We start from the raw sequence: 50,213 nt of genomic DNA, 5'->3' as shown, positions 1-50,213 counted from the left end.
GCCCCGGGGGGGGCACTTCCCGAGCGTCCAAATCCCGCCCGCGGCCCCCCTGTCCACCAGCGCAACCTCGCGCCTTTCTCCCCGGGGGGGGGGGGGGGGGGGGGGGGGCCCCCCCCCCCAACGCAAGAGGGCCGGCCCGCGATGCGGACCGGCCCTCTTGCCGTGAACCCAGAGTGGAGTCTGCATGACCTTGATGCTGGTGATGCGCGTCAAGCTTGGTCATGACTTTGTTCGCCTCGAAGCGCGCGGAGCCCTGGCCATCTTCCAGACGAAGAGGCCGGAGCTTCGTCGTGTCCGGCTGAGGTTCCGGTCGGCGTCGACCCCGGACTGCGCCTTGAAGATGTAGAGAAAGTCCTCACCCACCGATGCCCTCCGTGCTGCACATGAGCAGCGATGGGAGCGACTGTCTCTCTCCCGCCGTCTCCGGGCGACGCGCCGGCGGCGGCGTTGCCGGAGGCGTCGTGGGACGATCACCCGAGAAAAGGGGGAGGACGGCGACGCTGTGAGCATCTGGGACGTCGAGCCGTTCGACAACGACGACGCCGCAGATTTCGCCATCGAGCTGGAAGTTGCTACGGCGGACGTATGTATTGAAATGATCGGCAGCGTTCTGGAGCGTGTCACTAACGCCGCGGCGGACGATCCGTTGTTCTCCGAGGCCCCACGAGCTGTCGCGGCCGCAGCTCTGATCGCCGCGCAACATCCCGGCGGAGCCAAGCTCCCATCAGCCTACGGGCCGGGCCCGGCCGCACCCATGCCGCGCTTCCCGGCCTACCTGCGCGACCTCGCCATCGAGGCCTTGGACCGCGTGATCACGGCACCGTCGTGGCTTCCCGAGTACTGGAGAGAGGCCGGCCGGGAACCCGCATGGCGGCGGAGCATCTTCGGCCTGCGCGCCATCCTCGATCCGCCACAACAGGAATCGCTCTTCGATCTTTGACCGGCGTCCTATGCGCCGTGGTAGAAGAAGCGGCCCAGGCCGATCGTGAAGATGGTGATGCCGTACAGGGCGTGCTCGACCGAGACGACCAGCAGGGAGCCGGTGCGCTGGTAGCGGCGGGCGAAGAGCCAGCCGCCGGCCAGGGTGGCGGCAACCGCGAGGATGTTGCCGAAGAGCAGGTGGACGAAGCCGAACGCGACGGCGCTGGCGGCGGGGCCGTAGGGGTATCGGTGCATGAGGAAGCCGCGGTAGAGCAGCTCCTGCGGATAGACCGACAGCAGCGGATAGCCGATGCAGATGGCCAGCCAGAGCCAAGGCTGCTCACGCGGCAGAATGAGCAGATTGCCCGGGTCGAACACCGCGACCGCGCCGAGGGCGAGCAGCGACACGACGGCCCAGAGTGCGACGACGCGGGGCAGGGAAGCGCGAAGCGCGGAGCGCTCCAGCAGTGGCAACGACGAGCGTCGCATGTAGACGATCACCAGGGCGGCCGCGACCAGCAACACCGGGATCGGGCCGCCGGGGACGTCGAGCACGATGTACAGGCCGGCGACGCCGTAGAACAGCAGCAGGTATTCGGCGAGGCGGCTCATCACCGGCGACGCTAGGCGGCGCAGGTGTCGGGCGGGTGGACTCAGCGTGGCAGGAGCTGGTGCAGCGCCCCGATGAGATGTTCCGTCTGGAACGGCTTGTGCAGCAGCGGCGCGTCCGCCGGCAGTTCCTGGCCGCCCGGGGCCGGGCCGCTCGTATATCCCGACATGAACAGCACCGGCAGGCCGGGCCGGGTGCGGCGCAGCTCCGCCGCCAGCTGGGTGCCCGACATGCCGGGCATGATGACGTCGCTGAGCAGGGCGTCGAACGTCAGGTTGTCCTCGCGGCACATGCGGAGCGCCTCCAGCGGATCGCCCGCCGCGTGCACCTCGTAGCCGGCCTTGCGCAGGATGCGGCAGACGATGTCGCGGACGCCGTCCTCGTCCTCGACGACCAGGATGCTGCGGCCCTGGCCCGAGGCCGCGGACGGGCGTGAGATCAGCGAGACGGCCGGCGCCGTGAGCTCGGCCGGCGGCAGGCAGACCCGCACGGTCGTACCCTCGTCCAGAACCGAATCGAGGCTGATCGTGCCTCCGGCGTCGGCCACCACTCCGTACGCCGTGGCCAGGCCCAGGCCCGTCCCTTTGCCCCGGCCCTTGGTCGTGAAGAACGGCTCGAACGCCCGGGCCGCCACCTCGGGCGGCATGCCGCTCCCGGTGTCGGTGATGGTCAGGCAGACGTGGCCGGTGTCGCGGTCGACGCCGGTGGCGATGGTCAGCCGGCCGCCCGACGGCATGGCCGCGCGCGAGTTCATGACCGCGTTCATCATGACCTGTTCCAGCTTGCTGCGGTCCATGGTGATCGGCGGCAGGTCGAGCGACAGCGTCGTCCGCAGCTCGATGTCCTCGCCCAGCGTGCGGCCGAGGAGGCGCTGCATGTCGGTGGCGACCGCGTTCAGGTCGAGGGTCTCGGGGCGGGACGGCTCGAGGCGGCTGAAGATCAGCAGTTGCCGGGTCAGGCCGCTGCCGCGTGCCGCCGCCTGCTCGATCGCCTGCGAGTCGGCGTGCAGCGGATGGTCGGGGCCGAGCTCCTCGGAGAGCATCGCGGCGTAGCCGGAGATCACGGCCAGGATGTTGTTGAAGTCGTGCGCGATGCCGCCCGCGAGCTGCCCGAGCGAGTCGAGGCGTTCGGCCTGGCGCAGCTGCTGTTCCATCTCGGCGCGTTCGCGCTCGGCCCGCACCCGCTTGCTGATGTCGCGCATGATGCCCTCGACCGCGATCGGCTGACCGTCGGCGTCGGCGACCGCGCTGGCCCGCTGCTCGATCCAGGCGACCTGGCCGTCGTGACAATGCCAGCGCATGGTCAGCGTGCCCGGCTGGGCCGAGCGCCACGACTGCTCCAGCGCGTGCCGGTCCTCGGGGTCGACCAGCCGGAAGATCAGCGCCGGGTCGGCGTAGAAGTCCTCGGGCGGGTGGCCGGTGATCTGCTCGACCGCCGGGCTGAGATATTCCATGGCCGGCGCCGGATGCAGGCGGAACCGGAAGATGATGTCGTGGGCGTGCTCGGCCAGCAGCCGGAACCGTTCCTCGCTCTCGCGCAGGGCGGCCTCGGCGTGGCGGTGCTGGCGGCGCTCGGCGGCCTCGGTCAGCTCGCGCTGCACGGCCGGCGCGAGCCGGGCCAGCCGGTCCTTGAGCACGAAGTCGCGGGCCCCGGCGCGCATCAGCGAGGCCGCCGTCTCCTCGCCGATCTGACCCGACACCAGCAGGAACGGGATCTCCAGGTCGTGCTCGCGGACCTGGTCGAGCACGTCCTCGGCGCGGACGCCGGGCATGTTGTAGTCGCAGATGACGACGTCGGGGGTCTGCTCGGCCAGCGCCGCCGCCACGCCCTCCGCGGTCTCGGCGCGGGTCGTGGTGACGGTCAGGCCGGCCTTGCGCAGGCCGCGGGCCACCAGGAGGGCGTCGTCCTCGCTGTCGTCGACGACCAGCACGTGGATCATCGGATCGTCCATCCGTCCGGCGCCGGGGCGAGGCTGAACGAGAAGGCCGCGCCCTCGCCCGGCTCGCCCGAGGCGCAGATCTGGCCGCCGTGCCGGGTGACGATGCGGTGCACGATGGCCAGGCCGATGCCGGTGCCCTCGAACTCGCTCTGCGCGTGCAGGCGCTGGAACGGGTCGAACATCTTGTGCGCGTGCCGCATCTCGAAGCCGGCGCCGTTGTCGCGCACGGTGAAGACGGCGACGTCGTCCTTCAGGGAGGCCGACACCGTGATGCGCGGCTCCGGCTCGTACGAGGTGAATTTGTAGGCGTTGCCGAGCAGATTCTGCAGCACGAGCCGGATCAGGTGCGGATCGCCCATCGCCTCCAACCCGTCCGGGATGTCGAAGACGGCCGTGCGCACCGGATCGGAGGCGATCAGCTCCTCGGCCACCTCGTGGGCCAGGGCGCTCAGGTCCGTACGCTCCCGGCGCAGCTCGCTGCGGGTGGCGCGGGACAGGTGCAGCAGGTCGTCGATCATCTGGGCCATGCGCTCGGCGTTGGCCTGGATGCGCGACAGATAGCGCTGTCCCTCGGCGTCGAGCACGCCCGCGTAGTCCTCGAGCAGCACCTGGCTGAAGCCCTCGAGGGAACGCAGCGGGGCGCGCAGATCGTGCGAGACCGAGTACGCGAACGCGTCCAGCTCCCGGGTCGAGGCTTCGAGCTGGGCCGTGCGCTGTTCGACCCGCTGTTCGAGCTCCTCGTTGAGCAGGCGCACCTCCTCCTCGGCCCGTTTGCGCTCGGTGATGTCGGTGGAGATGCCGCAGACCGCGTACGCGTTGCCCGCGCTGTCGGCCAGGGGGAACTTCACCGTGACGTACGTATGCAGGCCGTCGTCGCCGGGCGCCTGCTCCTCGACCTGCACGGGCTCGCCGCGGGCGAACGCCTCGAGGTCGTTGTGGCGGAACTCGTCGGCCAGCGGCTCGGGGAACAGGTCGTGGTCGGTGAGACCGACGATGTCCTCGCGGCGCAGCCGGAACAGCCGCTCGTACTCCCGGTTGACCAGGAGATAGCGCCCCTCGGCGTCGCGCATGTAGATCACGGCCGAGGTGTGGTCGATGAGGGCCATGAGCTGCTCGGGGCCCACCTCGACCAAGGGCCGAGTGCTCATCTCGACCTCTTTCATCCCACCTGTGCGACGGAAACCGACGCTACCCGCGACGCCGGAATCCGGGGGGCTTTTATGGCTTTTTGCAGGCCGGACAGCAGATGGTCCTGGCGGGCGCGGGTGAGCCGTTCCAGGAACATCTCGTTCATCCCGGTCGTCCCGCTGCGGTTGGAGACCAGCGGCCGGTCGCCGAGGCCGTTCGCGTCGCGCTGCCGCTGCGGCTTGAACAGGAACTTCTTGCTCAACATCAGATGGGCCCCGGCGGCCCGGGCGTGCTCGGTCAGCAGCCGGTACCAGTCGGCCAGCGCCGGATGCCGCCCGAGCAGCCGGTCGAGGTCGGCCGGCTCGGCCACGGCCAGATCGCCGGCGTCGACGTCGATCGCGGTCAGCAGCCTTTCCGGCAGCGTGGGCTGTGTCATCAGGTCGTCCAGCACGGCCCGTTCGCCGTCGAGCAGCGCCGGGTAGATCCGCCGCACGTGCCGGTCGTAGTCGGGGATGGCGATGCCGAGCAGGAAGTCGCGCTTGAGCGCCTCCGGGTCCAGGGCGCCGCTGGGCGGGATGTCGTCCTCGGCCCAGTGCACCGCGAACTGCCGGAACACGTCCATGAAGAATTCCGGCGGCATGCTCGCCTCCGGCGGCCGGCCCGCGAAATCGAGGAACAACTGACGCAGGGCGGTCAGCAGCTCGGTGGCCAGCCGTACGCGCCCGACGGCGTCCTCGCAGATCAGCCCGGCCCCGTCGCGGGTCAGCGGGTCGAGCACCTCGTTCACCGCCAGTTCCAGGGCCTCGCCCTGCTTGACCAGCAGGAAGAACCGTTCCTCGCTGCTGCTGCCGGTGTAGCTGCGGATGCGCCCGTCGTCGAAGACCCCGGGCAGCTCGGCCAGGCACTCGTCGCCGCGATGGACCTGGAGGGTGCCCACGTTCCAGCGGACCAGGGAGGCGTAGCTGTCCCGGCCGCAATGGCCCTGGCCGGTGTGCGTGGCCAGGGCGGCGAAGTAGTCGCGGAACGGCATGTCCCCGGCCAGCAGCCCGTCGAAGGCGCGCTCCGGATGGTGCCGCCCGTTGGGCGTCCACTCCTGGTAGTGCCGCGACACCGAGGCGCCGACGAAGCCGAGCCGGACCACCAGCCGCTGCGCCTCGAGGGCGTCGAGCCGGCCGACCGCCGGCAGGTGCGGGAGCAGGACCTCGCGGGCCTGATCGGCCAGCAGCCCGGGCGGGGCGTCGCCGTCGAGGATGGCCCGGTTGAGGCGGGGAACCTCATCGTCCAGCCAAGCGTCGATCATGTTCTTTCTTTTCGACGTGATACCGCAATTCCTTAACCTCGAGATGCGATTCGGCGACGATTCGGCGACCATGGCGGTTCAACCAGGGAATATCGATAGCTCTGGATGGTGACTCATGGATGAGACGTTCCAGATCGTGACCGACCCCGTGTCCGATTCCGTCGCGATCTCCGCGATCTTCGCGGCCCTGCCCCTGCTGACCCTGTTCGTCCTGCTCGGCGTGCTGCGCATGAGAGCCTGGCTGGCCGGCGTGATCTCGCTGGTGGTGGCGCTCGTGGTCGCCGTCGCGATCTACGCCATGCCGGTCGGGCAAGCGCTGCTGTCGGCGAGCGAGGGCGCGGCGTTCGGCTTCTTCCCCATCCTGTGGATCGTCATCAACGCCATCTGGGTCTACAACCTGACCGTGGCCAGCGGTCACTTCGACGTGCTGCGCCGCTCGATGGAACGGGTCAGCCCGGACATGCGCATCCAGGCCGTGATCGTGGCCTTCTGCTTCGGCGCCCTGCTCGAGGCCCTGGCCGGGTTCGGCACGCCGGTCGCGGTGACCGTGGTGATGCTGATGGCGCTGGGCTTCCGGCCGATCAAGGCGGCGGCGGTCGCGCTGATCGCCAACACGGCGCCGGTCGCCTTCGGCGCCCTGGCCACACCCATCACCACTCTGGGTACGGTCACGTCGGGCGCCGCCGACGATCCGCGACTCAACGCCGACACGCTCGGTGCGATGGTGGGCCGCCAGACCCCCGTACTCGCCGTGGTCGTGCCTTTGGTCCTTGTCGCCGTGATCGACGGGAAGCGGGGCGTGAAGCAGACGTGGCCGGCCGCCGTGATCGCCGGTGTGGTCTTCGCGCTGGCCCAGTTCGTCGCGTCCAACTACATCTCGGTGCCGTTGACCGACATCATCGCGTCGCTGGTGGCCGCGGCCGCGGTGATGTTGTTGCTGCGGGTGTGGCGCCCGGTCGAATCGCCCGACTTGTCGGCCCGAGCGGGTGAGCCCGAGCCCGGTGAGCCCGAAGCCGGCGAACCAGGGTCCTCCGCGGGCGCGGTGAGGACCGCCGTCCAGCGGGACACCAACGCCGAGGTGCTCCGCGCCTACGCGCCGTACCTCATCATCATCGCCATCTTCGCCATCGCCAATCTGGGCCCGATCAAGGACGCGCTCGCCGTTCCACCATGGACGGTCAAGTTCGCCTGGCCCGGCCTGGACGTGCTGGGCGAGAACGGCAAACCGCTCGCCTCGACCACGTTCACCCTCGGCTGGCTCCCCGCCGCGGGCACGCTCATGATCTTCGCCGGCATCCTCACCGCGGTGGTCCTTCGCGTGCGTCCCCGCCGCGCTCTCAAGGCGTACGGGGACACCTATGCCGAACTGCGCCACGCCATTGTCACCGTGATGGCCGTGCTGGCCCTGGCCTACGTCCTCAACCAGTCGGGGCAGACCAACACCCTCGGCGAGTTCCTGGCCGGCGCCGGCACCTTCTTCGTCTTCCTGTCGTCCATCCTGGGCTGGATCGGCGTCGCCGTGACCGGATCCGACACGTCGGCCAACGCGCTGTTCGGCGCCCTCCAGGTGCAGACGGCGGCCGACGCCGGCCTCGATCCGGTGCTGCTGGCCGCGGCCAACTCGTCGGGCGGCGTCCTCGGCAAGATGATCAGCCCGCAGAACCTGGCCATCGCCGCGGCCGCCGTCGGCATGGCCGGCAAGGAGGGCGACATCTTCCGCCGGGTCGTCGGCTGGAGCGTGATCCTGCTTCTGGTCATGTGTGTCCTGGTCACTCTTCAGGCCACGCCGCTGCTGGACTGGATGGTGCCGTCGTCGGTATGACGCCGACGTTATAGATTGACATCTATTAATTTGCGGTGCGAGGGTCTGACTGCCAAAAGCAGAAAGGAACACCCATGCGCGTACGCCGTGCCCTCGCTCTCGCCGCCGCCGCGGTCGCCGCCGCGACCGGAGTCCTGGCCGGGCCCACATCGCCCGCCCAGGCGGTCGCCGCGACCACCCTCGCCAACACCATCGCCCTGAGCAACTGCTCCGCCTCGCTGGTGCGTTATCCCAGCTCGGTGAGCAGCGACCGGGCGATGATGCTCACCAACGGCCACTGCTACGAGGGCGGCTTCCTCAGTGCCGGCCAGGTGCTGGTCAACCGCACCTCCAGCCGCTCCGGCACGCTGCTCAACAGCTCGGGCGGCTCGCTCGGCACGGTCCGGGCCGACCGGGTCCTGTACGCGACGATGACCGGCACCGACGTCACGCTCTACCGTCTCACCAGCACCTACGCCACGCTCCAGTCCCGCTACGGCGCGACCGCACTGACCATCGCGAGCGCCAAGCCCGCCGTCGGCGCGAGCATCGCGATCCCGTCCAGCTACTGGAAGCGGATCTGGAACTGCAAGGTCGACGGCTTCGTGGGCCAGCTCCGCGAGGGCGAGTGGACCTGGAAGGACTCGATCCGGTACGACTCGGCCTGCGACACCATCCACGGCACGTCGGGATCGCCGATCGTGAGCGCCTCCAGCGGCCAGGTCGTCGGCATCAACAACACCGGCAACGACGACGGCGAGATGTGCACGCTGAACAACCCGTGCGAGGTCAACGCCGACGGGACCACCACGGCGGTGCAGGGGCAGAGCTACGGCCAGGAGACGTACTGGTTCACGACCTGTCTCACGTCGACCCGCACCATCGACCTGAACAAGTCGGGCTGTCTGCTGACCAAGCCGTAGACGTCATTGCTTCGAGCCCGGGCCGCTTTCCACCGCGGCCCGGGCTTTTCAGGCCACGCAGAACTCGTTGCCCTCGGGGTCGAGCATGACCACGTGGCTCAGCTCCGGCCCATAACGATGGTCCCGTACGGCCGTCGCCCCGGCCGCCTCGAGCTCGGCCACCTTGGCCCGGATGCCCGGCTCGGAGCCGACACGCACGTCGACGTGCATCCGGTTCTTGGCCGTCTTGGGCTCCGGGACCCGCAGGAACGAGATCGCGGGCCCGCGCCCCTCCGGATCCACGATCGACGCCCCATCGGGCTCGTCGTAACCCGGTTCCGGCACATATCCGAGGGCCAGCGCCCAGAAGGCGGCCTGCCGGTGAGGATCCGCCGCGTCACAGCCGAGCGTCCAAAGCGTCGTCATGACGCCGAATCTACGTCGGCGGTCTGTGCTACCGTCCGGGTCGGCGTAGCCCACGCCCCACCTCCAGCGACCGTCCCGCGCGCGGTCCCCGACGGAGGCAAAGGGACTTCTCGTCTCGGGCCGCTGTCCTGACTCGTTCGTCTCGGACGCATCGATCGCGCGGGGGATCGGCGTGCGGGACAGCGGAGGTCCAGATGACGGCGAACAGGAACTTCAAGCGCCGGGTCCGCGCCCGCGCGGCCAAGACCGGTGAGTCCTACGCCGCTGCTCTGCGGCACTTCCGCACGACTCCGCGAGGAGATTCGATGCGTTCCACATCCGTACGACTGTCAGTAGCCCAGCTTCCGGTAGGAAGCGACCCGGGCGACACCGCGGCGCTGCGCGAGAGCGGCGACCAGATCCGCGGCCTCATGCGCCAGGCCCACGCGGCCGGCGCCCGGCTGCTGCACCTGCCCGAGGGCGCGCTGACCTGCCCCGACAAGAGGATCCTGTCGGCCACCGGCCCCGACCCCGTCGGACCGGCCGACTGGGGACGCGCCGACTGGGCGACGCTCGCCGCGCAGCTCCGGGAGATCGCGGCCCTGGCCGGCGAGCTGCGGCTGTGGACCGTGCTCGGCTCGGTGCATCCGCTGACACCGCCCCGCCGCCCGCACCTGAGCCTGTACGTCATCGCCGACGACGGCACGATCGCCACCCGCTACGACGAGCGCATGCTGTCGAACACCAAGGTCAGCCACATGTACACGCCCGGCTCGGAGCCGATCACCTTCACCGTCGACGGCGCCCGGTTCGGCTGTGCGCTGGGCATGGAGGCCGTCTACCCCGAGATCTTCGGTGAGTACGAACGGCTGGACGTCGACTGCGTCCTGTTCTCCACCCACGGCCCGGGCGTCCCCACGAACAACGGCCCGTTCGCGCTGCAATCACAGGCGCTGGCCGCCGCCAACAGCTTCTGGGTCAGCTACGCCGGCACCGCGCAGGACGCCCCGAACGCGCCCTCCGGCATCGTGACCCCGGCCGGCGACTGGCTCGCCCGCTGCCCCGCCGTCGGCGAGGCCGCCATCGTCACGGCCGAGGTGGACCTGGCCGCCGATAACTACGCCCGCCCGTGGCGGCGCGTGGCCCGAAGTGGCCTGTACGCCCAGTTCCAGGCCCCGGCCGACCCGAGGAGCCTCAACCGCGCCAACTGCTGACGACTCAGAGCAGGCCCGGGCGGGCGGCCATGGCGTGCGGGGCCGGGCCGCTCGCCATGGCCGGCAGCAGGTGCTCCAGGCGGGTGGCGCGGTCGGTGGCCGACCAGGACTCCTGGCGCAGGCTGTCGCTCGTGGTGCGGGCCAGCCAGGCGTCGTGGCGGGCCTCCTGCTCGGCCCGCACGGCGCGCTCGTAGCGGTCGCGCAGGTGGCCCTCGGCGGCGCGGTGGACGACCAGCTCCTGCTCCAGCGGGTGCAGGCGGGGGTCCCAGCCGGCCCGGCCGGCCAGGGCGTCGGCCACGGCCGCCGTCGGCAGCCAGCCGTGGGCGGCGGCCTCGCGGACGGCGCGGTGCAGGAAGCGTTCGCGGGCCGCGTACTCGGTGGGGGTCTGCGCGCTCCACGGCGTGCCGAAGGCGGCGGCCGAGCGGCGGGCCCGCAGGCGGGCATCGGCGTCCAGCCACGACTGCCAGGCGGTGGTGACGTCGTCGGCCGTCTGCTCCCAGCGCTCCTGCCAGCGGGCGGCGGCCAGCTCGGCCCGGTCGGCGGCCACCCGCACCTCGTCCGCGTACTGGGTGGCGGCCAGCGCCTCCAGCGGCAGCCGCCGGCGGCGGTCGCCCCGCTCGCGGAACAGGGCGACGATGTCCCGCAGCGCCTGCCGGGGGTGGCGCACGCCCTGCGGGCTGGCCAGCACCAGCACGGCCGGGAGGGTGAGCAGCATCAGCGTCGCCCAGATGGCGGCCGGGGCGGGGGTGGTCAGCAGGGTTTCGGCAACGACGTTCATGGGTGTGGGAGTCCTGTCCGCTCAAAGGAGAAAGTCCGCAAAAGGGCAGCGACCACCTCGGTGCGGCGCGGCGGGGCCGCGGCGACGTCAGAGGATGGTCAGGCGCGAGCGGACGGCGGACCGCGGGATCCGGTGGCCCCGACGGTGTGCTGAGCGGAGAGGACGCGCGTGCGGTCGGCGGCTGGAGCGCCGGGCGTACGAGCGGGCGCCGTGTCCGGAGACTCCGGAGTGTCGGCAGTGGACCCTGCGGCCGGCGCGGCGGGGGAGCTGGTGCTGTGGGTGACCCCGGCGGCGATCGGCCCGGCGGCCGCTGCGGGGGCGACGAGGCCCAGCGTCAGCAGCAGGAGCAGGGCAGGCAACGATCGCAGCAGAGCGCCGCGTAGAGAGATCGTTGCCATGTCCCTAATGTACCGATTTGATCACGGAAAGCGCGCACGCCACTCCGGCGCGACGCGGCGTCGCGCCGGAGCAACGGTCAGGATGTTCGGCAGGACAGGGACGGCCAGGTCCAGTTGCCGCCGTGCTGAACGGTGAAGCCGAAGACGTTGCCGCTGCCGTTGGGGCGGGCGGTCATCACCAGGCCGGTCGAGTCCCAGCTCACCGCGGTGTTCCAGGTGGCGATGACCTTCTGCGGCGAGCGGAAGGTCGCGGTGACGATCCAGCTCGAGGAGCCGCTCACGGTCACCTGCCCGTTGAAGCGGTCCGACCACTTCTGGCCTTCGGCGTACGTCGCCGTGCAGTTGCCGCCGGTCGGCGGCGGCGTGGTCGTGGGCGGGGTGGTCGGGCCGTCCGACGGGGCCACCGCGCGGCCGGTCGACGGGGAGATCGTGCCGGCGCAGAGGCCGCGCTGGGCCAGGCCGGCGGCGATCTGGGGTACGGCCTGGATCGTGGTCTGGTAGTTGTCGTGCATCAGGATCAGCTGGCCGTTGGTGAGCCGGCTCGCCGCCTGCACGATCTGCGCCGTACTGGCGCCGTTCCAGTCCTGTGAGTCGACGTCCCAGGTCACTGTGCGCAGGCCGAGGGCGGAGGCGGCCGATTGCAGGGTGCCGTTCGTCTCTCCGTACGGAGGCCTGAAGATCGTCGGTGTTCCCCCGCCGCCGTTGCGGATGGCGGTCTGCGTGCGCGACAGCTCCGAGGACATCTGGGCCTGGCTCAGCGTGAGCATGTGCGGATGGGTGTAGCTGTGGTTGGCGACCCACATGCCGGCCGCGACCTGGGCACCCACGAGGCCCGGGTTGGCGGCGGCGTTCTGTCCGGTGTTGAACATGGTCGCCCGCAGGCCGGCCGAGCGCAGCGCCGACAGCAGTTGGTTGGTGGTGCTCGGGTTCGGCCCGTCGTCGTACGTCAGGCCGACGTAGCCGTTGGCGCAGGAGGCGTCGGCCGAGGCGCCGGACGGTGGCGTCAGGGCGACGGCGCCGGCGGCCACCAGGACGCCGGCGAGGAGCAGGGATCGGGGACGGATCCATCGGTGCACGGGGAGTCACCTCTCGTATCGACGTTCGTCGTTGCGTCCCCATCTTGAGAGCCCTGACACGGATGAGTCAACCATTAACTTCCGTCAATTCTTCGTAACTTCCGAACACTCCGGCCAGCGACTTGCCACTCCAAAGATCAAAGAATCGAAAAGTTCAACCCCGCAAGTTCCGGCTGTACGTCGGAAAGCGTCATCCCACATGCAGCAACCCGGTCAACGCGTCGACGGGCGCCCGGCCGAGCACCCGTCCCGACGACACGTCCAGCCATGCCACCCGGTCACTGCCACCGGCGTACAGGTGCCTGCCGTCCCGGCTCAAACGCAGCCCACAGACCGGATCGGACAGTGACCACCGCGCGACGACCCGGCCCGTGTCCCGGGCGATGGCGTGCACATCCGTACCGCAAGCGGCAAAAGCGCGCCCCGCGCCCAGCGCGAGATGACCGCCGGCCGAGCCCGCGGGAACCCGGAGAACCTTCTCGATCGTCAGCGCGGACGCCGACGCCACCGCGACCGACCCGCTGGACGCGTCGAAGACGGTGACATGCGTGTCGTCGGCGGCCAGCGCGTGCCCCTCGGGCGCCCCGTGGCCGAACGGGTCGGGCAGGTCGAGGCAGAAGGCCCAGCGCTCGGTCAGATGGAGCACGTGGACGAAGGCGTGCACATCGTTGCGTGTCCCATTGAGCAGATTGCGGGTGTGCTGGTGGTCGGGCTGGTGGGTGTAGAGCGTGTAGAGCACCTGCCGGTCCGGCGACAGCACGGCCTGCCGCCCGCTGCCGCGCATCTCCTCCTCGGCGCCGGGTGGCACCGGCACCTTGGTGCGGGTGAGCAGCGGATCGAGCCGTCCGGTGGCCAGATCGAGAAGGCGCACGCGATACCGGTCGGGCGCCGAGGCGGGCAGCCACTCCAGGACGAAAAGTCCGGTTCCATCGCTGGTGAACGCATCCGGTTCCACAACTCCGGTCAGGGTGAACTTCTGCTGTCGCCCATCGCCGACGACGAGCAGCGGGCTGGTGGTCCGAGCGGCCGGCGGCTCCGCGTTCGGGGTTCGCGTCAGCACGCAGGCGTTGCCGCTCTCGGCCACCACGCGGGGCACCCATCCACCCCCGATCTCGATCCGCTGGATGGGCGCCCCCGTGGGGGTATAGGTGCGGGTCAGGCTCGTGCCCTCGGCGACGTACGCGATAGCGCCGTCCCGGCTGACCGCCGTCACCGATCCGAGCCCCCGCGACTCGGTGCCGCTGAGCCGGACGGGCCCCCGCTTCGTCTGAGCGAGCACCAGATCCGGAACGGAGACCGGCGCCGCGGCGGCTTCGGCTTCGGTGTCGCGGCAGGCGGCAAGGCCGGAAACAGCGAGGGCGCCCCCGGCCAGGGCGAGAAAGCTGCGGCGCGTGGTCATGCCCGAGTGACACCGGCCGAGGCGACGAGGTTCCGAGCGCGGCAGCGGGTGGCGGTGGAGGGCGGCCGCGGGTTGCGGTGGGGGAGGCGGCTGAGCGGGGCGGTCCGGGAAGTCGGGCGGAACCCTTTCGCGGTGGGCGGTGTCAGTGCAGTGTCGGTGCGGACGAGGCGGAGGTAGCCGAGCTGAGCGAGACCACCGAGCTGGACGACGCGGCGGCCGTGACGCGGGCGCGTGGGGGTGATCTGGGGGCGTACGAGCTTCTGGTCGCCCGCTACACCGTGCCCGCGCATCGGGCCGCCGTGCTGCTCGGCGCCGGGGACGACGCCGATGACGTGGTGCAGGAGGCGTTCGTGAAGGCGTACCGGCAGTTGTCGCGCTATCGCGGCGAGTCCGGCTTCCGGCCCTGGCTGCTGGCCATCGTCGCCAACGAGACCCGCAACCTGCACCGGTCCCGGAAGCGCCGTGACGGTCTCGCCCTGCGGGCCGCCGTCTCCGAAGGGCCGCGGGCCGACGCCCCCGACCCGGCCGAGTCGGCCATGGCCCACGAGCGCCGCGAGCATTTGGTCGAGCAGTTGAAGAAGCTGGGCGACCGGGACCGCGAGGTGCTCGTCTGCCGCTTCCTCCTGGATCTCTCCGAGCTGGAGACCGCCGCCGCTCTCGGCGTGCCGAAGGGAACGGTCAAGTCGCGGACCAACCGGGCCCTGGCCCGCCTGCGCGAGGGCATGGAGGTGCGCGATGCCTGACCGCGACAACGACCCGGCCGCGCGGAACGACCCGGCCGCGCGGAACGACCCGGCCGCGCGGAACGACCCGGCCGCGCGGAACGACCCGACGGCGCGGAACGACCCGACGGCGCGGAACGACCCGACGGCGCGGAACGACCCGACGGCGCGGAACGACATGACCGCGGGAACCGGCATGACCGCGGGAACCGGAATGCCGCTCGGGGCCGACCTGATCGCCGAGCTGCGCGACCTGTCGACCTGGCTCGAGACGCCCGAGCCGGCCGACCAGCGCGCCGCCGTCCGCACCCGCCTGACAAATCCGGCAAATCGCCGATGGATGTGGATGGTGGTGAACCGGTCGAGCCGCCGGGATGCCGACGCGGCGACAGAGCGGACAAATCGCCGAGATGGCGAGGTGGCGCCAGAGCGGGCAAATCGCCGAGATGGCGAGGTGGCGCCAGAGCGGACAAATTGCCGAGATGGCGAGGTGGCGCCAGAGCGGACAAAACGCCGGGGTGTCGGGGCGGCGGAGAAGCGGGCGAGTCGCTGGGGTCCGGGGGCGGTGGCGAATCGTTGGCGTGCTTGGGGAACGGGGATTCTGGCCGCTGTCGTGGCGGCGGTCATCGTCGTGGCTCCGGCCCGCGCGGCCGTGGTCGATGCGGTGGCTGAAGTGCTTCGGGTGGCCGGGATCGAGGTGCGCCGCGAAGCCGCGCCCCCGCCGCCCGCGCCCACTCCCAGCCCGCTGCCCGGCGCCGGGGTCATCTCGCTGGGTGAGGCCCGGAAGATTGCCAAGTTCCCGGCCGCGCTGGGCGATCCCGAGCGGGTCGAGGTCTATGACCAGCGCCGGGTCGTCTCGTTCTTCTACCGGGGCGGCACCATCCGCTTCGACCAGTTCGACGGGTCCGCCGCGGCCTTCCTCAAGCAGGCCGGGCAGGCCGAGTGGACCGACGTCGGCGGAGCCCTCGCTGTCTGGCTTCCCGGGCCGCACACCCTGACCTACTACGACCGTTCCGGCGTCGAGCGCACCGCCACCGCCCGCCTGGCCACGCCCACCCTGATCTGGGACACCAACGGGACCTCGTACCGGCTCGAAGGGTTCACCGATCTCGCCGAGGCGCGGAGGGTCGCTCTCTCCGTGCAGTGAGGCAACGGTTGTCCACATCGCGCCATGTCGCCACTACGGCAGGAGATAGATCTCCCGGCAAGCAACGGATGAACTCCAGAATGCGTGTCAACTCGCACGCTAAGGAGCCCGACCTTGCCAGCATCGAAGCGCCTCGCCGGTGCCCTCGTCGGCGTCCTGGTGGGAGCCGGCGGCGCGACCTGGTTGCCGCCAGGTTCCGCCGCTACCGCCACCCCGGCTGTACCTCCCAGCGCGACCGTTCCCCCTGCGGCCGCGCAAGCGATCACGCTCATCACGGGCGATGTCGTCGAACTGGCCCCCGCCGGTGACGGCAGGGTCGCGGCGACGGTACGGCCGGGGTCCGGGCGGGAACACGTCCGCTTCTCCACCGTCGAGACCGGCGAGGGCGTCCGCGTCCTGCCTTCGGACGCGCTTCCGCTGCTCCGCGAGGGGCGGCTCGACGCCGAGCTGTTCGACGTGCGGCATCTGATCGAGCAGGGCTACGGCGACGCCGCCCGCGGCACCCTTCCCCTGATCGTTCAGGGTGGAGCGGCCACGGCGAAGGTCGCGGGAACCGCGTTGCCCAGTCTCGGCGCGGTGGCCGTCCAGGCCGACAAACAAGGGCTGAAAGACTTCTGGCGTACGCAGGTGGCCGCCGGCACAGGCGCACGGACCGCCACCACCGCCACGCACATCTGGCTCGACGGCAAGGTCAAGCCGGTGCTCGACCGGAGCACCGCGCAGATCGGCGCCCCGCAGGCGTGGGCGGCCGGGCTCGACGGCCGGGGCGTCAAGGTGGCCGTGCTCGACACCGGCGCCGACGCGAGCCACCCCGACCTGGCCGGCCGGATCGACGAGGCGCGGGACTTCAGCGGCAGCGCCGACACCGGCGACCACTTCGGGCACGGCACCCACGTGGCGGCCACCGTCGCCGGCAGCGGCGCCGGCTCGAACGGCACCCGCAAGGGCGTGGCGCCGGGCGCCCGGCTGCTGATCGGCAAGGTGCTCGACGACAGCGGTTCCGGCTACGAGTCCGGCATCATCGCCGGCATGGAGTGGGCCACCGCCCAGGGGGCCCGGGTCGTCAACATGAGCCTCGGCGGCGAGGCCACCGACGGCACCGACCCGATGAGCGCCGCCGTCGACGAGCTCAGCGAGGCCACCGGCGCCCTGTTCGTGGTGGCCGCCGGCAACGAGGGCGCCAGCTACAAGGTCGGCACGCCCGGCGCGGCCGCCGAAGCCCTCACCGTCGGCGCCGTCGACCGCGACGACCGGATCGCCGGCTTCTCCAGCCGTGGCCCGCGCCTCGGCGACGAGGGACTCAAGCCCGAGATCACCGCGCCCGGCGTGGACATCGTCGCCGCCCGCGCGGCCGGCACGTCGATGGGCGAGCCCGTCGACGAGCTCTACACCGCGGCCTCCGGCACCTCGATGGCCACGCCGCACGTGGCCGGTGCGGCCGCGATCGTCGCCCAGCAGCATCCCGACTGGACCGGCGAGCAGATCAAGGACGAGCTGGTCAGCACCGCGAAGACCACACCGGACACCCCGGTGTTCTCGCAGGGCGCCGGCCGGGTCGACCTCGCCCGCGCCACGACCCAGAAGGTCGCGGGGACGGGCGTGGCCGACTTCGGCCTCCACCAGATGGGCGAGAGCCCGGTCACGCGGACCGTCACCTACACCAACGGCGGCGCTGCCCCGGTCACGCTGAGCCTGACCGACACGCTGACCGCGGTCACCCCGTCGCAGTCCACCGTGACCGTGCCGGCCGGTGGCGCGAAGGATGTCGTCCTGACGTACGACCTCATGACCCCGGGCCAGATCAGCGGGTGGCTGACCGCGACCGGGCCGGGCGGCGTGCTCGTCACGACCGCGCTGGCCGGCACGCTCGACCGGCCGCACCACACCGTGACCGTCAAGGCGGTCGGCCGCGACGGGAAGCCGGCCGCGGCCCCGGCGATGCTGATGTTCGGCGACGACCCGCGCTTCGACGTCCTCGACTCCATCTTCGAGGGGCAGACCCGGACGTACGAGGTGGCCGAGGGCGACTACCTGCTCGACGCCACGATCACCGACGGCTACCCGCTCGACGAGCAGGACACGCTGATCACCAACCCCGAGCTCCGGGTCGACCGCGATCTGACCGTCACGCTCGACGCCCGTACGGCCAAGCCTGTCAAGATCGAGACGCCGAGGCCGGCCGAGCAGCAGACGGTGTTCAGCTACTACGTGCACCGGGTGACCGGGTCGGGCCGCGGGATCATCAACGGCTTCATGAACTTCAGCTCGGTGCAGGCGGTGAACGTCACGCCGACCGCCAAGCTCCGTAAGGGCAGCTACGAGTTCTCGTCGCGCTGGCAGCTGGTGGCCCCGCTCGCCACCTCGTCGATCCCCGGCGTCGACATCAACCTGACCGCGTCCTCGCCCGTCTACTCCGGCACCAAGCGGTTCGACCTGGTCGCCGGCCTCACCGGCAAGGTCAAGGGCAAGGCCGTCGTCCTCGAGACCGACAACTACTACGACGCGGCGCTCCAGGCGGCCGAGGCCGGTGCGGCGGTCGCGCTGGTCGTCCTCCCCGGCACGATGTCGGCCTGGGGCTCCTGGCAGCCGGACGGTGAGCGGATGCCGATCATCAACGCGGTCGTGCCCAACGACGACGGGCAGCGGCTGCTCGCACAGGCCCGCAAGCGCGGCGCCTCGATCGCGCTGACGCTCACGCCGGACAGCCCCTACCTGTACGACGTCTTCCAGGTCACCAAGGACCGGGTGCCGGCGCAGATCGTCCACAAGGTGACCGCCGCCAACTCGCAGCGGATCACCTCGCGCTACCAGGACAACGGCGGCTTCGACTACGTGCGGGAGCAGCGGTTCGGCTGGCGCCCGGCGCAGGAGTACTCCTGGAACGACGCCCAGCGGGCGGTGAAGACCCCGATCGTCCGGGAGGAATGGGTCAGCACCGGCGACACCCTGTGGCAGCACCAGGTCCACAACGAATATCCGTTCAACTCGATCGGCGCCTCGCTCGACGGCGGCTTCCAGGACGACCCGGTCTCGTACCTCCGGCCCGGCCGGTCGTCCGAGACCTGGGCCGCGCCCGTCGTCCGCCCGGCCGGCGAAGGCACTCGTGAGGGCAATGTCCTGAAGCTGCGGGTGGCCGACTTCGTCGACGCGGACGGGCACTACCAGGTCGACCAGGCGGGTCAGGCGGCGACGCTGTCCCGCGACGGCGTGGTCGTCGGCGAGTACCCCAACGCCTGGCGTGACGTGGCGGTCCCGGCCGGCTCCTTCACGTTGTCGGTCACGACGAAGCGCGGCGGCGAGGAGTGGTTGTACGACACGTCGACCTCGACCGAGTGGACCTTCAAGTCCGCGAAGGACGGGAAGCTGCCGCTGCTCCAGCCGGACTACGAGGTCCCGGTGGATCTCCACGGCGTCGCCCATGCGCCCGTCAAGGTCAACGTCCCGGACGCCAAGCAGATCAAGGTCGAGTATTCGACGGACGAGGGCAGGACGTGGCGCGCGACCGAAAGCCGCGGCATCGTCTCGCTGCGGGTCACCGCGAGCGACCGGGCCGGCAACACCGTGCGGCAGACCGTGATCCGGGCCTACGGCCGATGAGACCCTTCGACGAGAACGCCGGGCCGGTCGGCGTGCCGGTGTACCACCTGCGTCACAACCAGCCGCGCCGGGCGGCCTGGAACGCCAGCCCGGGGCGGGTGTCCACGCCGGCGATGTCCATGAGGCGGTCCAACCGCCGCTGGACGGTCCTGCGGCTCACCCCGAGCTGGGTCGCGATCGACTTGTCCGGCATGCCGGACACGAAGAGCGAGAGCAGCAGCCGGTCCGGCTCCTCGGCGCCACCGTCCGGCGCCAGCGGGGTCGCCCGGTCCCAGTAGCTCTCGAAGAGCGCGACCAGGGCGTCGAGCAGCTCGCTGGGGCGGATCAGCGCCGCCGTGGGCGGCCCGACGCCCCGCGCGGCGTCCGGCACCAGGGGACAGATGGCCAGGCGGCGGTCGGCGATGGCCAGGCGCACGGGCAGGGCGGGCAGCGTGCGGGACTGCTCGCCCAGGCCGATCGCCTCGACGATGCTCTCCAGCTCGCCCGGCTTCTCGAGCAGCTCCCGCTCGTAGATCGCCCGATATCGGACGCCGCGCTCCAGCGCCGAGGTCTCCTCGGTGTTCTCCGGCCCCTGCATCGCTATCGGGTTGGCCCGGCAGAACCAGAGGATCTCCTCCTCGGCCGAGTCCTGCATCTCGCGCAGCCGGTCGCGCAGCGGCTGGGCGCCCACGACGATCTCGACGAGGTGCTCGGCGCTGCGCCGGCGGGTGTTGCTGCGGTACTCCTCGCTGAGCGAGGCCACCATCTGCCGGGCCGACTCGAGGGCCTGCTGCTCGCGCAGGAGCGCGTCGCCCAGGGCGACGTCGGCCGGCAGGGCGTGGAAGGTCGGGCCGCCGGTGGCAAGGCCCTTGCGATGCAGGGACTCCAGCACTTCGGCGGCCCCGGGCGCGGAGAGGCCGTCCTGCTCGGCGAGGTCGGCGGCGGTGGCGCCGGACATGCGGACGAGCAGGCGGTACGCGTGCTGCTCCGGGGTGGAGAGCAGGTCCAGCCGTTCTGACACGGCGACCACTGTAAACCTGTCTATTCATCTCCCTCGGATCGACAACTCTATGCATTCACAGCAATACTCTGTGTCATGACGCTGACCGCGGATGAAGAAGTGACGGCGTCCGGCGCCTTCGGTCGGACCCCCTGTCTGGTGATCGACGTGGCGGTGGCCGGCGAGCAGTACCGCCGGATCGCCGCCGCCTTCGCCGGCGCGCAGATCCACTACGCCGTGAAGGCCAACCCGGAGCCGGCCCTGCTGCGCGCGCTCGTCGAGGCCGGATGCCGGTTCGACGTGGCGAGCCGGGCCGAGATCGACCTGTGCCTGGCGGCCGGGGCGTCGCCGGCGTCGCTCAGCTACGGGCACCCGATCAAGAAGCCGGCGGACATCGCCTACGCGTACGCCCGCGGGGTCCGGCTCTTCGCCTTCGACAGCGCGGGCGAGCTCGACAAGATCGTCGCGCACGCGCCGGGGTCCGGGGTGGTCTGCCGCCTGCTCGCGTCGTCGGAGGGCGCGCGCTGGCCGTTGAGCCGCAAATTCGGGTGTACGCCGGATATGGCCATCGATCTGATGAAATCGGCGGCGGTTCGCGGGCTCGACCCGGCCGGCCTGGCCTTTCACGTCGGGTCGCAGCAGCTTGATCCCGGACGGTGGGAGCCGAGTATCAGACTTGCCGCCGACATTTTCCGCGTGCTTGAGAGTGGACATAACCCGCGAATACTCAACGCTGGTGGCGGCTTTCCGGTCGACTATCGGGTCTCGGCCCTGCCGATCACGGCCTACTCGGCGGCGATCGAGGCCGCCATGTCCCGGCATTTCGGGCCGGAGCGGCCGACGCTGATGATCGAGCCGGGGCGCTACATCGCGGCGCCGGCCGGCGTGCTGCACGCCGAGGTCGTCCTCGTCGCGCGCAAGTCCTATGAGGACGAGGCGCGCTGGGTCTACCTCGACGTGGGCCGGTTCGGCGGGCTGGCCGAGACCGAGGACGAGGCCATCCAGTACGCCCTGGCCACCACCCGCGACGACGGCCCGATGGGCCCGGTCATCCTGGCCGGCCCGACCTGCGACAGCGTCGACATCATGTACCAGCACGCCCACTACGAGCTGCCCCTCTCGCTGAAGGCCGGCGACGTGGTGCGGATCCTCGGAACGGGCGCGTACACCGCGACGTACGCCTCCGTGGGTTTCAACGGTTTCCCGCCGTTGCGGACCGAGATCTCTTAAGTACGCCGGTGCGGGGCCGATGGTCGTCCTCGTGCGCCTTCTCCCCGCCGCCGCTGTGGCCGTCGCCGTTCTCCTGCCCGGCGCCGCCGTGGCCGCCACCCCGTCGGCCGCCACGGTCACCTACGCGGCGTCGACGGCCTCGATCGCCAATCCCGGGCGCGGCTTCTTCACGTACACCGAAACGCACTTCGGGTCTTATGCGCCGTTGAACGCGGCCGACCTGGCGGCGGCTCGCGTCGACCAGGCCCGCAGCCTCGTCTTCCGGATCTTCTACCTGGAGAAATACCAGGCGGTCGACCAGATCTCGGCGGCCGATCTGGCGCTGGTCCGGGCCGACTTCGCCGCCGCCCGCGCCGCCGGCGTCACGATGGTGGTCCGGTTCGCGTACGCCTCCGCCTCCGACGCTGACGCCCCCGAGGCCCGCGTCCTGAAGCACATCGCCCAACTCGGCCCGATCCTGAAGGCCAACGCCGACGTGATCACCGCGGTGCAGGCGGGCTTCGTGGGGCAGTGGGGCGAGTGGTACTACAGCCGGAACTTCGGCACCGAGGGCGCGCCCGACTGGACCTCCCGCGGCCACGTGCTCGCCGCCCTGCTCGCGGCCACCTCGCCGTCGACCGTCGTGCAGGTGCGCACACCGGCGATCAAGCGGCGCCTCCAGCCCGCACTGGCCCGGGTCGGCGTGCACAACGACTGCTTCCTGGCCGGCACCGACGACTACGGCACCTTCACCGGGGACGACGCCGCCTGGCTGGCCTCCTCCCCGATCCTGGTCGGCGGCGAGACCTGCGACGTCTCGGCCCGCTCGGCCTGGTCCAACGCCCGCACCGAGATGGCCCGCTACCACTGGACGTATCTCAACCCGTCCTTCAACACCGACGTCCTCGACTCCTGGGGCGCCGCCGGGCGGGCCGAGGCCGGCCGCCGTCTCGGCTACCGCATCCGCCTGGTCAAGGCCGTCCTGCCGGTCACCGCGAAGGCCGGAGCCAAGGTCACCGCCACGATCACCCTGGTCAACGACGGCTACGCCGCGCCCGCCCGGAACCGCCCGGTCCGCCTCCTGGCCGGCTCGAAGATCGTCACCGTCCCGGCCGACCTCCGCACGTGGGCGCCCGGCCGGCAGGTGACGCTGAAGGCCACGTTCACGGCGGTCAAGGGCGCCTACTCGCTGAGCCTGCCCGACCCCGCCGCCAGCCTGGCCGGCAAGCCGGCGTACTCGATCCAGCTCGCCAACCCGAAGGTCTGGAACGCGGCCAAGGGGTGGAACAGCCTCGGCCGCTCGCTCACGGTTAAGTAGGCCGTTCATCGGCCGTACCCACTTCGACACCCTTCACTGAGAGGGTGCTGCGGTGTTCGGGGATCATGGCGGGTCGCGCGCCGCCGGGTTTTGCGGCGCCGTGCTCGTCGCCGTGGGCGGCCTGGGCGCCGGGGCGCTGCCGGTCGGGGTGAGCTTCTTCGCCGGCCTGACCCACGTGCGCCTCGGGCTCGTGCTCGTCTACAGCGGGCTCGCCCTGCTGTTGCTCGCCTGGTGGTGGTACGGCCAGGCCACCCGGCACAGCGACGACGTCGGAGCGATGTGGTGGACGCTGGCCCTGTGGTCGGCGCCGCTGCTGTTCGCGCCGCCCCTGTTCAGCCGCGACGTCTACAGCTATCTGGCGCAGGGCCTCATGACCGGCGAGGGGCTCGACGTCTACCGGCAGGGGCCGGCCAGTCTCGGCGGCTTCATCGCGGCCCAGGTTCCCGAGATCTGGCAGCACACCCCGAGCCCGTACGGCCCGGTCTTCATGGGTATCGCCCGGCTGTTCGGCGGCGAGTATCTGCTCGGCGGGGTGGTCGCGATGCGGCTGGTCGCGGTGGCCGGGCTGGCGCTTCTGGCGTACGTCCTGCCGATCCTGGCCCGAAGCACGGGGATCCGGCCGCCGGCCGCGCTGTGGCTGGCCGTGCTCAACCCGCTCGTGCTCATCCACTTCGTGGGCGGCGCCCACAACGACGCCCTCATGGTCGGCCTGCTGGCGGCGGGCCTGGCCGCCGCCGTCCAGCGGCACCCCGTGCTCGGCGCTGTCCTGGTCATGGCGGCCGCGCTGGTCAAGGTGCCCGCGATCCTCGGCCTGGCCGCGGTCGCGGTGATCTGGGCGGCCCAGCTGCCGGGCCGATGGCCACTGATCCGGGCCGGGAGCGCCGTCGCCGCGATCGCCGCCGCCTCGACCGCCGCCCTCACCGCCGTCGCGGGCACCGGATACGGCTGGCTCGGCACCCTCGACACCCCGATCTCCCCGCACAACCTGTCGCTCGTCAACGTGCTGGGCCGCTGGACCGCGGGCCTGCTCTCCGACGACGGCGTGGGCGAGGTCTTCGTGCTCAACCTGTGGCGCTGGGCCGGCGTCCTGGCCACCCTCGTCGTCGTGGGCCTCGTCTGGTCGCAGATCAGGGAGCTGGGCGTCCTGTACGGCCTCGGCATCGTGCTGGTCGCGGTGGTGGTGTTCGGCCCGGCGCTGCGTCCCTGGTACCTGATCTGGGGCCTGGTCCCGCTGGCGGCCGCGGCCGGCCATCGCTGGGTGCGGCACACCCTGGCCGCCGCCTGCGCGGTCCTGGTGCTGGCCGTGCTTCCGGACGGCTTCGCCGTCGACGCCGAGGAGTTCCTCCTCGCCACCTCGGGCGCGCTTCTGGGTGTGTCCGGCTTCCTGCTCGTACGCCTGGCCGCGGCCCCCACTCCGGAACTGGTCACCCGATGACACGTACTCGCGCCTTCCTGCTGGTGACCGCGGCCACGATCGCGGTCGGCGTCTTCCTGGTCACCGTGCCCACGTTCCGCGAGTTCTTCGACCTCGGCGTCTACCGCGGCGCCGTCCGCTACTGGCTGGTCGACGGCGGCGAGCTCTACGACTACCTCTACCAGGGCTCCGAGTACGGCTTCACCTATCCACCGTTCGCCGCGCTGGTCTTCAGCCCGCTGGCCCTGACCAGCTGGCCGGTGGCGATCGCGTTCAGCGTCGCCCTGAACGCGGCCTGCGTGGCCCTGCTGCTGCGCTGGTACCTGGTCCCGATCCTGCGGCGCCACGACTGGCCGTTGTGGCCCCCGGCCGCGCTGGTCTTCCTGGCCGTCCTGGTCTTCGAGCCGGCCCGCGACACGTTCAGCTTCGGCCAGGTCAACCTGGCCCTGCTCGTGCTGGTCTGCTCCGACCTGCGCCGCACCCAGTGGCGCGGCGCCGGCATCGGCCTGGCCGCGGCGATCAAACTGACCCCCGCCGTCTTCATCGGCTACCTGATCCTGACCCGCCAGTACCGGGCCGCCGCCGTGGCCTCGGCCACCGCCGCCGTCGCGACGGTGCTGGCCTTCCTGATCGCCCCCGGCACCTCGCGGCGCTTCTGGACCGGGGCGTTGTGGGACACCGATCGGGTGGGCGATCTGGCGTACGTCTCCAATCAGTCCCTGCGCGGTGTCGTGGCGCGCCTCGACATCTCGTCGGTCTGGTGGCTCCTGGCCGTCGCCGTGATCCTGGTCATCTGGTGGCTGGGCATCCGTTCCGTGGGTTCTCCGCGCGACGACGCGGCCGGCTTCGCGATGACCGGCATCGTGGCCTGCCTGATCAGCCCGGTGACGTGGGTCCACCACCTGGTGTGGCTCCTGCCGGCCCTGTTCCTGCTGGCCGGCCGCGCCTCCCGCCGCGGCCTGGCCGTGCTGGCCGCCGTCTACGTGGTGCTCAGCAGCAGCGTCGTCTGGCTCTGGTGGGCCGGCGCCGACGGCTTCCTGGCCGTGATCGGCAGCAACACGTACGTCTGGATCTCGATCGGCCTGCTCCTGGCCTTGCGGGCACCCGGTCGAGCGACTTACAGGTGGCGGCGCCGCGCTCCCTACGTTCAAAAGGCCCCAACGAGCTAGGGCCGGTGGGCCCGGCTCGGAACCCATAGGCTTTCGCGAATGAGTGAGGAACCGGCCCCGTTCGGCGCGCTGCTGAACGAGGAGACCGGCGACCGCGAGGCGCTGGTGTCGTTCCTGAACGAGTTGATTCGGCGATGGCCCTGGTGGGACCGTACGTGGCGGATCACTGAGATCCATGAGGTGCGCGTTGTCAGGTCACATCTGACCCAGTTCGAGGCGCGGATCGGTGACGTGCTGATCGGACCGCCGGTCCGACCCGGCGATCCCCACCCGTTCGGAGCGATCTTCAGCGCCCTGATGGATCGCCGTGGAATCTCCGGTAAGGAGATGGCCCACCGCTGCCGGTTGGCCGAGTCGACCGTGGCCAAGATGCGAGCGGGCCGAGCGGTGCCCCGCGAACGAAAGCGAATCGCCGACCTGGCCGCGGCCCTCGACATGCCCGTCGGCGACCTGGCGGCCATCGTGGGCCTGCCCGAGGACGGTTGAGGCGGCCGCGCCCTCCTCAGGAAGCAGCGACCATGACCTTCGTAACAACGAGATCGCCGCCCAGTTGCGGGTATGCCCACGTACCGTCGCACGCACCTGTACAACGCGTATCCCAAGCTCGGCGTCAGCGGACGCCGGGAACTCGGCACCCTTCTGGCGGGATGATGGCATCAGTCGAGGTCGGCGACCTCACGAAAGAGTTCGACGGCAGCCCGGTGCTGCGCGGCGTCAGCCTGAGCGTCGAGCCGGGCGAGTTCCTGGCCGTGGTCGGCCCGAGCGGCTCGGGCAAGTCGACGTTGCTCTACTGCATGTCCGGCCTCGAGCCGGCCACGTCGGGCCGGGTGCGGATCCTCGGGCACGACCTCGGCGGGATGCGGCGGGGCGCGCTGGCCGCACTGCGCCGGGACCACGTCGGGTTCGTCTTCCAGTCGTACAACCTGATCCCCTCGCTCACCGCGAGGGAGAACGTGGCGTTGCCGGCCCGCCTGGCGCGACGGAAGATCTCCGCCTCCGACGTCGACCGCGCGCTCGACGACGTGGGCCTGGCCGAGCGGGCGGCCTACCGGCCGTCCAAGCTCTCCGGCGGCCAGCAGCAACGGGTGGCGATCGCGAGGGTTCTGGCCGTACGCCCGGACGTGGTCTTCGCCGACGAGCCCACCGGAGCTCTCGACACCTCGTCGGGCGCCCAGGTGCTCGACCTGCTGGCGAAGGTGCCGGCCGAGGGCCGTTCGGTGGTGATGGTGACGCACGATCTCTCCGCCGCCGCGCGAGCCGGCCGGGTCATCGTGCTGCGTGACGGGCTCATCCATCGCGAACTGCGGCAGCCGTCGGCGGCCGAGGTCTTCGCGGCGCTGGAGGCGTCCTAAGTGGTCCGTCTCATCCTCGGCGACCTCGTCGCCAACGCCCGCGTCTGGCTCGGCACGCTGCTGATCGCCGCGGCCACGGCCGCCGTCGGGGCCGTCGTGGCCAGCGAGATCGCCACGGCGCTGTCGGTGGGCGGCAACGACGCCCTGGCGCTGTACGGCATCAGTGGCACCATCGCCGCCTTCACGATCGTCACCGCGCTGATCGTGGTCGGCTCGGTCGCGGGACTGACGGTCACGCTGCAACAGCGGGGGTACGCCCTGTGGCAGCTGGTCGGCATCAGGCCCGCCCTCGTCCGCACGGTCGTGACGGCGCAGCTGTTGATCGTCTCCCTGCTCGGCGCGGTTCTCGGCTGTCTGGCCGCGACACCCTTTCTTCAACCGCTTTACCGGTACGCCTTCACGGACTCACCTTCGCTGGCCGGGCTGCGGCCCCGGTTCGATCTCGCCGCGGCCGTGCCGGTCGTGCTCTTCGTCGTCGTGGTGCTGACCATCGGCGGTTCCCGCAGCGCCGGCCGGGCCTCACGCACGCCGCCGATCCGCTCGCTGCGCGAGACCGAGCCGCCGGACCGCCGGATGACCGCGGCCCGCTGGGTGGGCGGCCTGGCCACGCTCGGCATCGTGCTGGCCATCCTGGCCTCGCTGCCCGGCACCGGCGCCGACACGATCGCCGAGCCCCTCATGCTCATCGCCCCGCTGGTGGCCGGGGTGCTGGCCGCGTTCGGCCCGCTCTTCCTGGCCCGGCTGGTGCGTGCCTGGACCGGCCTGGTGCCCTTCGAGGGCTCCTGGTATCTGGCCCGCAACAGCACCGCCTTCAACGTCGGCCGCAGCACCGCCACGATCAGCCCTCTCACCGTGGCGATCGCCCTGGCCGGCGGCCTCTACTCGGCCAACGAGACGGCCGGCGGCGGCCGTTCCGACCTCGGCACCGGGGCGGTGGTGCTGCTGCTGGGCGGCCCGCTGCTGCTGGCCGTCCTCGGCGCGGTGGCCACGGTGTTCATGTCGAGCCGCCGCCGCGAGCGCGAGTTCGCCCTGATCGTCGCGGCTGGCGGCACTCCCGGCACGGTCCTGACCGCGGCCGCCTGGGAGGCCGTCATCTACGTCGGCACCGCCCTGCTGCTGGGCGGCGTCTCGGTGCTGGCCACCGCCCTGGCCGGCGCGTGGGCGGCCGGCGTCTTCCCGTCGTTCGGCGCCGTGCCCGCCCTGACCGTGGCCCTGGGAAGCTTCGTGCTCGTGCTGGCCGCGACCGTGCTGCCGACGGCGGTGGCCCTGCGCCACGAGGTACCGAGCGTGCTAGCTCCCGAGTAGGGCCGGCGTCTGCGCGATCTCCCGGGCCAGGCGGACGAACGCCGCCACCTCCAGCGAGCGGGACCCGGCCGGCCAGACCACCTTCAGGGCCACCGGGCCGAGGTCCTCGACCGGGCGGAAGGCGGTGTTCGGCCGCGGGAACCGCCGGGCCACCCACTCCGGCAGGAACCAGACGACGCCGCTCACCTCGACCAGGTTGAAGATCTGCGACAGGTCGAACTTCTTCACGCCCGCCGCCATCCGGCCCTCCGACGCGTCGGTCCCGTCCGGCAGCTTCCGGCCGCGCAGATCGGCCAGCGTGAGCGAGCCGCGCGCGGCCAGCGGATCGGCCGCGGCCAGGGCCACCACGCTGGGCCCGGTCAGCAGCGTCTCGCAGTCGAGCCCGCGCTCGTCGAACGGCGCCGGCAGCAGGGCCACATCGGCCCGCCCGTCGAGCAGCGCCGGCACCTGCTCGCCGCGCCCGCCCAGTTGCAGCTCCACCGGCATGACGTCGTACGCGTCGAGGATCCGCGGCAGCAGCCCCGCGTCGTAGTCGGCCTTGAGAGCCAGCCGCAGCGACCGTGTCGGCTGACCGGCCCGCCGCGCCCGGCGCTGCGCCGCCGCCACCGCGTCCAGAGCCACCCGCGCGTCCGCGAGCAGCGTCTCGCCGGCTTGGGTGAGCGCCACCTGACGTGTCGTACGGACCAGCAGCTGCACCCCGAGCTGCCGCTCCAGCTCCCGGATGGCCCGCGACAGCGGCGGCTGGGCCATGCCGAGCCGCTCGGCCGCCCGCCCGAAATGCCGCTCCTCGGCCACCGCCACGAAGTAGCGCAGCTGCCGCGTCTCCAGGTCACTCATACCGCCACGGTATCAATGCGGACGCAGTCGGTCTTTCCCCTTTCCGCCCGACCGGCGTTCACTCATAGTCATGATCGTTGTTACCGCACCCACCGGCCAGATCGGTTCCCAGGTCGTCCAGGACCTGCTCAAGGCCGATGCCCCCGTACGCGTCGTCGCCCGCGACCCGGCCCGGCTGGCCCCCGGCGTCGCCGAGCGTGTCGAGGTAGTTCAGGGCTCCCACGGCGACCCGTCAGTGGCCGCCGCCGCCCTCGAAGGCGCCGACGCCGTCTTCTGGCTCGTCATGGCCGACCCGCACGCCGCCACCGTCGAAGACGCCTACACCGGCTTCACCCGCCCGGTGCTCCCCGCGCTGGCCCGGGCCGGCCGCGTCGTCAGCGTCTCGGCCCTCGGCCGCGGCACTCCCGTGGCCGGCCGGGCCGGCCACGTCACCGGCTCGCTCGCCCAGGACGACCTGATCGCCGCCACCGGCGTGCCATTCCGGGCCCTGGCCATGCCGTCCTTCATGGACAACGTGCGGCGACAGGCGGCCTCGATCAAAGAACAGGGCGTCCTGCACGGCCCGTACGTCCCCGGCCTGCCCCTGCCGGCCGTAGCCACCCGGGACATCGCCGCGGTCGCCACCGACCTGCTGCTCGACGACAGCTGGACGGGCTCCGGCGAGGTCCCGGTCATCGGCCCCGAGGACCTGACCTGGACCGAGATCGCCGCGATCATCTCCGACGTGCTGGGCCGCCCGGTCCGCTACGAGCAGACCCCACCCGGCGTCTTCAAGGCCAACATGCTCCGCTTCGGCAACTCGGAGGCCATCGCCCAGGGCCTGCTCGACATGGCCTTGGCCAAGAACAACGGCCTGGACCACGTCACCCCGGGCGTCCCGCGCACCCCCACCACGTTCCGCCAGTGGTGCCTCGACAACCTCGCTCCGTCTATTCGACCGTGACCGACTTGGCCAGGTTGCGGGGCTGGTCGACGTCGTGGCCCCGGGCGGCGGCGATCTCGCAGGCCAGGATCTGCAGCGGGACCGTGGTCATCAGCGGGGCCAGCAGGGCGGCGGTGGGCGGGATGGTGATCAGGGCGTCCGCGTACGCCTCGACCGACTCGTCGCCGTCCTCGGCGATCACGATGGTGCGGGCGCCACGGGCCCGCACCTCCTGGATGTTCGAGACGACCTTGTCGTGCAGGACGCCGCCGGGGGAGGGCACCACGCAGATCACCGGGGTGGCGTCGTCGATCAGGGCGATCGGGCCGTGCTTGAGCTCGCCGGCGGCGAAGCCCTCGGCGTGCATGTAGGCCAGCTCCTTCAACTTGAGCGCGCCTTCCAGCGCCACCGGGAAGCCCACGTGCCGGCCGATGAAGAGCACCTGCGGCGCCGAGGACAGGTCCCGGGCCAGCTTGCGCACCGGGTCCATCGTCTCCAGCAGGCCGGTCAGCTGGGACGGGACGGCCAGCAGCCGGCGGGCGACCTCGGGAGCCGCGGCCGGGGCCAGCCGCAGGGCCAGCAGATAGCAGGCGGTCAGCTGGGTGAGGAACGCCTTCGTGGACGCGACCGCGATCTCCGGGCCGCCGCGCGTGTAGACGACGGCGTCGGACTCGCGGGCGATGGTCGATCCGTTGGTGTTGCAGATCGCCAGCACCCGGGCGCCCTGCCCGCGCGCGTGGCGCAGGGCCATCAGCGTGTCCATGGTCTCGCCGGACTGGCTGATCGCGACGACCAGCGTGTTCCGGGTGAGGATCGGGTCGCGGTAGCGGTACTCGCTGGCCGTCTCGACCTCGCACGGGATCCGGGCCCACTGCTCGATCGCGTATTTGGCGACCAGGCCCGAGTGATAGGCGGTGCCGCAGGCCACGATGACGACCTTCTCGACGTCGCTCAGGTCCAGATCGCCCAGGTCCAGGTCGACATCGCCGTTCTCGAGCAGCCGGCCGCGCAGCGTGTCGGCCACCGCCCGCGGCTGCTCGGCGATCTCCTTGAGCATGAAGTAGTCGTGGCCGCCCTTCTCGGCGGCGGACAGGTCCCAGTCGACGCGGTAGTCGGCGCCGCTCGACGGACGGCCGTCGAAGTCGGTGATCTCGATGGCGTCCGGCGTGATCAGCACGACCTGGTCCTGGCCCAGCTCGATCGCGTCGCGGGTGTGCCCGATGAACGCGGACACGTCGCTGGCCAGGAAGTTCTCGCCCTGCCCGCGGCCCACCACGAGCGGGGAGTTGCGCCGGGCGCCGACGACCGCGCCGGGGGTGTCCGCGTCGACCGCGAGGAGCGTGAACGCGCCTTCGAGCTGCCGGGAGACCCTTCGCATGGCCTCGGCCAGGGCTTGCGGTCCGGTCACGCCTTCTTGGCGTACGACCGCAAGCGCCCCCGACAGCAGATGCGCCGCCACCTCGGTGTCGGTGTCGCTGATGAGCTCGGCGCCGCTTTTGTTCAACCCCGCGCGCAGCCGGGCGAAGTTCTCGATGATGCCGTTGTGGATGACCGCGACCCGGCCCGCGACATGCGGGTGGGCGTTGCGGTCGGTCGGGCCGCCGTGCGTGGCCCAGCGCGTGTGCCCGATGCCGGTCGGCCCGTCGGAGAAGCCCTCGGCCAGCGCCTTCTCCAGGTGGACGAGCTTGCCCGCCCGCTTCTCGGTCCACAGCACGCCGTCGTCGAGGACGGCCACGCCGGCCGAGTCGTAGCCGCGGTACTCCAGGCGCCGCAGGCCGTCCATCACGATTTCCACAGCCGGCCGCTCGCCGGCGTATCCCACGATTCCGCACATGCCAGCGAACGTATCGGCGCAATCCGGCCATTTCGCTGTGCGAACTCCATGGGTCAGCTGTGCGGCGTGGCGTCACCCGTCGGCAGCTGCTGGCCCATCAGCGCGTTCAGGCCGCCGGTGCGGCGCAGCTTCTGCCAGCCGAGCCGGATGCCGCGGATCGCCGACAGCATCGACTGGATCAGCACCAGGTACATGAGCTGGCGATAGACGAACTGCTGCAACGGCATCCGCCACAGCGGGCGCATCGACTCCTTGTCCAGCCGGAAGGCGTACATGGTGCTCAGCAGTTGCAGTAGCAGCACGCCGAGCCAGGCCGCCACCGTCAGCAACGGCTCCAGGAAGATCAGGCCGTAGATCAGGAAGACGTCGATGAGCGGTGACAGCAGCGGCATCAACGTCTGGAACAGGGCCAGGTTGAGCAGGCCGCGCCGGCCGAACTTGCCGCCCGGGCCGCGCTCGAACAGCGCCCGGCGGTGCTTCCACATCGCCTGCATGGTGCCGTAGCTCCACCGGTAGCGCTGCTTCCACAGCTGCGCCATGGTCGACGGGGCCTCGGTCCAGGCCCGCGAGCGGTCCTCGTACACCACCCGCCAGCCGGCCCGGATGATCGCGATGGTCAGGTCGGTGTCCTCGGCCAGCGTGTCCTCGCTCAGGCCGTTGACCTGCTCCAGGGCCGTGCGCCGGAACGCGCCGATCGCGCCCGGCACGGTCGCCATGCAGTGCATGACGTCGTACGCGCGCCGGTCGATGCTGAAGCCCACCACGTATTCGATGTGCTGCCAGAGCGGGATCATGCCCTTGCGGTTGGCCACCTTGGCGTTGCCGGCGACCGCGCCGACGCCCTCGTTCGCGAACGGCTGCACCAGCAGGGCCACCGTCTCCGGCTCGAATACCGTGTCGCCGTCCATCATCACGACGACCTCGGTGTCGGCGTGCGCGATGCCGTTGTTGAGCGCGGCCGACTTGCCGGCGTTGGGCTGGCGCAGCACGGTGACGTTCGGGTGGCCGAGCCCTTCGGCGATCTCCGCCGTGCCGTCGGTGGAGCCGTCGTCGATCACGATGATCCGGATCGGATGTGTGCTGCTCACCAGCGAGCCCAGCGTGTCGGCGATCATCTCCTTCTCGTTGTACGCGGGGACGAGAACGGTCACGGGTTTCTCGTACGGCGGACCCCAGCCCTTTTCATGTTTTTTGAATCTTCTCGCGTGCTTCCGGGCGAGCCCGAGCATCAGCAGCAGCCTCAGGATCATGAGCACGCCCAGCACCAGCAGCAACGTGGCGAACCAGTCGGTGATCTTCTGAGCGACCTGTACGGCGCCGACGATGCCCAGGCCGTAGATCCGCTCGTCCGTGGTGGCCTTCGGGTTGACCGTCGACATGCCGGTCAGCGCCTTGATCGTGGTGAACGAGTAGCCCTCGTTCTTCAGGTACGGGATGACCGACTCGAGCGCGGTCGCCGTCTTCGACCGGTCGCCGCCGCCGTCGTGGAACAGCAGGATGGCGCCCGCGCCGTCGTCGGGCAGCACGGCGTCGACGATGTCCTGCGTCGTGGTGTCCGGCTCCCAGTCCCGGCTGTCCAGGTTGTTGACGACCGTCAGATAGCCCTTCGCGCCCATCTCGGCCATCACCGACCAGGTCGGGTTGTCGAGCGCGGCCACGGTCGACGAGTACGGCGGCCGGAAGATCACGCTGGAGACGTTGGTGGCGCCGGCCAGCGCGAACTGCGTCTCCGACATCTCCACGTCCTGCCGCCACGTCGACTTGCCGGACATCTCCGGATGCGTGAACGTGTGGATGCCGATCTCGTGCCCGGCGTCCTTGACCTGCTTCGACACCGACGGATAGCGGCTGATCTCGGAGCCGATCTGGAAGAAGACACCCGGCACGTCGTACTTGTCGAGGACCTTCAGGATCTCCGGGGTGTACTCCGGGCTGGGCCCGTCGTCGAAGGTCAGCACGATCTTGTTGTCCGGCACGGTCACCGTGGTCGTGGTGGTGCCGTCGGTCTGGATGATCGGCCCGCCGTTGAGGGCGGCGTCCGGCACCTCATCGGTCTCGGAGGTCGACTCGGCCGCGCCGTCCTGGGTGAACTCGCCCGTCACGAGCCCGTTCACCAGAAGAATGCTGGCGAACAGCCCGAGCAGCACGACGAGCAGGACCCAGCGCGGCTGAGGCACGCGGAGGCGCCTCGACTTGGGCGCCTCTTTGACTGTTTCGACGGACACGACTCAGCGTACGGTTTTGGGCTTTTGTGCACCCCGGGAATGGGATAGTCCGAGAGTGCTGGCCCGAATCGCTGCCGTCGCTTCCGTGTTCGTCGCGGCGGCGGCGTGCTCGTCCTCCTCGACCACCTCGTCGGAACCGACCGCCTCGGCCACATCGGCGGGCGCTCCGCCCGCGGTGGCTCCCTACGTCGACATCGTCAGCGGCACGGCCGACATCAGCGCGATCGCCACGGCCACGGGCCAGAAGGACTACACGCTCGCGTTCATCCTGGCCGACAGCTCGGGCGGCTGCACCGCCACGTGGGGCGGCAAGACGGCCCTGGACGACAGCACGGTCGCGGCCGAGATCGCCAAGATAACCGCGCTGGGCGGCACGCCGATCGTCTCCACGGGCGGAGCCTCCGGCACATATCTGGAGACGGCCTGCACTTCGGCCGACGACCTGGCCGCCCAGTACGAGGCGGCCCTGGACCAGGCCGGCAGCAACTTCCTGGACGTGGACATCGAGCAGACGATCACGCCGGCGACGGTCGTGTCGGCCCTGAGCAAGCTGCAGAAGGCCAAGGGCACGTCGATCACCCTGACGGTCCCGGTCGGCGGCACGGTCCTGGGCCTGACCGACGCGAGCATCGCCCTGTTGACGGCGGCCGAGGCGGCCGACCTGGACGTCACGATCAACGCGATGACCATGAACTTCGACGGCGGAACGGCCGACTGGGGAACCGCGATGACCACAGCCGGCGAGGCCGTGAAGGCGGACGTGGCCGCCGTCTGGACCGACAAATCAGACACCGAGATCTACGGCATGCTGGGCGTGACCCCGATGATCGGCACCAACGACTCGTACGCCACCACCACGATCGCGAACGCCACGACGCTGCGCGACTGGGCCGAGGAGAAGGGCTTGGCTTTCGTACGCTTCTGGTCCGTCAACAGAGACAACAACGGCTGCACGGACGGGACGGTCAGCGCCACTTGTTCGGGGATCGCTCAGACCGAGTACGCCTTCACCACGCTCTTCACCAAGTTCACCACCTGATCCAGCGCGCTCGCCCCAGCGGGGCCCGGGCATTGCCGCTCACCCGAGCGTCCTCGACAGGCGACTGGTGTCGGCGAAGCAAGAGGTGCCACCTGCGTGACCTGCTCGTTCCTTGCCCCGACGCCGGCGAAGGCCGCCACCGAGAGGCGTGCGCGTAGGTTCTCGCCCCAACTGGTCCATCCCGAACCCCCACCCACCCGGGGAGCCGGTGGAGACCCTACGCCGAGCGCACCCATTCACGGCAAGCCTGTGGATAACTCTGTGGACAGCGGAACGGAAGCCCGGCGAGACGTGGCTCGCGCGCCACGCGAGGGTGAGGGCGATGCGCGGGCGACGTGAGGGCTCATCTGGAACGGCGGTGGCTCAGCTGGAGCTGGTCGACGAGGACGACGAGGACGACGAGGACGACGAGGACGACGAGGTCGAAGCCGAGGCCGACGCGGAAGCGGATGTCGATGTGGAGACGGTGGCCTTCGTGGAAAGGCCCGAATCGGCGGCCTGGACGACACTCGCGCCCACGACTGCCATATACACCGTGGCGAAAAGGGCCAGGAAAAAGCCGATCACGCCGACGAGGCGCTTTCGGCGGCCGCTTGAATCCACGAAAACCTGAGTAGTGGATTCGGTGGCCGGGACCATGGCGGCGGTGCGGATCATCGGAATTGTTTCCTCTCGGTGGGAGCGCTTTTTGCTACACCGAAAGATAGGAGCGGAAGTCGACGGAATTCCTGTCCGAAGCCTGGGGTCTTTCTGTGGATAAAGGCACGCCCTGTAGTAACGCGACCACGCAAAGTCAAGACGCGTCAAGCCATAGCGAATTCTCACCTGATCCCGATGTGCCCGATATGTGCGGCCGCACAGCGACATCACACAGCGTGACCAAGAAACCGCAGGAAGCGACAAGGAGGGCGGGCCGCCGCCACGGCTCCACAACAGCGGGTGACGGAGAAGGCCTACTTCTTAGGCAATGGCGCCCTATTCCACCAGAGCGAAAGCCCCACTCCCGCAAACACCAGCAATGCCCCGGCCAACACGAACCAGACCGACACCTCGACCTCCTGCTTGCGCAAATTGAACTCGCGCGGCAGGTCGGTCAGCACGTCGACCAGCTGGTCCGCGTCCTCGGCCCGGAAGTACTTCGCGCCGGTCACGTCCGCGACCTTCGTCAAAGCCTCCTCGTCGATCTCCTGATTGCGGCCGGCTCCCCGTCCCCCTCCGCCGAATCGGCCGCCGCCGAATGGGGAGTCGCCGCCTATCTGGTCGGCCGTGCAGACCATCGGGGCGGGGGTCGTCGTGCCGAAACCGATCGTGTAGACGCGCACCTTGCGGGCCGCCGCCTGCTCGGCCGCCGTCACCGGGTCGACGCCCGTCGTGTTCGAGCCGTCCGTCAGCACCACGATGGTGTCCGGCTCGTAATCGCCCGTGTTCTCGAGCGGCGGCAGGTCGGCGCCCGTCTTCGACACGTTCGGGTTCGTCTCCGCGATCGCGTCGATCGAGGTCAGGATGGCCTGGCCGATCGCCGTGCCGCGGGCCGTGCGCAGCGTGCCGATCGCGTCGATCAGCTGGTCCTTGTCCGTCGTCGGCGCCACCAGCAGGCCCGCTATGCCCGAGAAGGCGACCAGCCCGATCCTTGTGCCGTCCTGCTGGGCCTTGATGAATTCCCGGGCCGCCTGGGTCGCCACCGTGAACCGGTTCGGCTCCACGTCGGTCGAGCACATCGAGCCCGAGACGTCGATGGCCAGCAGGATCGACGTGCTGTTGGACGGCACCGACACCGTCGCCTGCGGGCGGGCCAGGCCCACCGCCAGCGGCAGGAAGCCGGCCAGGAAGAGCCAGACCGGGATGCGGCGCTTCCATGACGTACGCCCGGGCAGCGCGGCCCGGATCACCGCCACGCTGGAGACCGTCACGGCGGTTCGCTTGCGGCGCCGGTTCAGCCACCAGCGGGCCGCCAGCAGCAGCGGCACGGCCAGCAGCGCGAGCAGCGCCCACGGCCAGCTGAACGACATCAGACGATCCTTCCGTGCCAGCGGGTGCCCAGCAGCGCGCCGAGCATGAGCAGCAGCAGTGCGACGCCGGCGAACGGCGCGGTCAGCTCCACCGGTTCCTTCTTGGCGGTCAGCCGCAGGTCGATCGACTTCGTCGTGTCGGACACCGCCGCGGCGTCACCGGCCGGGTGGTACGCGCCGCCGGTGACCTGCGAGATCGTGGTCAGGGTCTGCTCGTCGAGCTGGGTGCCGAGCTGGTAGCCGTCCACCTCGACGGTCGCGCCTTTGGCCGTGCCCACGCCGACGGTCTGAATGCGTACGCCGGCCGCCGCCGCCAGCTCGGCCGCCGCCTCGACGTCGGGGCCGCCCGTCTCCTGCCCGTCCGAGAAGACGACGATGGTCGCCGACGGCCAATAACCCAGCTCGGGCGCGGGCGCGCCATCTTGCGGTAAAGAGACCGGCTTGCCGGTGATCGTGCCCAATCCGACCAGGATGGCCTGGCCCAGCGACGTGCCCCCGCTGGCCGAGAGCCGGCCGATCGCGGCCATCGCCGCGTTGTGGTCGTCGGTCGGCGCCTGGGTGAGCAGCGCCTGATCGCCGAAGACGAGCACGCCCACGTCGACCGTGTCCGGCTGGTCCTCGACGAAGTCCTTCGCCGCCTGCTGGGCCGCGGCCAGCCGCGACGGCGTCACGTCGGTCGCGCGCATGCTGTTCGAGACGTCGAAGGCCAGCAGCACCGTCCCGGACACGCGGGGCACACTCAGCTCGGCCTGCGGCCGGGCCAGTCCCACCAGCAGAACCGGCAAGGCCAGGAGAATCAGCGCGTACGGCAAGTGACGGCGCACCGCGGATCCACGGCCGACCAGCGAGGCGAAGCCGGACGCGGCCAGCGCCGCCGACCGCCGCCGCTGAAGCAGCACGTAGCCGTAGACCGCGGCCGCGGTGACGACCAGCGCGACGATCAGCAGCAGGGGGTGGAGGAAGCTCACCGGCGCCCCCGCCCGGACGTACGGACCATGTCGATCAGCGCCGCCATCATGTCCTGGTCGGTGGTCACCCGGTGGGCGGCCACCCCGGCCTTGCGCATGCCCTCGGCCACCTCGTCCTCGCGGGCGCCGACCTGCTCGGCCAGCCTCCCGCGCAGCAGCGGATCACTCGTGTCGACCAGCAGTTGTTCACCCGTCTCGGCGTCCTCGACCAGGATCAGCCCCACGTCGGGCAGGTCGAGCTCCGAAGGATCGACGACCCGGATCACCACGACCTCGTGCCGATGGGTGAGCATGGCCAGGGCGCGGTCCCAGCCCGGTTCGCCGATGAAGTCCGACATGACGAAGACCAGGCTGCGGCGCCGCGAGGTCGTCGCCGCCGCCAGTCTGAACATCTCCGACAAGTCGGTTATGGAGCCTGACCCCGAAGAGGGTGAAGTCAGCGCCCGCGTGATCCGCAGGATCTGATCCCGGCCCGGTCGCGGCGGGATGATCTCGTGCCGGTTGTTGTCGAAGAGAAGAGCGCCGACCCGGTTGCCACCCTGCGAGACGAGCCGGGCCAGCGCGATGGCGAGTGAGGCGGCGACCGACTCCTTGCCCTCGCCCCGGCCGAAGCGCATCGACGCGGAGCGGTCGACCACCAGCCAGGCGGTCAGCTCGCGGTCCTCGGTGTACTGCCGGATGTACGGCTCGTCGAGCCGCGCCGTGACGTTCCAGTCGATGTGCCGGACGTCGTCCTCCGGGACGTACGCCCGCAGGTCGGTGAAGTCGATGCCGGCGCCGTGCCACACCGTGCGGTAGGCGCCCTGCAACCTGCCGTCGAGGCGGCGCCCGAGCCGCCACTCCAGGCGCCTCAGCAACCGATCGGAGGGGGTGGTCATGCGTCAGCGGCCTCGGCCGGCGGGCTCCGGAACGGCCACGTTGGCCAGGATCTTCGACAGGATCAGGTCGGGCGTCACCTCGTCCGACAGCGCCTCGTAGGAAAGCACCATGCGATGCCGCATCACATCAAGGGCCAAATCGGTCAGATCTTCCGGTACGACGTATTCGCGGCCCCGGATGAACGCCAGCGCCCGTGCCGCGAGCACCAGGCTGATCGACGAGCGCGGGCTGGCGCCGAACGTGACGTAGCGGGCCAGGTCGGTCAGGCCGATCCGGGCCGGATCACGGCTCGCGTGGGCCAGGTTGACCGCGAACTCGATGAGCGACGGGTCGACGTACACCTGGTCGGTCTGCTCCTGCAGTCCGATCAGCGTCTCGGGGTCGATGATCTTCTGGATGACCGCGGCCCGGGTCAGCGCCCGCTCGACCACCACGAATTCCTCGGTCGGGCTCGGATAGCCCACGAGGACCTTCATCATGAAGCGGTCGACCTGCGCCTCGGGCAGCGGATAGGTGCCCTCGGTCTCGATCGGGTTCTGGGTGGCCATGACCAGGAACGGGTTCGGCACCTTATGGGTCTCGCGGCCGACGGTGACCTGGCGTTCCTGCATGACCTCGAGCAGGGCCGACTGCACCTTGGCCGGAGCGCGGTTGATCTCGTCGGCCAGCAGCAGGTTGGTGAAGACCGGGCCCAGCTGGACCTGGAACTCGCCGGTGGGCTGGTGGTAGACGCGGGTGCCGACGATGTCGGCCGGCACCAGGTCGGGCGTGAACTGCACCCGGTGGAAGTCGCCGCCGATCGCCTCGGCCAGGGACTTCACGGCGAGGGTCTTGGCCAGGCCGGGTACGCCCTCGACCAGGATGTGACCGCGGGCGAGCAGGGCCACGATGAGCCGTTCGAGCAGGATGTCCTGCCCCACGATGGTCTTCTTGACCTCGTAGAGCACCTTCTCGATCGGCCCGGCCGAGGCCGCCGGGGCGTCGGTCCAGTTGTAGGGGCCGCGGGCCGGCTGGTTCATGCGTCCGTCCTTTGTGTCGTCACAGCTTTTTCGTCACAGCGGGGGTGCTTGTCCGTCGCCCTCGCCGGCGCCGAGAGCGGCCCCGATGGGTACGGCGAAGCCGATGCCGATGAAGGTTCCGGCGTCGGTCGGGTTGGCCAGCGCCACCACGACGCCGACGACCTGGCCCTGCGTGTTGATCAGCGGCCCGCCCGAGCTGCCCGGGTTGACCGCCGCGTCGAACTGGAGGAGACCGGCGATGTCGCCGCCGCGGTCGCGGGACAGCGTGCGCTCGAGGCCCGACACGACGCCGCTGGTGGTGGTGGCGGTCAGGCCGAGCGGGTTGCCGATGGCCACCACGTCGTCGCCGACCGCGGCGCCGCCGCCGAGCACCGCCGGAACCACCGTCTCGGGCAGCTTGGCCGGGGTCAGGGTGGCAATGTCCTGCGCGGGCTCCGAGCTCGCGACCTGCGCGGTCGTCTCGCTGCCGTCGGCGTACGAGATCTGGATGTTCTTGGCGCCCTCGATGACGTGGTGGGCGGTGAGGATCGTGCCGTCGGCGTTGATGATGAAGCCGGTGCCGCTGTCGGCGCCGGCGCTGCTGCCGCTCGCCTTGATCAGCACGACCGAGGGCCGCAGCGCCTGGTAGACCTCGGTGACGGTCAACGGCCCCTGTGAGGCCGAGGGCGAGGCGGCCGGGCGGGGCGCCGCGGCGGGCTCCGGCGAGGACCGGAAGAGCACCACGGCGGTGATCGCCACGGCCCAGAGCACGACCGCGCCGGCCAGCACCCTGCGTCCGGTGATCCGCCGCGGCTTCGGAGGCTCCGGAGGCGCTTGATCATCAGAGTCGGGCCGCAGGACTTCCATCACGTCGCACCCGCAACAGTGAGCATCTCTCGACTCTAAGAGCGGTTTCTCAAAATCCGCTAAGAGCTTGCGCCGCTTTTCATAAGGCGTTTCACCTGCCGGGACGCGGGCATTTGGGTCTTATGACGTACGCCGCCCGAAGCCCGCACGCCACTCATCGCTGGATCGCCCTGGTCGTCTTCGGGCTCGCCGTCTTCGTCGCCGCCGCGATCGGCGGCCTCGGCGTCTCCGGCACCTCGACCGAGTACAACAGCCTGGAGCGGCCCGCCTGGGCGCCCCCGTCGTGGCTGTTCGGGCCGGTCTGGACGGTCCTCTACGTGATGATCGCGGTGGCCGGCTGGCTGGTCTGGCAGCGCGTCGGCTTCACCCTGCCGCTCTGGCTCTACACGGCCCAGCTGGTGCTCAACGCGATCTGGACGCCGCTGTTCTTCGGCGCCGGCCAGTACGGCCTGGCCTTCGCCGAGATCGTCGTGATGTGGGTGCTGATCGGCGCCACGGTCGTGTCCTTCTGGAAGGTCCGCCGCGGCGCCGCTCTGCTCCTGCTTCCCTATTGGGCCTGGGTGACGTACGCCAGTGCTCTGAACCTGGCGATCTGGCAGCTCAACTGAGCGAGGACAGCAGGCCGCTCTCGCCGGCCAGCGCGCCGTCCTGTCCCAGCGCCCGGAAGTCGGCCTCGACCTCGTCCCGGCTGAGGGTGCCCGCCCGGACCGCCCGATAACGCACCATGTGCCAGACGAATACGTCGAGGTTGTCGAAGCGGGTGCCCGCCTCGACGACCTCTTCTTCGTGGAACCAGACGGCCACCTGCCCGTTGGTCAGCACCACGTAGTAGTTGCCACCGCCGTCGGCGCCGATCGAGTAGACGTCGTCGTCGGTCAGCTCGGTCTCGTAGTCGGAGTCGAGGATGCCGCAGTCATTTCCGGCGAAGTCGAATCCGTACGACCAGTCGGCTATATCGCACAGGTCGGGCATCGTCCCCGACCGCACCCGGCGGTCGAAGGCGGCCAGCGCGGCCGCGTCGGACGGCGCGAGGCGGGCGAGGAAGGGTTCCACCGGCTTGACCTCGTCCTCGAAAGCGACGACGCCCACCGGAGAGGGAAAGAAACGCGCCAGGTCGCCGTCGAGATCGCGCTCGACGTACCCGGCCAGAGAGGCAACAGTCAGGGCCACCGGCGGATCTTAGCGGCGACGACATATATCGAAACAGGTGCCAACTTCGCTCCGTGTCTTCCAAAAGGTGTCTCCGTCACAGCATGATGATCGCGGGGACACTATGAGTGAAGATCAGTTACCGCCCGGTGTGCTGGCCGAGATCGGGAGCCCGATCCGGGAGACCAGGCTGTCCGTCGTCGAGGAACTGTCCCGGCTCGCCTGGGGCGCCGACCTCGAGACGGCCTCGGCTGCCCGGACCGCTCTCCAGCAGATGATGGACGACGACAGCCGCAGCGTGTCCGCCGCCGCGGCCGCCGCCCTGGAGCGCACGGCCGTGCGCCTCGACCCCGAGCGCGTCGACTTCGGCGTGGTCGCGGCCGAGACGCCCCGCCTGGTCGCCGACGTCCGGGTCGAGGGCCCGCCGCTGGCGATCGCCGGCGCCACGGTCACCGTCTCCGGCCCCGGCCTGCGTGCCATGCTCTCCGACCGCCAGCTGCGGATCATGTGGCTGCCCCGGTCCGACTGGCTCGACGGCTCGGTCACCGTGCGCGGCCCGGCCGGCTGGGCCGACGTCCGGGTCACCGGCCAGATCGCCGCCACCGTGCCGATGCAGCAGGTGCCGGCCGAGGCGGCCAACCTGCGGACGTACGACGGAGTGCCCGGCTACGGCGCCTACGGCCCGGCCCGGGTGACCGTGCTGCCACCACCGCCACCGCCCCCGCGTCGCCAGATCGGCACGACGGTGCTCGTCGCGATCCTCACCACGCTCGTCGTCCTCGGTGGCGCCGGCGTCGCGATGGCCCTGCTCAACGACACCACCCCGGGCCGGACCGTGGCCGCCGAGCCCACCGAGCCCGAGGCGGCCGAGGCGATCGGCCCCGCCGGCACGGTGGCACCGCAGGTCACCCGGGTGCCTCTCGGCGCGCGGGTGAAGAGTCTGGCCGTACCCAAGATCGCCGGCACTGTCCGGGTCGGCACCGAGCCTGAGGGCCTCGCCATCTCGCCCGACAGCCGAACGGTGTACGTGGCCAACCAGAACTCGCACGTTCTGTCGATCATGGACGTGCCGAGCCGCAAGGTGACCTCGGTGACGCTACGGAACAACCCCCGCTTCGCCACCACCTCGCGCGACGGCAAGCTGATCTTCGTCTCGATGTACGAGAACGACAAACGCACCGGCAGCGGCGTGGCCGTGGTCGACGCGCGCACCAAGAAGGTCCTGCGCTATCTCCAGACGGGCCTGCAGCCGTACACGTTGTCGGTCGGCCCCGACGGCAACCTGTGGGTGCCGATCCACAGCGAGGGCCGGGTCGAGGTCTTCAAGGCCGGCAGCCTGGAGCGGACCGGCAACATCATCCTGCCGCCCAACCCGCACGCGGTCGGGTTCTCGGCCGACCTCGGCCGCGCGTTCGCCGCCAACCACGAGTCGAACCTGGTCTCGGTCATCGACATGCGGAACAACAAGCTGGTCACGACCATCCCGGTGAGCCGCGCGCCGCACAGCATCGCCGTCTCGCCGGACGGCCGGGTGGTGCTGGTGGCCGGCTACGAGGCCGACACGGCCGACCTCATCGACGCGAACACGCTGCGGCGCAGCGGGCCGTTCAAGGTGGGAAGCGATCCGCAGAGCGTGGGTGTCTCGGCCGACGGCCGGCACGCGTACGTGGTCAACGAGGGCGACGACACGGTCTCCGTGCTGAACACGACCACCGGCGTCGCCACCGCCACGGTCAAGGTCGGCGGCAGCCCGCGCGCCATCACGGTCGCGCCCGACGGCAAGTTCGCCTACGTCTCCAACGGCCGCGACCACACCATCTCGGTGCTGCGGGTGGGGGAGTGAGCCGGCGCGACCGTGCCGCCGGCGAGGTGCTCGTGCGGCGGCTTTTCACCGAGCACGGCGCCGCGCTTCTGGCGTACGCCTCCCGGCTGCTCGGCGACCACACGCGGGGGGCCGAGGTCGTTCAGGAGGCGCTGGCGCGCGCCGCGTTCACCGACACCAGGGCCGAGCTTTTCCAGGCCGTACGGGATCTGGCCGTGGCCCGCCTCCGCACGCGTTCCCCGTCCGTCGTGCCCGACACGGGGTCGATGGAGATGCTGCGCGCCATCGAGGCGCTGCCGCCCGAGGAGCGCGAGATGCTCAACGCCCTCTACTTCCAGGGGCGCAACGTCAAGGAGGCGGCCACGACGCTCGGCGTGCCCGCCGAGACGGTGAAGGCGCGCAGCTACCAGGCGCTGCGCCGGCTGCGCGGGGTGACGGCGTGAGCGGGCACGAGACCGATCGGCTCGGCGCGTACGCCCTGGGCGTGCTCGACGACGACGAATGGGCGGCGGTCCACGCCCACGTCGAGTCCTGCGAGGCCTGCCGGCGCGAGGCCGGCGAGCTGCGCGCGACCGAGGAGCTGCTCGGCGACGTGCCGCCCGAGGCCTTCCTCGACGGGCCGCCCCAGGGCGCCGACCTGCTGCTGGAGCGCGCGCTCAAGCAGGTGCGGGAGGAGGGCGACCGCCGCGAGCGCGGCCGCCGTCTCGTGTGGACGCTGGCGGCCGCGCTGGTCGCGGTGGCCGCGCTCGGCGGCGGGGCGCTGGCCGGTCGCAGCACCGCGCCCTCGGCCGTGGCGGCCACCCAGCCGCCGGCGCCGGCCTCGGCCGCGCCGCCGGTCTCCGGCGCCGCGACCAACGCCGCGACCGGGGTCAGCATGAACGTCACCGTGCGGCCGGCCGCCGGCTGGGTGCGGCTCAGCGCCTCCGTCGGCGGCGTCCCCGCTGGTGAGCAGTGCCGTCTCTACGTCGTCGGGGTGGACGGCGCCCGGCAGCTGGCCGGCAGCTGGCTGGTCTCCGAGTCCGGTGTCGCGACCGGCACCACGGTGGACGGCAGCGCCCTGGTCGCCCCGGCCGACGTGGCGTCGGTCGAGGTCGAGACCTATGCGGGTCGGCCCCTGGTCCGGGTCGACCTGTAGTTGGTCTTGGCCCAGCTCTCGCCATCGTCTACTTAGACGCATATCATCAGAGCGTAATCGATCGATTGCGCAGCGTTACTTCAAGGGCAGCGTCACAATCACCTTCTGGCGGGGGTGGATCGGATGACCACAGCAGGGTGGTTCGCTCTCGGCATCACCGTGTTCGGTTCGCTCTGCTACGCGACGGCCTCGATCCTGCAGGCCGTCGGCGCCCGGCGCAGCGTGGGCACGGTCCGCACCATGGCCCATCCGCTCTACATGCTGGGCCTGCTGTTCGACATCTTCGCGTGGATCGGCGCGATGATCGCCCTGCGCGAGCTCGCGGTCTACGTGGTCGAGTCGATCCTGGCCGGCTCGCTCGCCATCACCGTCCTCGTGGCCCGCTTCGCCCTCGGATGCCGCCTGCGCAAACGCGACTCGGTGGCGGTCGTCGTCACGATCGCCTCGCTCAGCTTCCTGGCCCTGTCGGCCGGCCCGCAGGACGACGTGCACACCAGCGACGAGCTGAGGTTCGCGCTGTGCGCGGCGGCGATGGTGATGGTGCTGGTCGGCTGGGGCGCGGCCAAGGTGCAGGCCCCCGGCGGCCTGATCGCCGCGTTCGCCGGCCTGTCCCTCGGCGGCGCCGCCCTGATCGGCCGCTCGCTGCCGGTCCCCGAGGGCCTCAGCGGCGGCCAGACGGCCCTGGCGATCATCACCGAACCGCTCACGCTGGCCCTGCTGACCTTCGCGGCCACCGGCATGATGCTCTACGCGCACGCCCTCCAGCACGGCGACGTAGGCCCGGTCACGGCGATCCACTGGACGGCCGAGGTCTGCGCCCCCTCGGTGGTGGCGATGGCCTTCCTGGGCGACACCGTCCGCGACGGCTGGCTGCTCCCGGCCATCCTCGCGGGCGTCGCCACGGTCGGCGCCGCCGTGGTCCTGGCCACCGCCCCGGCCACCCACGTCACGGCCAAGCCGGAGGAGAGCGTCCAGCCGGCCCTGCCCCACTCGGTGCGGGCGGCCCTGCCCGCCCCCGAGGTCCCGGCCTGGGTACGCCCCCTCGGCGAAAAGGTCATCTGGTGGGGCGCCCCACCGATCTGGCGCCCGCCCAACCGCAACCGCCCCATCGAGCCGGCCTACCGAGCCGCCGCGTTCCCCGCAGCCGCCGCGGTCCCCGCGTATCAGCAGCCCGCGTATCAGCAGCCCGCGTATCAGCAGCCCGCGTATCAGCAGCCCGCGTATCCGCAGCCCGCGTATCCGCAGCCCGGACATCCTCAACCCGGATATCTGGAGCCCGCATACCCGGAGCCCGCGTATGCGCAGGCCACTTATCCGCCGCTCATTTATCCGCGAGCGCCGTATCCGCAGCCCGGTCACCCGCAGCCCGGTCACCCGCAGCCCGGTCACCCGCAGCTCGGCCATTCGGACCCCGGTTACTCGCAGCTCGGTCACTCGGAGCCGGGTTATCCGCAGGCCGGTCACTCGGGACCCAGTTATCCGCAGGCCGGTCACTCAGAGCCCGGATACCCGCAGGCCGGTCGCCCGGAGCCCGGTTACCGGCCGCCCGGTCGCCCGCAGCTTCCCGCGCGGCCCGCGCCGACGGCGCGGGCCCAGGCGATGGTCCCGCCCTATCCAGCGCGGCCCGCCGCGTCATCGGAGCAAGACGTGGCGCCGATCCGGGCTCAGGCGATGGTCCCGCCCTATCAGGCGCGACCCGACGGGCCGACGCTCCAGCACGACATCCGGGCCCAGGCGATGGTGCCGCCCTATCAGGCCCGGCCCGCGACGGCCGGTGATCCGCACTGGTGGAGCGATCCCGCGACCGATGCGGAATGGTGAGCTACAGGAGGCGTACGGCCTCGGGAATCGGTGTTGCCCCGTTGTTGAAGTTGATCGTGCGGCCGTAGGTGGACGGCTCGCCCAGGACCTCGGCCACCACCGCCGCCACGTCCGCCCGCGAGACCGAACCCGAAGTCGCGCCCTGCTCGGCCGTCTCGACGCGGCCCGTGCCGGCGGCGTCGGTCAGCGCGCTCGGCCCCAGGATCGTCCAGTTCAGCTTCGACTCGCGCAGATGCGTGTCGGCCGCCGCCTTCGCTTCGGCGTACGCGAAGAAACCGTTCTCCGGCGACACGCCGTGCTCGGGACCCGCACCGAAGTACGACACCATCACGTAGCGGTCCACGCCGCTCCGCGCGGCCGCGTCCATCGACCGGATCGCCGCGTCGCGGTCCACCGCGTATGTCCGCGCCGGATCACCCCCACCGGCCCCGGCCGACCAGACGATCGCGTCGTGGCCCGCGAACAGCGCCGCCATCTCCTCCACGCCGGCCCGCTCCACGTCGAAGACCACCGGTTCGGCCCCGGTCGCGGCCACCTCGGCCGTGTGATCGGCGTTCCGGAAGACCGCCGTCGCCTCGTCGAGCCGCGGCAGCAGAAGCCGCGCCACCTTCCCGTGCCCACCCACCACAAGAACGCGCATTCCTGACACGGTACCCGCGGTGGGCCTCGGCGACGTCGTCGAACGATCCAGGGGGAGCGCGCCACCCTGGAGCGCGTAGGCGCCGCCGAGGCGGCTCAGCTCGCCGCGCGGTGCAGCTCGTCGCGGGGCACCCGCAGGTTCACCACGGCCGGCTCGCCCTCGACGCCGCCGGCGATCTGGTCGCCACCGGCGTACACGTCGTTGGAGAGCAGGCCGGTGCCGTCGATGCGCAGATATCCCGTGGTCACCAGGTGCTCGGCCACCCCGGCGACCGTGTCCGGGCGTACGTCGGTGCCGGGCATCTGGACCGCGGTCACGGAACCGACCTGGTCGCCGGTCGCGTCGACCACGGTCATGCCCACGTTCACCCGGGCGATGGGAAGGGAATCGGTCGGACTGTTCGGCTGCATGGCTACGGAATTCCCCGACGGACCGGCGCAAAACGCGACGGATCGCCGGTCACCTGCCGATGAGCGGGTTTAGGGCGTGTTCCCGCGTGGTACCCGCCGTGCCCCGGGCTCACCCCCGAGGGGAAGGCGGAAGATGCGTGCGGCAGTGCTCGACATCGGATCGAACTCGGTCAATCTTCTCATCGGCGCGCCGGGGACGACATCCCGATCGTGGAAGGCACACACCGCTCTCGCCGCCGGGTTGCGGCCGGACGGAGGCCTCGGGCCCGAGGGACGGCGGCGGCTCATCGCCGCGGTGGGCGAGGCCGTCGCCGAGGCCCGGCGGGCGGGTGTCGAGGAGCTTCTGCCGTACGCCACCGCGGTGATCCGGGACGCACCGGACCGCGACGAGGTGCTCGACCAGGTGGCCGCGGCCACCGGGGTGCGGCTCGGCACGCTGACCGGCGTCGAGGACGCCGAGGTGACCTATCTGGCCGCCCGCCGCTGGGAGAGCTGGTGCGGCGGCCCGCTGTTGCTGGCCGACATCGGCGGCGGCTCGCTCGAACTGGCCTTCGGCCACGAGGAGAAGCCCGACTGGGCGGTCTCGCTCGACCTGGGCGCCCGCGTCCTGACCCGGCGCTTCCTGCGCGGCGGCGCCTCACCGGCCACCCGGGCCGCCCGTGACCTGCGCCGGCACGTCCGGGCCGAGGTGCACCGAGCCCTCGCCGGCACCTTCTGGGAGTCCCGGTCGACCGCGGTCGCCGCCTCCAAGACCTTTCAGCAGCTGGCCCGGCTCACCGGCGCGCCGTCCCTGCGCCGCGGCCCCTACGTTGCCCGCCGCCTGCACCGCCGCCGGTTGCGCCCGTGGCCCGACCGGCTGGCCGCCATGCCGGCCAAGCACCGTGCCAAGTTGCCGGGCGTCTCCAAGCACCGCGCCTGCCAGATCGTGGCCGGCTCGATCGTCGCCGACGAGCTGATGCGCGGCCTCGGCCTGACGTCTTTGCGGATCAGCCCGTGGGGCCTGCGCGAGGGTGTCCTGCTGCGCCGCCTCGAAGGCGGCCGGCCCGATTTCGTCAACGCCCGGTGGGCGCCGTTACCGTGACCTTGCCGGTGGTGCGGCGGCCGAGCAGGTCGCCGACCGCCCGGCGCACGTCGGCCATCGGATAGGCGGCCTCGACGAGCGGCCGCAGCTTCCCGGCCGCGACCAGGCCGAGCATCTCGGCCAGCGGTTCGCGATAGGCGCCGGGCACGGCCAGCGCCGGGCGCAGCCAGAAGCCGGCGACGGCCAGGTTCCGGTCGGCCAGCATCGCCGGGTCGACCGCCGGGCGGCCTTCCCGCGAGGCGTTGCCGAAGGTCACGAGCCGCCCGAAACCGCCGAGCACGCCGAGCCCGGCGCCGAACAGCCGCCCGCCGACCGACTCGAGCACGACGTCCACGGGGCGGCCGTCGTTGGCCTCGAGCACCCTTTCCTCGTACCCGGAAGGATCTGAGGAGACCGCGACATCCGCGCCCAGCGAAACCACAAGATCGCGTTTGGCCCCGGTGGAGGCCGTCCCGATGACGCGCCCCGCGCCGAAATGCCGGGCGAGCTGCACGGCGAGCGAGCCGACCCCACCGGCCGCGGCATTGACCACGACGGTCTCGCCCGGCCCGACCCGGGCGCTGCTCCGCAGCACATGCCAGGCGGTCAGCCCCTGCACCAGCAGCGCGAGAGCCTCGGCGTCACCGACACCGCCGGGCACGTCGACCGCGTCCGCCGCGGCGACCACGGCGCGTTCGGCGAAGCCACCACCGTCGAAAGTGGTCGCCATGACCCGGCGCCCGCCGGCGGTACGCCCGATCACCTCGGTGCCCGGCACGAAGGGCAGAGCGGGCGTGGGCTGATAGCTGCCGGCGATGCGGCTGGTGTCGGCGAAGTTGAGGCCGGCCGCGCTGACCTCGACGAGCAGTTGCCCCTCGCCGGGTACGGGCTCGCCGACGTCGGCCAGGTCGAGGACTTCGGGCCCGCCGAAGCGGGAGCACTGCACCGCGATCACGGCACGGACACTACCGTCACCGCGGTCATGACGAGATCGCGCTCGACCGTGAAGCGGCCCCGGAACTCGGCAAGTGGGGAGTCGACGAGCGGGCGGCCGGTGAAGGTCCGCGCCGCCGGGTCGATGGAGAGCACGCACTCGTCGAAGCCGAGCCAGCGGCCGGTCAGCGGGAACCACGCCTTGTAGATGGACTCCTTGGCGCTGAACAGCAGCCGGTCCCAGTGCGGGCCGCCGCCGAGGGTGGCCAGCATGTCGCGCTCGGCGGGCAGGGTCACCCCGGGGATCACCTCGGGCGGCAGCGCGGCGTGCGGCTCGGCGTCGACGCCGACCGACGCGATGTCGCCGGACCGGGCCAAGGCCGCCGCCCGGTAGCCGGCGCAGTGCGTGATGCTGCCGACGACGCCGTCCGGCCACAACGGCTGCCGCTTCGGGCCGGTCAGGATCGGCACCGGGTCGAAGCCGAGCCGTGGGGGGGGGGCGCGGGGGGGGGGGGGGGCGGGGGGGGTGGGGCGGCGGCCCCCCCCCGGGGGCCCCGCGGGGAGGATTGTGTATGCGGGGGC

The 50,213-nt window shown here is 71.2% G+C and carries 47 protein-coding genes; 24 read left to right on the top strand and 23 right to left on the bottom strand.

From position 1 onward, the window contains the following. Positions 1-184 precede the first annotated feature (184 nt). Positions 185-346 (top strand): hypothetical protein, encoded by a 162-nt coding sequence (locus tag ACFY36_RS51600; protein ID WP_499753296.1) that lies wholly within the window; start codon positions 185-187, stop codon positions 344-346. A gap of 156 nt (positions 347-502) precedes the next feature. Further along, positions 503-940, top strand: a complete 438-nt coding sequence (locus ACFY36_RS51595; protein WP_499753295.1) for a DUF4259 domain-containing protein — start codon at positions 503-505, stop codon at positions 938-940. An 8-nt stretch (positions 941-948) separates the two neighbouring features. Here the strand turns inward: ACFY36_RS51595 and ACFY36_RS51590 are convergent, their stop codons facing one another. From ACFY36_RS51590 to ACFY36_RS51575, 4 genes are read right to left on the bottom strand one after another with little or no spacing between them, the layout of a single operon-like run. Next, on the bottom strand, positions 949-1,533 hold the full coding sequence (locus ACFY36_RS51590) for a CPBP family intramembrane glutamic endopeptidase (RefSeq protein ID WP_499753294.1): 585 nt from the start codon (positions 1,531-1,533) through the stop codon (positions 949-951). 41 nt (positions 1,534-1,574) lie between these two features. Beyond that, a complete protein-coding gene (locus ACFY36_RS51585) occupies positions 1,575-3,470 on the bottom strand; it encodes a PAS domain-containing hybrid sensor histidine kinase/response regulator family protein (protein WP_499753293.1) in 1,896 nt (631 codons plus the stop codon). After that, positions 3,467-4,618 carry a sensor histidine kinase gene (locus tag ACFY36_RS51580; RefSeq protein WP_499753292.1) on the bottom strand — a complete coding sequence of 384 codons (1,152 nt, stop codon included), beginning with the start codon at positions 4,616-4,618 and terminating at the stop codon, positions 3,467-3,469. Before ACFY36_RS51580 ends, ACFY36_RS51585 begins: the two co-directional genes overlap by 4 nt. 11 nt (positions 4,619-4,629) lie before the next feature. Next, the gene (locus tag ACFY36_RS51575; protein WP_499753291.1) at positions 4,630-5,898 is read right to left on the bottom strand and encodes a hypothetical protein; all 1,269 of its coding nucleotides are present in this window, start codon (positions 5,896-5,898) and stop codon (positions 4,630-4,632) included. Between the two features lie 115 nt (positions 5,899-6,013). Here ACFY36_RS51575 and ACFY36_RS51570 point away from each other — a divergent pair, with 115 nt between their 5' ends. After that, positions 6,014-7,720, top strand: coding sequence for an L-lactate permease (locus ACFY36_RS51570; protein WP_499753290.1), 1,707 nt, complete (start codon positions 6,014-6,016; stop codon positions 7,718-7,720). Positions 7,721-7,794: 74 nt separating this feature from the next. Next, entirely contained in the window at positions 7,795-8,622 is an 828-nt protein-coding gene (locus ACFY36_RS51565) for a S1 family peptidase (protein WP_499753289.1), read from the top strand. A 48-nt stretch (positions 8,623-8,670) separates the two neighbouring features. Here ACFY36_RS51565 and ACFY36_RS51560 read toward each other — a convergent pair whose 3' ends face one another. Continuing rightward, positions 8,671-9,027 carry a VOC family protein gene (locus ACFY36_RS51560; RefSeq protein ID WP_499753288.1) on the bottom strand — a complete coding sequence of 119 codons (357 nt, stop codon included), beginning with the start codon at positions 9,025-9,027 and terminating at the stop codon, positions 8,671-8,673. A gap of 194 nt (positions 9,028-9,221) precedes the next feature. Here ACFY36_RS51560 and ACFY36_RS51555 point away from each other — a divergent pair, with 194 nt between their 5' ends. Then, entirely contained in the window at positions 9,222-10,220 is a 999-nt protein-coding gene (locus ACFY36_RS51555; RefSeq protein WP_499753287.1) for a carbon-nitrogen hydrolase family protein, read from the top strand. 4 nt (positions 10,221-10,224) lie between these two features. On the opposite strand, the gene ACFY36_RS51550 is transcribed toward ACFY36_RS51555, so the two are convergent. The 4 genes from ACFY36_RS51550 to ACFY36_RS51535 all read right to left on the bottom strand — a co-directional run bounded on the left by ACFY36_RS51550 (position 10,225) and on the right by ACFY36_RS51535 (position 13,871). Next, positions 10,225-10,998, bottom strand: a complete 774-nt coding sequence (locus tag ACFY36_RS51550) for a hypothetical protein (protein ID WP_499753286.1) — start codon at positions 10,996-10,998, stop codon at positions 10,225-10,227. Between the two features lie 98 nt (positions 10,999-11,096). Beyond that, positions 11,097-11,396 (bottom strand): hypothetical protein, encoded by a 300-nt coding sequence (locus ACFY36_RS51545; RefSeq protein WP_498657400.1) that lies wholly within the window; start codon positions 11,394-11,396, stop codon positions 11,097-11,099. Between the two features lie 77 nt (positions 11,397-11,473). Then, a complete protein-coding gene (locus ACFY36_RS51540; RefSeq protein ID WP_499753285.1) occupies positions 11,474-12,472 on the bottom strand; it encodes a polysaccharide deacetylase family protein in 999 nt (332 codons plus the stop codon). Between the two features lie 190 nt (positions 12,473-12,662). Further along, positions 12,663-13,871 (bottom strand): YncE family protein, encoded by a 1,209-nt coding sequence (locus tag ACFY36_RS51535; RefSeq protein ID WP_499753284.1) that lies wholly within the window; start codon positions 13,869-13,871, stop codon positions 12,663-12,665. 218 nt (positions 13,872-14,089) lie between these two features. Between ACFY36_RS51535 and ACFY36_RS51530 the strand changes: the two genes are divergently transcribed. The 3 genes from ACFY36_RS51530 to ACFY36_RS51520 all read left to right on the top strand — a co-directional run bounded on the left by ACFY36_RS51530 (position 14,090) and on the right by ACFY36_RS51520 (position 19,337). Further along, positions 14,090-14,614, top strand: a complete 525-nt coding sequence (locus ACFY36_RS51530) for an RNA polymerase sigma factor (protein ID WP_499753283.1) — start codon at positions 14,090-14,092, stop codon at positions 14,612-14,614. Further along, positions 14,607-15,740, top strand: a complete 1,134-nt coding sequence (locus tag ACFY36_RS51525) for a hypothetical protein (protein WP_499753282.1) — start codon at positions 14,607-14,609, stop codon at positions 15,738-15,740. The genes ACFY36_RS51530 and ACFY36_RS51525 overlap by 8 nt, the downstream gene beginning before the upstream one ends. A gap of 114 nt (positions 15,741-15,854) precedes the next feature. Next, a complete protein-coding gene (locus tag ACFY36_RS51520) occupies positions 15,855-19,337 on the top strand; it encodes a S8 family peptidase (protein ID WP_499753281.1) in 3,483 nt (1,160 codons plus the stop codon). Positions 19,338-19,389: 52 nt separating this feature from the next. Here the strand turns inward: ACFY36_RS51520 and ACFY36_RS51515 are convergent, their stop codons facing one another. Then, positions 19,390-20,337, bottom strand: a complete 948-nt coding sequence (locus ACFY36_RS51515) for a helix-turn-helix domain-containing protein (RefSeq protein ID WP_499753280.1) — start codon at positions 20,335-20,337, stop codon at positions 19,390-19,392. A gap of 75 nt (positions 20,338-20,412) precedes the next feature. Between ACFY36_RS51515 and ACFY36_RS51510 the strand changes: the two genes are divergently transcribed. The 7 genes from ACFY36_RS51510 to ACFY36_RS51480 all read left to right on the top strand — a co-directional run bounded on the left by ACFY36_RS51510 (position 20,413) and on the right by ACFY36_RS51480 (position 28,083). Then, a complete protein-coding gene (locus tag ACFY36_RS51510; RefSeq protein WP_499753279.1) occupies positions 20,413-21,546 on the top strand; it encodes a type III PLP-dependent enzyme in 1,134 nt (377 codons plus the stop codon). 31 nt (positions 21,547-21,577) lie between these two features. Next, the gene (locus tag ACFY36_RS51505; RefSeq protein WP_499753278.1) at positions 21,578-22,843 is read left to right on the top strand and encodes a DUF4874 domain-containing protein; all 1,266 of its coding nucleotides are present in this window, start codon (positions 21,578-21,580) and stop codon (positions 22,841-22,843) included. 52 nt (positions 22,844-22,895) lie between these two features. Further along, the gene (gene mptB / locus ACFY36_RS51500) at positions 22,896-24,278 is read left to right on the top strand and encodes a polyprenol phosphomannose-dependent alpha 1,6 mannosyltransferase MptB (protein ID WP_499753277.1); all 1,383 of its coding nucleotides are present in this window, start codon (positions 22,896-22,898) and stop codon (positions 24,276-24,278) included. Further along, the gene (locus tag ACFY36_RS51495; protein ID WP_499753276.1) at positions 24,275-25,426 is read left to right on the top strand and encodes a glycosyltransferase 87 family protein; all 1,152 of its coding nucleotides are present in this window, start codon (positions 24,275-24,277) and stop codon (positions 25,424-25,426) included. Before mptB ends, ACFY36_RS51495 begins: the two co-directional genes overlap by 4 nt. Before the next feature lie 39 nt (positions 25,427-25,465). Beyond that, a complete protein-coding gene (locus ACFY36_RS51490) occupies positions 25,466-25,912 on the top strand; it encodes a helix-turn-helix domain-containing protein (protein ID WP_499753275.1) in 447 nt (148 codons plus the stop codon). Positions 25,913-26,073: 161 nt separating this feature from the next. Continuing rightward, positions 26,074-26,778: an ABC transporter ATP-binding protein gene (locus tag ACFY36_RS51485; RefSeq protein ID WP_499753274.1), complete on the top strand. Its 705-nt coding sequence runs from the start codon at positions 26,074-26,076 to the stop codon at positions 26,776-26,778. Then, on the top strand, positions 26,779-28,083 hold the full coding sequence (locus tag ACFY36_RS51480) for an ABC transporter permease family protein (RefSeq protein WP_499753273.1): 1,305 nt from the start codon (positions 26,779-26,781) through the stop codon (positions 28,081-28,083). On the opposite strand, the gene ACFY36_RS51475 is transcribed toward ACFY36_RS51480, so the two are convergent. Further along, entirely contained in the window at positions 28,069-28,920 is an 852-nt protein-coding gene (locus ACFY36_RS51475) for a LysR family transcriptional regulator (protein WP_499753272.1), read from the bottom strand. The two genes, ACFY36_RS51480 and ACFY36_RS51475, sit on opposite strands and share 15 nt — an antisense overlap. 70 nt (positions 28,921-28,990) lie before the next feature. On the opposite strand from ACFY36_RS51475, the gene ACFY36_RS51470 reads away from it, so the two are divergent. Beyond that, the gene (locus ACFY36_RS51470; RefSeq protein WP_499753271.1) at positions 28,991-29,863 is read left to right on the top strand and encodes an NmrA family NAD(P)-binding protein; all 873 of its coding nucleotides are present in this window, start codon (positions 28,991-28,993) and stop codon (positions 29,861-29,863) included. Here the strand turns inward: ACFY36_RS51470 and glmS are convergent. Next, the gene (gene glmS, locus ACFY36_RS51465; protein WP_499753270.1) at positions 29,850-31,676 is read right to left on the bottom strand and encodes a glutamine--fructose-6-phosphate transaminase (isomerizing); all 1,827 of its coding nucleotides are present in this window, start codon (positions 31,674-31,676) and stop codon (positions 29,850-29,852) included. The genes ACFY36_RS51470 and glmS overlap by 14 nt on opposite strands. 53 nt (positions 31,677-31,729) lie before the next feature. Next, on the bottom strand, positions 31,730-33,901 hold the full coding sequence (locus tag ACFY36_RS51460) for a bifunctional polysaccharide deacetylase/glycosyltransferase family 2 protein (protein ID WP_499753269.1): 2,172 nt from the start codon (positions 33,899-33,901) through the stop codon (positions 31,730-31,732). A 55-nt stretch (positions 33,902-33,956) separates the two neighbouring features. On the opposite strand from ACFY36_RS51460, the gene ACFY36_RS51455 reads away from it, so the two are divergent. Together ACFY36_RS51455 and ACFY36_RS51450 are read left to right on the top strand one after the other, a co-directional pair. Then, positions 33,957-34,940 (top strand): glycoside hydrolase family 18 protein, encoded by a 984-nt coding sequence (locus ACFY36_RS51455; RefSeq protein WP_499753268.1) that lies wholly within the window; start codon positions 33,957-33,959, stop codon positions 34,938-34,940. Positions 34,941-35,298: 358 nt separating this feature from the next. After that, on the top strand, positions 35,299-35,553 hold the full coding sequence (locus tag ACFY36_RS51450; protein ID WP_499753267.1) for a hypothetical protein: 255 nt from the start codon (positions 35,299-35,301) through the stop codon (positions 35,551-35,553). A 340-nt stretch (positions 35,554-35,893) separates the two neighbouring features. Here ACFY36_RS51450 and ACFY36_RS51445 read toward each other — a convergent pair whose 3' ends face one another. Genes ACFY36_RS51445 through ACFY36_RS51425 form a run of 5 tightly spaced genes read right to left on the bottom strand, consistent with a single transcriptional unit; the run spans position 35,894 to position 40,661 of the window. Then, positions 35,894-36,949 (bottom strand): VWA domain-containing protein, encoded by a 1,056-nt coding sequence (locus ACFY36_RS51445; protein WP_499753266.1) that lies wholly within the window; start codon positions 36,947-36,949, stop codon positions 35,894-35,896. Then, positions 36,949-37,917 (bottom strand): VWA domain-containing protein, encoded by a 969-nt coding sequence (locus ACFY36_RS51440; protein WP_499753265.1) that lies wholly within the window; start codon positions 37,915-37,917, stop codon positions 36,949-36,951. Before ACFY36_RS51440 ends, ACFY36_RS51445 begins: the two co-directional genes overlap by 1 nt. Continuing rightward, positions 37,914-38,795, bottom strand: a complete 882-nt coding sequence (locus tag ACFY36_RS51435; protein ID WP_499753264.1) for a DUF58 domain-containing protein — start codon at positions 38,793-38,795, stop codon at positions 37,914-37,916. Before ACFY36_RS51435 ends, ACFY36_RS51440 begins: the two co-directional genes overlap by 4 nt. Positions 38,796-38,798: 3 nt before the next feature. Further along, positions 38,799-39,815, bottom strand: a complete 1,017-nt coding sequence (locus tag ACFY36_RS51430) for an AAA family ATPase (protein WP_499753263.1) — start codon at positions 39,813-39,815, stop codon at positions 38,799-38,801. Between the two features lie 33 nt (positions 39,816-39,848). Continuing rightward, a complete protein-coding gene (locus ACFY36_RS51425; RefSeq protein ID WP_499753262.1) occupies positions 39,849-40,661 on the bottom strand; it encodes a S1C family serine protease in 813 nt (270 codons plus the stop codon). Positions 40,662-40,783: 122 nt separating this feature from the next. Here ACFY36_RS51425 and ACFY36_RS51420 point away from each other — a divergent pair, with 122 nt between their 5' ends. Further along, positions 40,784-41,269, top strand: coding sequence for a TspO/MBR family protein (locus ACFY36_RS51420; protein WP_499753261.1), 486 nt, complete (start codon positions 40,784-40,786; stop codon positions 41,267-41,269). On the opposite strand, the gene ACFY36_RS51415 is transcribed toward ACFY36_RS51420, so the two are convergent. Further along, the gene (locus tag ACFY36_RS51415) at positions 41,262-41,831 is read right to left on the bottom strand and encodes a hypothetical protein (RefSeq protein ID WP_499753260.1); all 570 of its coding nucleotides are present in this window, start codon (positions 41,829-41,831) and stop codon (positions 41,262-41,264) included. The genes ACFY36_RS51420 and ACFY36_RS51415 overlap by 8 nt on opposite strands. 103 nt (positions 41,832-41,934) lie before the next feature. Here ACFY36_RS51415 and ACFY36_RS51410 point away from each other — a divergent pair, with 103 nt between their 5' ends. From ACFY36_RS51410 to ACFY36_RS51395, 4 genes are all read left to right on the top strand, one after another. Further along, the gene (locus tag ACFY36_RS51410) at positions 41,935-43,653 is read left to right on the top strand and encodes a YncE family protein (RefSeq protein ID WP_499753259.1); all 1,719 of its coding nucleotides are present in this window, start codon (positions 41,935-41,937) and stop codon (positions 43,651-43,653) included. Then, positions 43,650-44,075, top strand: a complete 426-nt coding sequence (locus tag ACFY36_RS51405; RefSeq protein WP_499753258.1) for a sigma factor-like helix-turn-helix DNA-binding protein — start codon at positions 43,650-43,652, stop codon at positions 44,073-44,075. The genes ACFY36_RS51410 and ACFY36_RS51405 overlap by 4 nt, the downstream gene beginning before the upstream one ends. Further along, complete coding sequence (locus tag ACFY36_RS51400; RefSeq protein ID WP_499753257.1) at positions 44,072-44,767, top strand: anti-sigma factor family protein; 696 nt, start codon at positions 44,072-44,074, stop codon at positions 44,765-44,767. Before ACFY36_RS51405 ends, ACFY36_RS51400 begins: the two co-directional genes overlap by 4 nt. Positions 44,768-44,890: 123 nt before the next feature. Beyond that, a complete protein-coding gene (locus ACFY36_RS51395) occupies positions 44,891-46,588 on the top strand; it encodes a DMT family transporter (protein WP_499753256.1) in 1,698 nt (565 codons plus the stop codon). Between the two features lies 1 nt (position 46,589). On the opposite strand, the gene ACFY36_RS51390 is transcribed toward ACFY36_RS51395, so the two are convergent. Further along, the gene (locus tag ACFY36_RS51390) at positions 46,590-47,228 is read right to left on the bottom strand and encodes an NAD(P)H-binding protein (RefSeq protein ID WP_499753255.1); all 639 of its coding nucleotides are present in this window, start codon (positions 47,226-47,228) and stop codon (positions 46,590-46,592) included. A gap of 95 nt (positions 47,229-47,323) precedes the next feature. Further along, positions 47,324-47,638 (bottom strand): hypothetical protein, encoded by a 315-nt coding sequence (locus ACFY36_RS51385; protein ID WP_499753254.1) that lies wholly within the window; start codon positions 47,636-47,638, stop codon positions 47,324-47,326. A gap of 133 nt (positions 47,639-47,771) precedes the next feature. Here ACFY36_RS51385 and ACFY36_RS51380 point away from each other — a divergent pair, with 133 nt between their 5' ends. Next, the gene (locus ACFY36_RS51380; protein WP_499753253.1) at positions 47,772-48,719 is read left to right on the top strand and encodes a Ppx/GppA family phosphatase; all 948 of its coding nucleotides are present in this window, start codon (positions 47,772-47,774) and stop codon (positions 48,717-48,719) included. Here the strand turns inward: ACFY36_RS51380 and ACFY36_RS51375 are convergent. Together ACFY36_RS51375 and ACFY36_RS51370 are read right to left on the bottom strand one after the other, a co-directional pair. Next, the gene (locus ACFY36_RS51375) at positions 48,691-49,653 is read right to left on the bottom strand and encodes a zinc-binding dehydrogenase (protein WP_499753252.1); all 963 of its coding nucleotides are present in this window, start codon (positions 49,651-49,653) and stop codon (positions 48,691-48,693) included. The genes ACFY36_RS51380 and ACFY36_RS51375 overlap by 29 nt on opposite strands. After that, a complete protein-coding gene (locus ACFY36_RS51370) occupies positions 49,650-50,198 on the bottom strand; it encodes a 4'-phosphopantetheinyl transferase family protein (protein WP_499753297.1) in 549 nt (182 codons plus the stop codon). The genes ACFY36_RS51375 and ACFY36_RS51370 overlap by 4 nt, the downstream gene beginning before the upstream one ends. Between the last annotated feature and the right edge of the window lie 15 nt (positions 50,199-50,213).

The sequence above is a fragment of the Actinoplanes sp. NPDC000266 genome, from assembly GCF_042899005.1.
GTDB lineage: Bacteria > Actinomycetota > Actinomycetes > Mycobacteriales > Micromonosporaceae > Actinoplanes.
Note: the sequence above shows the minus strand (reverse complement) of the source record. Positions and strands in the feature narration are given on the sequence as shown.

Coding starts and splice junctions, on each gene's coding strand:
- ACFY36_RS51600 (WP_499753296.1), top strand. CDS start 185: ATGACCTTGATGCTGGTGATGCGCGTCAAGCTTGGTCATGACTTTGTT.
- ACFY36_RS51560 (WP_499753288.1), bottom strand. CDS start 9,027: ATGACGACGCTTTGGACGCTCGGCTGTGACGCGGCGGATCCTCACCGG.
- ACFY36_RS51570 (WP_499753290.1), top strand. CDS start 6,014: ATGGATGAGACGTTCCAGATCGTGACCGACCCCGTGTCCGATTCCGTC.
- ACFY36_RS51565 (WP_499753289.1), top strand. CDS start 7,795: ATGCGCGTACGCCGTGCCCTCGCTCTCGCCGCCGCCGCGGTCGCCGCC.
- ACFY36_RS51555 (WP_499753287.1), top strand. CDS start 9,222: ATGACGGCGAACAGGAACTTCAAGCGCCGGGTCCGCGCCCGCGCGGCC.
- ACFY36_RS51420 (WP_499753261.1), top strand. CDS start 40,784: ATGACGTACGCCGCCCGAAGCCCGCACGCCACTCATCGCTGGATCGCC.
- ACFY36_RS51390 (WP_499753255.1), bottom strand. CDS start 47,228: ATGCGCGTTCTTGTGGTGGGTGGGCACGGGAAGGTGGCGCGGCTTCTG.
- ACFY36_RS51395 (WP_499753256.1), top strand. CDS start 44,891: ATGACCACAGCAGGGTGGTTCGCTCTCGGCATCACCGTGTTCGGTTCG.
- ACFY36_RS51410 (WP_499753259.1), top strand. CDS start 41,935: ATGAGTGAAGATCAGTTACCGCCCGGTGTGCTGGCCGAGATCGGGAGC.
- ACFY36_RS51580 (WP_499753292.1), bottom strand. CDS start 4,618: ATGAGCACTCGGCCCTTGGTCGAGGTGGGCCCCGAGCAGCTCATGGCC.
- ACFY36_RS51585 (WP_499753293.1), bottom strand. CDS start 3,470: ATGATCCACGTGCTGGTCGTCGACGACAGCGAGGACGACGCCCTCCTG.
- glmS (WP_499753270.1), bottom strand. CDS start 31,676: ATGTGCGGAATCGTGGGATACGCCGGCGAGCGGCCGGCTGTGGAAATC.
- ACFY36_RS51485 (WP_499753274.1), top strand. CDS start 26,074: ATGATGGCATCAGTCGAGGTCGGCGACCTCACGAAAGAGTTCGACGGC.
- ACFY36_RS51475 (WP_499753272.1), bottom strand. CDS start 28,920: ATGAGTGACCTGGAGACGCGGCAGCTGCGCTACTTCGTGGCGGTGGCC.
- ACFY36_RS51535 (WP_499753284.1), bottom strand. CDS start 13,871: ATGACCACGCGCCGCAGCTTTCTCGCCCTGGCCGGGGGCGCCCTCGCT.
- ACFY36_RS51385 (WP_499753254.1), bottom strand. CDS start 47,638: ATGCAGCCGAACAGTCCGACCGATTCCCTTCCCATCGCCCGGGTGAAC.
- ACFY36_RS51510 (WP_499753279.1), top strand. CDS start 20,413: ATGACGCTGACCGCGGATGAAGAAGTGACGGCGTCCGGCGCCTTCGGT.
- ACFY36_RS51545 (WP_498657400.1), bottom strand. CDS start 11,396: ATGGCAACGATCTCTCTACGCGGCGCTCTGCTGCGATCGTTGCCTGCC.
- ACFY36_RS51550 (WP_499753286.1), bottom strand. CDS start 10,998: ATGAACGTCGTTGCCGAAACCCTGCTGACCACCCCCGCCCCGGCCGCC.
- ACFY36_RS51590 (WP_499753294.1), bottom strand. CDS start 1,533: ATGAGCCGCCTCGCCGAATACCTGCTGCTGTTCTACGGCGTCGCCGGC.
- ACFY36_RS51495 (WP_499753276.1), top strand. CDS start 24,275: ATGACACGTACTCGCGCCTTCCTGCTGGTGACCGCGGCCACGATCGCG.
- ACFY36_RS51435 (WP_499753264.1), bottom strand. CDS start 38,795: ATGACCACCCCCTCCGATCGGTTGCTGAGGCGCCTGGAGTGGCGGCTC.
- ACFY36_RS51430 (WP_499753263.1), bottom strand. CDS start 39,815: ATGAACCAGCCGGCCCGCGGCCCCTACAACTGGACCGACGCCCCGGCG.
- ACFY36_RS51575 (WP_499753291.1), bottom strand. CDS start 5,898: ATGATCGACGCTTGGCTGGACGATGAGGTTCCCCGCCTCAACCGGGCC.
- ACFY36_RS51470 (WP_499753271.1), top strand. CDS start 28,991: ATGATCGTTGTTACCGCACCCACCGGCCAGATCGGTTCCCAGGTCGTC.
- ACFY36_RS51525 (WP_499753282.1), top strand. CDS start 14,607: ATGCCTGACCGCGACAACGACCCGGCCGCGCGGAACGACCCGGCCGCG.
- ACFY36_RS51445 (WP_499753266.1), bottom strand. CDS start 36,949: ATGTCGTTCAGCTGGCCGTGGGCGCTGCTCGCGCTGCTGGCCGTGCCG.
- ACFY36_RS51380 (WP_499753253.1), top strand. CDS start 47,772: ATGCGTGCGGCAGTGCTCGACATCGGATCGAACTCGGTCAATCTTCTC.
- ACFY36_RS51425 (WP_499753262.1), bottom strand. CDS start 40,661: ATGGAAGTCCTGCGGCCCGACTCTGATGATCAAGCGCCTCCGGAGCCT.
- ACFY36_RS51490 (WP_499753275.1), top strand. CDS start 25,466: ATGAGTGAGGAACCGGCCCCGTTCGGCGCGCTGCTGAACGAGGAGACC.